Below are 57,671 nucleotides of genomic sequence, written 5' to 3' on the forward strand. Positions count from 1 at the left end.
CTTCAGTAACGGATTACTGGAGGGGACAGTGAATAAAATTAAAGCGGTAAAAAGACAGATGTACAATAGGGCAGGAATTAAACTACTGAGAGCGAAGATTATTTATTCACAATAGAAGAAGTACCACCAAATTTGACGAAGAACCTTTTTCAACTTTATAGTAGGAAAAACTTTCGTTCATTTCTGCACCGTTTCATTCTTTTTTATACTGTTTTGAAACAAATAAGTCGATTCTAAATACTTGGTTTACTGCTGGACCGTTTGCTCCTGTGTCGCTGTACTTTCATTTCCATAGCGGTCAATAGCCGTCACTGCGAAGTGCTTTTTTGCATTCCAAGGCAGGATAGGGGCATATACGTAACTCGTCTCTCGAATATTTTGTGCAACGATATTTTCTGGTCGGTTGATATCTACCGGATAATCATTAGAAGCATAAATAACATACATGGGCTTGTTGCGCTGATCGTTATCAGTAGCAGCCTGCCAGGTTAATTCCGTATATCCATTATCAATGTGAGTAACTTTCAGTACAGAAGGAGCAGTTGGCGCAACATTATCTAACCATGGCATCGGAGGCTGTAAAGCAGGGTATGCATAAAAATTCTCGGATAATTCATCATAAATCCCCTGCGTGTTCTCCATCAGGTATTTCACCCGGTAATGCCCTTCACCCGCCATTTTCTGCTTGCGGATAAAGTTCATCTGACGATCTATTTCGTCGCGTGTCCATTTACCTTCATCGGGATGGAGAAAATAAATGCCGAGTCCCGGAATCACCTGCCGTCCGTTGCTCTGTTCCTGCCAGTCGAGGGCGAAAGGGTAGAAATTGTTTCCCTGGAAATACATCATCGGATAAATTTGATCCATAATACCTTCTCCCATCCAACCTTGCGGGTCCTGATAAACGGTAAAGAAAGCATTCCATCCCCGGGAGGGGTAACGAGAAGTATCACGGTATTTACCTACCGGGCAGGTACTAACTTTCACCCAAGGTTTCATAGCTTTTACACCTTTATATATATAACGTACAATTTCGGAGATATTATCCCGGCGCCACTGATCCAGTGTGCGTCCTTTATTGTATCGTCGGAAATCATATTTATCAGGAAAAAGAGGAGCATTCTCCGGATAACGCAGATAGTCGAAATGCACTCCGTCCACATCATAACCGCTAACGACTTCCCGCACCAGTTTCATCAAATACTCCTTCGTTGCCGGATGTCCCGGATTGAGGAAATATTCGCGCTTGTAAGGAACGCATATTTCTTTCATCCGCTTGGTGACAGACTGACTGCCGAGCGAAGCAACATGCTTCTTATTCCCTAGTGGGATAGTTACCATCCAGGCATGACATTCCATCCCTCGCTTATGACATTCTTCAACGGCAAAAGCCAGTGGATCATATCCCGGATTTCCTCCTGGCTTTCCGGTCAGGATCGAATTGAAAGGTTCGATTGCCGAAGGATATAATACATCTCCACGAGTACGGGTTTGAAATAGGACAGTGTTGAAGTTGGCAGCCTTTAACTTATCAAGAATATCTATTAACTCTTCTTTCTGCTTGCGGATTGTTTGAGGGTTTGTCGCACGTGTGCGAGGCCAATCCAGTCCGTACACCGCTGTCACCCATGCGGCACGAACTTCGTGCTTGGGTTGCGCAACAATTGAGAGGAAAGGATACAAAAGTGAAAGAATGAAAATAGTATAGTGCATATTCTTTATTTTTTGTTTTAAATCCCTGCAAAGTTAGTAAAAGTGTCGGTATTGTTGGGCTGTTTCGTGAGATTATGTTACATTTGCCAAGTTAAAAAAACGACACGCTATGATTACATTTACTCTATGCCTGCTGGCGTTGATAGTAGGCTATTTTACGTATGGACGCCTGATGGAACGCGTCTTTGGTCCTGACGACCGTAAAACACCGGCTCTTACCAAGGCGGATGGAGTGGACTATATTCCATTGCCCACCTGGAAGATTTTCATGATTCAATTTCTCAATATTGCCGGATTAGGTCCTATTTTCGGAGCAATCATGGGAGCGAAATTTGGTAGCTCTTCATACTTGTGGATTGTGCTGGGAAGTATTTTTGCGGGGGCAGTGCATGATTATTTTGCCGGAATGCTTTCTTTGCGTAATGGAGGTGAAAGCCTGCCGGAAATTATAGGTCGTTATTTGGGACTGACTACCAAGCAGGTGATGAGAGGATTTACTGTCATTTTAATGATTCTGGTGGGGTCAGTTTTCGTTGCAGGTCCTGCCGGATTGTTGGCAAAACTCACTCCGGAAAGTTTGGATGCTACGTTTTGGATTATCGTTGTATTTGCATATTATATTCTGGCTACTTTGCTGCCTGTTGATAAAATAATAGGTAAAATCTACCCATTGTTTGCGGTTGCCTTGTTGTTTATGGCAGTAGGCATTTTGGTGATGCTCTATGTTAACCATCCGGCTTTGCCGGAGTTATGGGACGGATTGCAAAATACGAACCCGGAAGCGAGCGAACTTCCTATCTTCCCGATTATGTTTGTGAGTATTGCTTGTGGTGCCATTTCAGGTTTCCATGCTACGCAAAGCCCATTGATGGCCCGTTGTATGACTTCGGAACGGCATGGACGTCCGGTATTTTACGGTGCAATGATTACCGAGGGCATTGTTGCTCTTATTTGGGCTGCTGCCGCTACTTATTTTTTCCATGAAAACGGAATGGAAGAAAGCAATGCTTCTGTTATCGTTGATGCCATCACAAAAGAATGGTTAGGGGCAATCGGCGGAGTACTCGCTATTTTGGGGGTGATTGCCGCTCCGATAACTTCGGGTGATACGGCTTTCCGTTCGGCACGTCTGATTGTGGCAGACTTCCTGGGGATGGAACAAAAAAGTATGCGCCGTCGTTTGTACATTTGTATTCCGATGTTTGTTGTAGCTATTGGTTTGCTTTTGTATAGTTTGCGTGATGCAAACGGATTTAATATGATATGGCGTTATTTTGCCTGGGCAAATCAGACATTGGCTGTGTTTACCTTGTGGGCTATAACAGTTTTTCTGGCGGTATCCAAGAAACCTTATATCATTACTTTGGTACCGGCACTGTTTATGACATGTGTATGTTCTACTTATATATGTATTGCTCCTGAAGGATTAGGACTCTCGCATACAGTCTCCTATGGCGTTGGTATAGCGTGTGTAATGTTTGCGACTGTTTGGTTCTATATCTGGATAAATAAGCAAAAAACAAGAAAATTATCAGAATGAAGAAAATAAGAAAATCAACAGGAGTGGCGCTTGCATTCCTTATTTATGTATCTGTAACAGCGGCTTATTTGTTGCCTCGTAATACGGAAGTCAGCCTGACAGAGAAAATAATTACGGTGGCAGTTTCTTATGTCATCGTCCTCCTTCTTTGGCTGGTGCTTCGGAAAAAGGAACAAATGCGCGAACGCCGCAAAAAAGACGAACAATCTATTCACTTAAAAAAGTAAGTTTATGAAGAAATTAGCTTTGGCTCTTTGCTTATTGGCAGTCTCTTTTACTGCACAAGCGCAATTTGAGAAAGGAACTACGATTATTAATCCTTCATTGTCGGGGTTGGACTTTTCGTATAGTAAAAACGATAAAGCAAAGTTTGGAGTTGGTGCACAGGTCGGTACATTCTTTGCCGAGGGTATTGCCTTGATGGTAAATGCCGGAGCCGACTGGTCGAAACCGGTAGATGAGTATACACTGGGCACAGGAGTACGCTTTTACTTCAATAAAACCGGTATCTATCTGGGTGGTGGACTCGACTGGAACCGCTTCCGTTGGAGTGGTGGAAAACATCAGACAGACTGGGGACTGGGTATCGAAGCCGGATACGCTTACTTTCTTTCGCGTACGGTAACCATTGAACCTGCCGTTTATTATAAATGGCGTTTCAATGATGGAGATATGTCACGTTTCGGTGTGAAGATTGGATTCGGTTTCTACTTGTAAGAGAGATTGATTTTTTTCATATATTAAGCCCTTGCAGATATAGAACTTCTGCAAGGGCTTAATTACATAAATGTATTATTATAGTTTTGACGATTGCTTATCCTAGTTTTTCTTTCAGAAACTGCCCTGTATAGCTTGCTCCGCAGGCAGCAACTTCTTCCGGGGTACCCACTGCTACGATATTTCCGCCTTTATCTCCACCTTCCGGTCCGAGATCGATTACATAATCGGCACATTTGATGACGTCCATGTTATGCTCGATGATAACGATGCTGTGTCCCCGGCGAATCAATGCGTCGAAAGCATCCAGCAGTTTGCGGATATCATGAAAGTGTAATCCTGTAGTCGGTTCGTCAAAGATAAACATCGTTGGGTCAGCTTTCTCCTGACTTAAATAAAATGCGAGTTTGACACGTTGGTTTTCACCACCGGAAAGGGTAGAAGAAGCCTGTCCTAATTTGATATATCCCAGTCCTACATCCTGCAAAGGAAGCAACTTCTTCACAATTTTCTTCTGTCCATGTTCGTTGAAGAACTCAATCGCTTGGTTGACGGTCATCTCCAATACATCGTAGATACTTTTATCGTTGAATTTCACTTCCAGCGTGTCGGATTTGAAGCGTTTTCCATGACAAGATTCACACTCCAATACCAAGTCTGCCATAAATTGCATTTCTACAGTAATGGTTCCTTCTCCTTTACACTCTTCGCAACGTCCGCCTTCGCTATTGAAACTGAAGAATCCGGGGGTATATCCCATTTGCTTCGCCAAAGGTTGTTCGGACCATAGTTTACGGATTTCGTCGTAAGCCTTGATGTAAGTCACCGGATTTGAGCGCGATGATTTGCCAATCGGGTTCTGGTCTACAAATTCTACATTCCGCAGGTCACGCAAACTTCCTCCGATTGAAGAGAATTCTCCCGGTCGGTCGCTACATTCGTCTAATTCACGTTTCAATGCCCGGAAGAAAATATCTCTCACCAATGTACTCTTCCCGGAACCGGAAACACCCGTAACAACTGTCATTACATTGAGAGGGATACGTACGTTTACTCCTTTCAGATTATTCTCACGTGCGCCTTTCAATTCTATATAGTTATTCCATGGCCGGCGATGCTTCGGAACGGGTATTTCATCTTCTCCTAAAAGATAACGTACCGTATAACTGTTGCTTCCCTTCTTTAAATCCTTCATATCTCCCTGGTAGACAACTTCTCCACCTAGGCGTCCGGCATTGGGACCTATGTCGATAATGTAATCGGCTGCACGGATAATTTCTTCATCGTGCTCTACCACCACTACCGTATTTCCTAATTGTTGCAGTTGACGCAACACATGGAGCAGACGGTCTGTGTCACGGCTATGCAGTCCGATACTTGGTTCATCGAGAATATAAAGACTACCTACAAGGCTACTTCCCAGCGAGGTTGCCAGATTGATACGCTGGCTCTCTCCACCCGATAAGGAATTACTAAGCCGGTTCAAAGTCAGATAGCCCAAACCTACATCAATTAGAAAACGAATCCGGCTATTTATTTCAACCAGGATACGTCGGGATACGTTGTTGTCGTGTTCGTCCAGTTCCAAATGATCGAAGAATTCCTTCAGCTCTGTGATAGGCAAATCTACCAGTTCGGAAATGTTTTTTCCACCCACTCGTACATATCCGGCTTCCGGTTTCAGGCGGGTGCCGTGGCATTTCGGGCAAAGCGTCTTTCCCCGGTAACGCGCCAGCATCACCCGGTATTGTATCTTATATTGATTCTCTTCCAGCATCTTGAAAAAATCATTGATGCCGTGGAAATATTGGTTGCCCTCCCAAAGTAACCTGCGTTGCGCGTCTGTCAACTCATAATAAGGAGTGAAAATGGGGAAGTCGAATTTCTCCGCATTATGAATTAATTCTTCTTTCCATTCACCCATCTTTTCGCCACGCCAGCATACGATAGCTCCTTCATGCACCGATAATGAACGATCCGGAACGACTAAGTGCTCGTCGATGCCGATTACTTTGCCGAATCCTTCGCACGCCGGACAAGCGCCGATAGGCGAGTTGAATGAAAACATCTGGTCGTTCGGTTCTTCAAAGATGATGCCGTCCGCTTCGAATTTAGTGCTGAAAGTATGAAGTTTCGTAGTTCCATCCGATAGAAAAAAACGCAGCATACAGGTTCCGTCGCCTTCATACATGGCTGTTTCGGCAGAATCAGTCAGCCGGCTGATGGCGTCTTTGCTGTTGGCAACAGCCATACGGTCCACCAGTAGATATACTTCATCACCTGCCACAGGCGTATATTCATCAATACGCTTCATCTCACCGTTCACTTCGATACGGTTGAACCCTTGTTTCAGGTCTATCTCCAGTTGCTGTTGCAAGGTGCGGTCTTCACGCAGGCGGATGGGTGTCAGTACCGTATATCTTGTACCTTCCGGGTATGAGAGCATGCAGTTGACAATGTCTTCTGTAGAGTGCTTCTTTACTTCTTGTCCGCTGATGGGGCTATACGTTTTCCCTACCCGTGAATATAACAGGCGTAGATATTCGTAAATTTCAGTCGAGGTGCCCACAGTAGAACGGGGATTGCGGCTGTTCACTTTTTGTTCGATAGCAATGGCGGGAGGAATCCCTTTGATAAAGTCACATTCCGGTTTGCTCATTCGCCCCAGGAACTGGCGCGCATAGCTGCTTAAACTTTCCACGTAGCGGCGTTGTCCTTCTGCGTAGAGCGTATCAAAAGCAAGAGATGATTTTCCCGAACCCGATAATCCGGTGATGACAACAAGCTTGTTGCGGGGAATATCTACATCGATGTTTTTTAGGTTGTTGACGCGTGCGCCTTTGATCGAAATATAGTTGTTTTCTGACATAAAATACTCCTTTTTTATGGTAGTCGGCAAAGTTAGCGAATTTATCGGGAGTTTGTATTATCTTTGCGTCACATTATTACGATTTAAGAATATTATGAAGCTGAAAAACTATCTTTTACTTTTAGCTCTTCTTCTGGTGGTAGGAGTGAGGGCACAGGTGCCATCAGGCAATAAATATCCTAAACGTGAATTCCGTGGAGCGTGGATACAAGCTGTTAACGGTCAGTTTCGTGGCATTCCCACAGAGAGGCTGAAACAAATATTGATTAGTCAGTTGAACTCTCTTCAGGAAGCTGGTATTAACGCAATCATCTTTCAGGTACGCCCTGAAGCGGATGCATTATATGCTTCCCAGCATGAACCGTGGAGTCGTTTTCTGACAGGAACGCAAGGTCAGATGCCTTCTCCTATGTGGGATCCGATGCAGTTTATGATTGAAGAATGTCAGAAACGGAATATGGAGTTTCATGCCTGGATCAATCCTTACCGTGTGAAGACCTCATTAAAAAATAAGTTGGCGCCGGAGCATATTTATCACCAGCATCCGGAATGGTTTGTTACTTATGGCGATCAGCTATATTTCGATCCGGCACTTCCCGAAAGCCGGGAGCATATCTGTAAAATTGTGACCGATATTGTGTCTCGTTATGATGTAGATGCTATTCACATGGATGATTATTTCTATCCTTATCCGGTTAATGGATTGGATTTTCCGGATGATGCAAGTTTCGCCCGTTATGGTGGAGGTTTCACCAATAAGGCAGATTGGCGTCGTAGTAATGTGAATGTGTTGATAAAGAAGCTTCACGAAACGATTCGTGGCATCAAGCCTTGGGTGAAGTTTGGTATCAGTCCGTTCGGTATTTATCGTAATCAGAAGAGCGATCCATTGGGAAGCAACACCAATGGTTTGCAGAACTATGATGATCTTTATGCCGATGTACTCCTTTGGGCACGTGAAGGATGGATTGATTATAATATTCCGCAAATTTACTGGGAGATTGGCCACAAAGCTGCCGACTATGAGACACTGGTGAAATGGTGGGCTACTCATTCGGAAAACCGGCCGTTGTTCATTGGTCAGTCGGTGCCAAAGACAGTTCAGTTTGCCGATCCGCAGAATTCTTCTATCAATCAGCTTCCCCGCAAGATGGCTTTGCAACGTGCTTACCAAACAATCGGAGGTAGCTGTCAATGGTATGCAGCAGCTGTTGTTGAGAACCAGGGTAGATATCGCGATGCTTTAATCAGTGAATATCATAAATATCCTGCTTTGATTCCAGTCTTTGATTTTATGGATGATAAAGCTCCGGGCAAGGTACGTAAAATGAAAAAGGTATGGACGGAAGATGGCTATATCCTTTTTTGGACAGCTCCGAAAGCTGATACAGAGATGGATAAGGCAGTTCAATATGTAGTCTATCGTTTTGACAGTAAAGAAAAGGTGAATTTGGACGATCCTTCTCATATTGTAGCTATCACGCGCAATCCATTCTATAGACTTCCTTATGAAACAGGAAAAACAAAATGCCGTTATGTAGTGACAGCTTTAGATCGTTTACATAATGAATCGAAATCCGTAAGTAAGAAGTTAAAACTGTAAAGGTATAGAATAAACAACGATAAAACGGTGAACACTCTGCTGAATGATAACGCAGTTTATTCACCGTTTTTTTGTTTACTGTTTTTTTGTTTACTGTTCAGCCGCTCGTTATTAATAGAGCAGCAAACCTGCAATACCACAGGCGATAATCATTAATATCGGATTGGCTTTATATTTTCTTGTTCCGATGAATGCAATCAGAAAGATAATGATACTGATAACGAATGAATAAGTATCTTCCGTAGGCGAACCGAAGTTTTCTGCGTTCATTAATACCAACGCGGCGGAGGCGAGTAATCCGACTACTGCCGGGCGTAATCCATTAAAAATAGATTCTACTATCGGATGTTTCTGGTATTTTAGGAAGAATTTACTGATGGTCAACATCAAGATGAAAGAGGGAAGGACTACGGCAAAGGTAGCAATGATGGAACCCCATACGCTACCCGTAGAAGTAAACCCTACATAAGTAGCTGCGTTGATACCAATAGGTCCTGGAGTCATTTGGCTGATTGCGACAATATCCGTGAACTCCTGCGAACTCACCCATCCATAGCGGGTTACCACTTCGCCTTGAATCATGGAAAGCATGGCATAACCGCCACCGAAGCCAAAGAGCCCGATCTTGAAAAATGTATAGAATAACTGTAGGTAAATCATGTGATTAATAATTTATTATATAATAATTTTAGGCATGGATTACACGGATTTCCCGGCTTTTAGAATTATGAATCTGTAAAACAACAGCGTTAATCCGCGCCTTCTCAACTCTCCATTCTCAACTCTCAACTTTTCTAAATTTCCCCCACAGGAAACCTCCTACACCGGCCGCAATAATAATCCAGATAGGGGAGAAGCCCAACAGCCAGATTAATATTGCCGAGACAACAGGAATCCACAGATTGTAGCGGTTGATTTTTGCGGATCGTCCCATGGTAAAGGTCGGCGCCGCGATGAGTGCCACCACTGCCGGGCGAATTCCTTTAAAAATACGTTCCACTATCGGATTGTCTTTGAAACTATGAAAGAACAGGGCGATAGCCAATATAATAATGAAAGACGGCAAAATTGTTCCCAATGCTGTGATAATACTTCCCCGGATTCCACGCAGCTTATATCCTATAAAGATAGAAATATTGACTGCCAAAATTCCCGGTGCGGATTGGGAGATAGCCAGCAGATCGATAAAATCTTCCTGCGCAATCCATTTCCGTTTGGTGACAATTTCATTTTCAATCAGTGGCACCATTGCATATCCTCCTCCAATAGTAAAGGCGCCTATTTTAAAAAAGATTCCAAATGCTTCGAGATAAATGTTCATTCTTTCTTTTCTCCTCCTTCCTTACTAACTGCTTTTTTCTCTTTGCCATATTGACTGGGACTTACATTATAATGCTTCTTAAATACTTCGCGGAAGTACTTGGCGTCACTGAATCCCGTCATTTCTGCAATTTCTGTTATGCTATGTGTGTCTTCTTTTAGTAATTGTACGGCACGTTTCAGACGAATCAGCCGGATATAATCTCCCGGTGCCTGATCGGTTAATGCCCTTAATTTATTGTAAAAACTTGTGCGACTCATTCCCATCAGGCTGCATAATACATCTACCGTGAGAGCAGGATTGTCAATGTTATCTTCCACGTTCTTTTTGACGTTTGCTATGAATTTCCAGTCAATGTCTTGCGAACAGTTGATGCAGTCTTCATCATTTTCCTCATCATTCAGATCTAAATTTGCGAATTTGCTGCGCAATAGTGCACGGTTAGCCAGCAGATTGGCAACATTAGCTTTCAATATACCAATATTGAATGGCTTCACAACGTATTCATCCGCACCAATCTGAAGTCCCGAGAGAATATCTTTCTCATTATTCAAAGCAGTCAGCAGGATAACAGGAATGTGGGAGGTTTCGATATTATTCTTGATAGCTTGGCATAATTCATCCCCCCGCATTTCAGGCATCATAATGTCTGAAATAACCAGCTCTGGTTTGTACTCGGGAATAATCGTCAATGCTTCTTTTCCATTGGAGCAAACCTGTACGAAATACTCCTCGGATAACGTTTGCGACAGATAGTTGCGCAACTCATCATTATCTTCCACAATCAAGATGCGACGATGATTAATGTTCTCTTTCTTTTGTGCATTTTCGTAAATTTCAGGTGATGGAGGCGGAACGTTATCAATCGTATTTTCTATACGCTGTTTGCTCGGAGTTGCCAGATGTGCTTTCCGGAAGCGCTTGCTGTCTTTAGGGAATGTTATTTTGATAACCGATCCCTGGTTTTCGATGCTTGACAGATTAATCTTTCCTTTATGCAGGCGGACTAGCTTCCATACAAGCATCAGTCCGATACCACTTCCTGTTACTTTGGAATTAATAGCATTGCTGCCACGGAAATGAAGTTTGAACAATTTCTTTTGTTCATTGGCCGGGATGCCGATTCCTGTGTCTCTGACTTCCACGCTCCATGAGTCAGATGTTTCTGAAACGAAAACCTGTACATTTCCATTTTCCGGAGTATATTTCAGTGCGTTCGAAATGATGTTCTTAAAGATAGATTCCATCTTTTCTTTATCAAACCATACGTTCATATACCTGAAATTACTTTCATAAGTGAAGTTGATATGTTTGATGTTGGCGTACTGCTGGAACGCGTTGAATATTTCATTCATAAACGTGTTTAGCTCATGCTCTGAAATATATAATTCGGAAGAATATACGTCCGCTCTTTCAAAGTTGATAAGATTGGTGGTAAGACGTAATAGGGCATTTACGTTTCGTAATGCCGTATTCATGTTCGAAATACCTTCTTTACTCAACTCCTCTTTCTCGCGTAGTTCTTCCAAAGGTGCTTTGATAAGCGTCAATGGGGTACGGATATCATGTGCCGTATTGATAAAGAAGTGTATTTTCTCATCGGAGACTTTGCGTTGCTTCCTCAAAATCAGTATACGCAATAGGACGATGGCAATGAGACAAAGGATAGCTGTATAAACCAGCATGGCCCAGAATGTCAGCCAGAAAGGTTGGGCTATGATAATATCCATACTTCTTTCTTCAAGCATGATGCGTTTGTCTTCATTGGAGATGGCACGTACCCTTAGCGTATATTTGCCCGGGGCAAGATTGGTGTAACGAATCGTGTTCTCTGTTCCGGGTTTGCTCCATTTATCATAGAAACCTTCTAGCCTCCAAGAGTAAAGAATATTGGAAGGATAGTCATAGTTGATGGAAGAAACCTGCAAAGAGAATCTGTTTTGATTGTATTTTAACTTTAGTACCTTTGTATCATTGATGCTTGCTTTCAACGGAGAATCCTCATCACCCGGATAGATTGTTTGATAAAAAAGCTTGAAATCGCTGAAAATCATTTTAGAAGAATAACTTCTGGGCAATTTCATATCCTTGTCAAATTCCACTGCTCCGTCAGAACTGCCTAAAATGAATTTATTGTTTTTCCGTAACGTACCTGATAGCGTATTGAAATGGGTGGTCATCAATCCCATATCTTTGGTCCAGTTATAGAATTTTTTCTCATTGGGATAAAAACTTGTCAATCCGCTTTCTGTACTCATGATTATATCTTTGTCCGCATCCGATAATATGGTATAGATATTATTGGATATCAAAGCACAGTTTTCCGTGTGGTAATGAGTGAACAGTTTTTTATTAATATCGTAAATCAATAGTCCCGACCCGCTGGTACCTATATACAATGAACCGTTTTTTGCTTGGTACAGGGAATAGATATAGTTCGACTCTACCGGAAGTTTTATGCGCTCGAATTTTCCGGATTCTTTATCTAAAAGACATAGGCCGGTGGCACTACCGATCCACATACTTTTTTCATCTTTCTCAACGATGGCGGTAATGGAATTTAATCCATCATAAAACCGTACTTCCTGCGTCTTCAGATTAATACGCTTGAGGTTGTAGAATCCTCCCGACCAGATATAACCCTGCATATCTGTACGAATATCACGTATATATTTATCCGGTCGCTTGTTTGTATGAATGTACAAAGGCGGCATGAAATAGCTGACACTGAACGTTTTCTTATCTATCTGGTAAGCACCGGAAGAGTACCCGCCTGCCCAGATAATTCCGGGAGCCACTTCGCATATAGTAAGAAAGATATGGCTTTTATTACCTTGCGACTCTTCAAAAGCACTAAGCACCGATCGCCATTGTCCGGTCTTTGAATTAAAAAAACTGATGCCATTGTTCGTTGCAAACCATAAATCTCCCTCTCTGTCTTCAATAATGGCATTTACTTGATCGTTGATTAAAGACTGTTTGTTACCGATGGAGTGCTTAATCCATTTGTAGCTCGTATAACGGTTGTTTTGTATCGTGATTCCGATGGGATAATTAGCCAGCCATATCCGTTCTTCATCATCCACAAAAATGTCATTGATACTGTTACCGTTCATGCCACAATTACTGTTATAATCAGCCACAATTTCGGGTACTATTTGATAAGTATCCATATTTATTTTGTGTACTCCTCCGCCATCGGTAGCTATTAATAACTCTTTGTCATTTAGCGGCTTGAACCGTGTGATACTGATATCTTTCAGGTTATAATCCGGTCGTATGACGGATTTGGTATTCATATCATAAACCATAATTCCCCGCAAGAAAGTGCCGATGAATAGTTTCCGAATCTTTTTGTCGAAGTGTAAATCGCTTACTTGGGCTTTCACGCTCTCCAACTTATCGCAATTGATAAGTTTCAATGCGTTGTTTTCTAATTGGGCATAATGAATCCCCATTTCCGTACCGATGAAGAAATGCGATTCGTCTATTTGTTCAATATCAGTGATTTCTTCACTTATATCATTCTTTATATGGGTGACTTGTTTGGTGTCCGTATTATAGAGAAAGATAGTATCTTTATTGCATAGCCAGATGTGTTTGTTCTGGTCGAGCCAGGCATAAGTGACCGGGTCCGGCTGTTCGCTGAAACTTTCCATCGGTAATTTATATACAAGACTGAAGCAGTCGTGAATCTGGTCATACCGGAATACTTTTCCTTTTTTCCCGATTTCCCATAAGACTCCTTCCTGATCAATATAAAGCCAGTTTAGATTTAACAGAGAGTTCACTTCTGCGTCACCATCCATTAACTTATATCGTTTAAACTCTTTTCCATTGTATCGATCAATACCTTCGTGCGTGAGGAACCACATGTATCCGGTTTTATCTTTTTGAATGCAGTAAACCCGCCGGTTACTTAACCCATCCTCCACTCCGAGATATCGATACGTCTGCGCGACACAAATTAGAGGAAACAATAAGATTAGAAAAAGCCATTTTTTCATACAAATAGGACTTTTAAGGGTTATTGAATCTTTTATGAGGGGGAAAGTTTGACAAAATTAAGAAGATTTTTTGATATTACAAAATTTTGATGAAAGATAACAGCGCTCCAAAAATGAAGAAAATAGACTATTTTATAACTATTTGTATATACTGTTTGTTTTCGGTATTTTGGTATCTATCAGAAGTCTTCCGGTAGAATGGAAAGTTCCGTAAAATAAGAGGCTGGCACTATTTAAAGTACCAGCCTCTGTAAAATATGGAAATGATTTATTTCATTTTCGCTTCCACCCACTTGCGGGCATTGACAAACGCTTCTATCCATGGAGTAACCTGATCGCTGTTCTTGCGGTCGGCCGGATAGCAACCGTTCTGCCATGGGAAGATGGAACGTTCCAAGTGAGGCATGATAGCCAAGTGGCGTCCGTCTGCGCTGGCCAGTGCTGCGATAGAATAATCGGAACCGTTCGGATTGCCCGGATATTCATCATAGCTATACTTCGCTACTACATTATATTTATCTTCGTCATATGGCAAAGAGAATTTTCCTTCTCCGTGAGCTACCCAGATACCCAGTTTGCTTCCACTTAAAGAGCCGAACATCACACTGCGGTTAGTCGGGATAGTAAGACCAAGGAAGCGTGATTCGAATTTGTGTGAATTGTTATGTAGCATTTTTCCTTTCTTCTTCAGTTCCGGGTTGATAAGATTGAGTTCCATCATCAGCTGGCAACCGTTGCAGACACCCAATGACAATGTATCTTCGCGTGCATAAAATTTATCCAATGCTTCTTTAGCTTTCGGGTTGAACAGGAATGCGCCTGCCCATCCTTTAGCAGAACCCAGTACATCGGAGTTAGAGAAACCACCGCAGTAAACGATCATGTTTACGTCTTCCAGTGTTTCGCGTCCGCTGATGAGGTCGGTCATTGTAACGTCTTTTACGTCGAAACCTGCCAAATAGAGTGAGTAAGCCATTTCGCGCTCACCGTTTGTACCCTTCTCACGGATGATAGCCGCACGGATACCGCTTGGGGTACGACGATCCGGAGTGATACCGTATTGAGAAAGCTTACCTTTGAATTCCGGCATGAAAGCGAATTCAACAGGTTGCATCTTATAGTTTTCAAAACGTGCTTTTGCGCAACCGTTCATAGATTGTTTGCGGTCGAGCAGGTAAGAAGAAGAATACCATACGTCACGCATATAATCGATACCAAACTGGTAAGTAGCACCGTCTTTAGATACCAAAATGTGGCGTTCGTCAGTCGGTTTACCCAGCTTTATATAGCCTACGCCTGCATCTTCCAGAATCTTCTTCACTTCATCCTTATGCTTGTCGCTGATCTGGATAACGATACCCGGATTTTCAGCAAACAGAATCTTAACGATATCCTGTCCTTTCATCTTGTCGAGGCTGATTTCCATACCGCCTTCTACATTAGAGAAGCACATTTCGAGCAATGTAGTGATCAAACCACCGGCAGAGATATCGTGTCCTGCAAGAATCAATCCTTTGTTGACAAGTTCCTGTACGGCAAGGAAAGCATCACGGAAATATTCGGCATCTTGTACGCAAGGTACTTCGTCACCAACTTTACCCAGAGATTGTGCAAAAGCCGAACCACCCAGTTTCAGTTCATCGAAGCTGAAGTCAATATGATAAAGCGTAGTCTTTTCATTGTTAACCAATACCGGAGATACCACTTTCTTCACGTCGGAAACTTCACCACCGGCAGAAACAATCACAGTTCCCGGAGAAATCACTTTCTCGCCGTTCGGATACTTCTGTGTCATAGATAGAGAGTCTTTTCCGGTAGGAACATTGATCTGCAGCGCGCAACAGAAATCGCTTAAAGCTTTTACAGCTGTGTAAAGACGGGCATCTTCACCTTCTTGAGAGCGGCAAGGCCACATCCAGTTGGCAGACAGTGAAATGCTATCCATACCTTCCGCCATTGGAGCCCAAACAAGATTGGTCAGCGCTTCGGATACAGAAAGAATAGAGCCGGCAGCCGGATCAGCCAATGCTGCTTGCGGAGCATGTCCGATAGAGGTAGCGATACCTTTCTCGCCACGGTAGTCGAGTGCTACGACACCGCAGTCGCTCAACGGCAACTGAAGTTCACCCTGACATTGCTGACGAGCCACTTTGCCTGTTACCGAACGGTCTACCTTGTTTGTCAACCAGTCTTTGCAGGCTACAGCTTCAAGCTGCAATACATTCGTCAGATATTCATGTAGTTTAGACAATTCGTATTTCGGCATTTCATAATGACGTTCTACGGTCTTGTCTACCATATAGGTTTTGGGAGAAGAACCGAACATCTGTTCTACGGCAAGGTCGAACGGACGTACACCGTCAGCCTGTTGGAAAGCGAAACGATGATCACCGGTTGTTTCACCGACTACGTACATTGGAGCGCGTTCGCGTTCGGCAATCTTACGTACATGTTCAATAGCCTCTTCTTTAATCAGCAGACCCATACGTTCCTGACTTTCGTTAGCGATGATTTCTTTGGCAGACAAAGTCTTGTCACCGATAGGCAACTTGCTCATATCGATCAAACCACCACATTCTTCCACGAGTTCGGACAGACAGTTTACGTGTCCGGCAGATCCGTGGTCATGGATAGAAACCACCGGATTCACCTCTTCTTCACAAAGAGCGCGTACTACGTTATTGGCACGTTTTTGCATTTCTGCGTTGGCACGTTGCACGGCATTCAACTCGATGCCACTGCTGTAACGACCGGTATCAACAGAAGATACGGAACCGCCACCCAGTCCGATACGGTAGTTGTCACCACCGATAACCACTACTTTGTTTCCAGCTTCCGGTGTGCCTTTCAGGCAGTCGCGTTGTGTACCGTAACCAACACCACCGGCAAGCATGATTACTTTGTCGTAACCATAAACTTCTTTGTTTTCTGTATGTTCGAAAGTCAGTACCGAACCGCAGATCAGCGGTTGGCCGAACTTGTTACCGAAGTCGGAAGCACCATTGGATGCTTTGATTAGAATCTGTTCCGGAGTCTGGTATAGCCATTTGCGTACCGGAAGAATCTCTTCCCATTCGCGTCCTTCTTCTGTGCGTGGATAAGAAGTCATGTAGACTGCAGTACCTGCAATCGGCCATGAACCTTTACCACCACCCATACGGTCGCGGATTTCACCGCCGGTACCGGTAGAAGCACCATTGAATGGCTCAACAGTAGTAGGGAAGTTATGAGTTTCCGCTTTCAGTGAGATAACACTCTTGATGTCCTTTACTTGGAAGAAATCAGGTTTTGAATGATCTGCCGGAGCAAATTGTTCCACAACCGGACCTTCAGCGAAGGCTACGTTATCTTTATAAGCAGAGATTATTTTATTCGGATTTTCCTGTGTAGTCTTTTTAATCATCTGGAACAGGGAAGATTCCTGCTCTACGCCGTCGATGATAAACGTTCCGCCGAAAATTTTGTGGCGGCAGTGTTCGGAGTTGATTTGTGCGAAACCGAATACTTCAGAGTCGGTCAGCTTCCGTCCGAGGTCCTTTTCTACTTTCTTCAGGTAGTCCATTTCTTCTTTGGAAAGAGCCAAACCTTCTTTTTCGTTGTACACTTCGAGATCTTCAATGTAGATGATTGGTTCCGGCTGACGGTTTGTCGTGAATACGTTTTGGTCGAGTCCTTTGTACATGCGTTGGAGCATCGGGTCGTAATCGGCATTTTCGTCCTTAACAGGGAAGTACTCCTCGATGCGGCTTATGCCTTCGAGCCCCATGTTTTGGGTGATTTCTACTGCGTTTGTACTCCAGGGAGTGATCATTTCGCGGCGTGGGCCAACGAAACAGCCTTTCAGGTTTTCTTCACTTTCCATCACGGCTTCGCCAAAAAGCCAGCAGAGTTTATTACTTTCGTCAGGGGTGAGCTGATGGTTGCTCTCTACGGCAATCACGCTCTTGGAAGGGGTTCTGAAAAAAAGAATCATGTTGTATATTTACGATTTTACGATTTACGATTTTACGATTGAAGTTCCTGCAGGAGAAACTCTTCTCTTTTTCTGTGGCGCAAAGATAATCAATTTCGTTGGTGGTAGGAAAAAAATAGAGAATAAATTCCTATACCTTATTTAATATGTTTATTTTCGATGTACGTTTTACTTATTATCGCTATATATAGTGATTCTTGTGTGGAAAAAACGTTAATATACTATCCCCATATCACAAAAAAGTGCGATATTTGCGACATGATTCAGATAGAGACAATATTCGATATATTAGTGAAAGGCTTTATTATTGGCGTTGTTGTGTCCGCACCCCTCGGTCCGGTGGGCGTATTATGCATCCAGAGGACTTTGAATAAGGGGCGTTGGTATGGATTTGTAACAGGTCTGGGAGCCTCTTTGAGCGATATAGCATACGCTTTGCTCACCGGCTACGGGATGAGCTTTGTGTTCGATTATATTAATAAGAATATTTTCTATCTGCAATTATTGGGGAGCATCATGCTACTCCTTTTTGGTATATATACCTTTCGTAGCAACCCGGTGCAGTCCATTCGTCCGGCTTCCTCCAGCAAAGGTTCTTATTTCCATAACTTTATTACCGCATTTTTCGTCACTCTCTCCAATCCCTTGATAATCTTTCTGTTTATCGGACTTTTCGCCCGTTTTGCCTTTGTGCAGCCGGGGGTGCTGGTCTTTGAAGAGATCACGGGATATCTTGCAATTGCTATAGGAGCATTGACCTGGTGGTTGGGTATCACTTATTTTGTGAATAAGGTGCGCACTAAATTCAATTTACGTGGTATCTGGATACTGAATCGTGTTGTAGGAAGTATCGTAATGCTGGTATCTGTTGCCGGATTGATTTATACTTTGTTGGGAGAGTCACTTTATTAAGAGATAACATAATGAATCAGATAGCACAACAACTGAAAGAGAAGAATATTGCCGAATACCTTATATATATGTGGCAAGAGGAAGACTTGATCCGTGCCAATCATTGTGAACCGGAAGAGATGGAGGCAAATGTAATTGCCCGCTATCCGGAAGAACAGCGGCCTGCCATGCGAGAATGGTATACCAACCTGATTACGATGATGGGCGAGGAAGGAGTACGGGAAAAGGGTCATCTGCAGATTAATAAAAATGTAATTATCAATCTGACAGAGTTGCACAACGCATTGTCCTCTTCTCCTAAATTTCCTTTTTACAGTGCTGCTTATTTCAAGGCATTACCGTTTATCGTAGAATTACGGAATAAAAACGGCAAGAAAGATGAACCCGAACTGGAAACCTGTTTTGAAGCGTTGTATGGAGTACTCCTGCTTCGTCTTCAAAAGAAGCCTATCAGCGAAGGAACTGCCAAGGCAGTGGAAGCTATCACTAGTTTCCTTTCTATGTTGGCAAATTATTATGATAAAGACCGTAAAGGTGAATTAAAACTGGATGAATAAATGAGAATTTTAGTAACGGGTGCCAATGGTCAGCTTGGCAATGAGATGCAGGTGCTTGCGAAAGAGAACCCGCAACATACGTATTATTTCACAGATGTGCAGGAACTCGACATCTGCGACAAGCAAGCTGTGTGGACTTATATGGCAGAGAAGCAGATTGAGCTTGTTGTTAATTGTGCTGCTTATACAGCTGTAGATAAAGCAGAAGATAATCAAGAATTAGCATACAAATTGAATTGTGAAGCACCGAAACAACTGGCAAGTGCGGCCCAAGCCAATGGTGCTGCCATGATACAAGTATCTACTGATTATGTATTTGACGGTACTGCGCATACTCCATACACGGAAGACTGCAATCCTTGCCCGGATTCTGTATACGGCACCACTAAACTGGAAGGAGAAAAGGAGGTAATGAATCACTGCGAGCAAGCAGTCGTTATCCGTACCGCATGGCTCTATTCTACTTTTGGCAATAATTTCGTAAAGACGATGCTTCGTCTCGGAAAAGAACGTGACAGCCTGGGAGTTGTTTTCGACCAGATCGGAACTCCGACGTATGCCAATGACCTGGCACAGGCTATCTATACTATTATTAATAAAGGTATCGTTCGCGGTATCTACCATTTCAGCAATGAGGGAGTTTGTTCCTGGTATGATTTCACAGTAGCTATTCATCGTCTGGCAGGAATAACTACCTGCAAAGTGAAACCTTTGCATACAGCCGAATATCCTGCGAAAGCAAACCGCCCGGCATATTCCGTGCTTGATAAAACGAAAATAAAAACAACGTTCGATATAGAGATTCCTCATTGGGAGGAGAGCCTTAAACAATGCTTGATAAAATTAGGAATGAAAAATGAAGAATGAAGAATTTCGATGCGGCTTTATAGATAGCGTAACAATTCTTCTTTCATCATTCATCATTCTTCATTCATATTAATATATGGCAGATAATACAGAAATTTTGAGACGGCGGACGTTCGCCATTATTGCGCATCCGGATGCTGGTAAGACATCTTTGACGGAAAAGTTATTGCTTTTCGGAGGTCAGATACAGGTAGCTGGCGCAGTAAAGAGTAATAAAATTAAAAAGACGGCTACGTCCGATTGGATGGAAATCGAAAAGCAACGTGGTATTTCGGTAACGACTTCCGTGATGGAATTCGACTATCGGGACTATAAGATTAACATTCTCGATACTCCCGGTCACCAGGACTTTGCCGAAGATACATACCGCACACTGACAGCTGTAGACAGTGTTATCATCGTTGTAGACGGTGCGAAAGGTGTGGAAACGCAGACGCGTAAACTGATGGAGGTGTGCCGTATGAGAAAGACTCCGGTAATTATCTTCGTCAACAAAATGGACCGTGAAGGAAAAGACCCGTTCGATTTGCTCGATGAGCTCGAAGAAGAACTGATGATTCAGGTTCGTCCCTTGTCTTGGCCGATAGAGCAGGGAGCACGTTTCAAAGGGGTATACAATATCTACGAACAGAAACTAGACTTGTATCAGCCATCCAAACAGATGGTAACAGAGAAAGTGGCAGTCGATATTCATACGGAAGAACTGGATCAGCAGATTGGTAAGTCGTTGGCAGACAAACTGCGTGGCGATTTGGAACTGATTGAGGGTGTTTATCCGGAATTTGATTCGGAATCCTATTTGGCAGGAGACTGTGCGCCTGTATTCTTTGGATCGGCGTTGAACAACTTCGGTGTGCAAGAGTTGCTGAACTGTTTCGTCGAGATAGCTCCCAGCCCTCGTCCTGTACAGGCAGAAGAGCGTGAAGTGAAACCTGACGAACCGAAATTCACCGGCTTCATCTTTAAGATAACTGCCAATATCGATCCTAACCATCGTTCTTGTGTAGCATTCTGTAAGATTTGCTCCGGTAAGTTTGTCCGCAACGCTCCATATACACACGTCCGTCATGGAAAAACAGTGCGTTTTTCATCGCCTACCCAGTTTATGGCACAGCGTAAAACGACGATTGACGAAGCATACGCAGGAGATATTATCGGTCTGCCGGATAATGGTACCTTTAAGATTGGCGATACATTGACAGAGGGTGAACTGCTTCATTTCCGCGGTTTACCGAGCTTCTCGCCGGAAATGTTCAAATATATCGAGAATGCTGATCCGATGAAACAGAAACAGTTGGCAAAAGGTATCGACCAGTTGATGGATGAAGGTGTGGCACAGCTGTTTGTCAATCAATTCAATGGCCGTAAGATTATTGGTACGGTAGGACAGTTGCAGTTCGAGGTCATTCAGTATCGTTTGTTGAATGAATACAATGCATCCTGTCGCTGGGAACCGGTAAGCCTTTATAAGGCCTGCTGGGTAGAAAGCGATGATCCGGCGGAGCTGGAAGCCTTCAAGAAACGTAAATACCAGTACATGGCAAAGGATAGAGAAGGACGCGATGTGTTTTTGGCGGACTCCAGTTATGTACTTCAGATGGCTCAAATAGACTTTAAACACATAAAATTCCACTTTACAAGTGAGTTTTAGAACATATTCGTACGATTTTAACTAAAAAATCAGGTAAAAAAAGGAAAAACATATCTCATATAAATGAGTGAAGAGAAATGAAGACACTATCCTGGGATAAAATTCAGCAAGGGGATGAAGAGGCATTCCGGCAGCTTTATGAGCAATATGCAGATTTACTGTATGGATATGGCATGAAGATAGCCGGTGATGATACGCTGGTGACCGAGGCGATACAGTCGTTGTTTGTTTACATCTTTGAGAAAAGAGAAACTTGCGCGGCACCTCAATCCATACCCGCTTACTTGTGTGTTTCGTTGAGACACATGATAGTGAACGAACTGAAAAAAGAGAATAGTGGATCATTCAAATCACTGGATGAAGTAGGCACAAACGAATATCAGTTTGATCTGGAGATCGATATTGAAACTGCTATTATCCATTCAGAGTTGGAAAAAGAACAGCTGGAAGTTTTGCAGAAAGAGCTGAACAATTTGACAAAGCAACAGCGGGAGGTATTGTATCTGAAGTACTATAAGAAGATGAGTCCGGAAGAAATAGCCCAGGTGATGGGACTCACTTCGCGTACAGTTTACAATACTACTCATATGGCTATATCCAGTCTACGGGAGCGCATGAGCAAATCTTTCTTGTTACTGGTGGCAGCTAATTTGTGGATTTTTAATTGAGGTGAGATATGGAAAAGTGGACAGAATCTTTAGAACAATACTTGGAGGAAGGTAAGCTTCCTCTAGTGGGCGAAATATTTTCCCGTAAGAAAGAAATAGGCGATAAATTAAAGTTGCAGCGCGAAGAAAGCCATAAGATTACCTTAAGCCGGAAAAGAAAACAAAGTGTCGGAAGAAGAAGCTTCTCCTTCTCTTGGGGAGTGGCAGCTGCGGTCGTTCTTCTTTTGGGAGTAGGCAGTTACTTCCTGGCAGAGGAAAAGGTGGTGACGGATAACACTGCAATGAATTATGAATTGCCCGATGGCAGTAGTGTGCAGGTGATGGAAAACTCACGTCTGACTTACAATCATATCACATGGCTTTGGGAGCGTAAGTTGCAATTGTTGGGCAAAGCCTCTTTCAATGTAACCAAAGGCAAGACATTCACTGTCAGCACTGAAGCCGGCGACGTGACGGTACTCGGTACTAAATTTCTGGTCGATCAGCAGGGAAAGAAGATGTTCGTAAACTGTGAGGAAGGAAGCGTGAAAGTTGAGACTGCCGTAGGTAATCATACATTGCTTGCCGGCGAAAGTGTGCGTTGCGATGAAACCAAGATTGTGCCAGTAGAAAAAAAGGCGGAAGAATCAGAGTTCCCCGAAGTGTTGGGATATGAAGATGACCCGCTGATAAATGTAGTGGCAGATATTGAGCATATATTTAAGGTGACAGTCGTCGGGCATGAGAAATGCGAGGGGCTGACCTACAACGGGACGGTCTTAACGAAAGACCTGAACGCCACACTGGAAAAAGTCTTTGGTTCGTGTGGAATCAGTTATCAAATTCGAGGGAAAGAAATTATTTTAAAATAAAAAAAGCCTCTTCTGACTATCCAGAAGAGGCTTTTTTGTTTTTCTTCAAATTTTCTTCATTTTTTCTTGGTAAAAAAACAACGGATGCTTCTCTTTCTAATATAAGAGCTATTTAATGATATTTGAAGAAAACGGTAGAATTGATTAGAAGATTAAATGTTGTAGTAGAAGAAATTAGAAATTATCCGGCAGAAATAAGGCCGGGATTCAGAACAAACAATAGATGTTTTATAGAGAATTACAAACTAAACTCAAAACAAACAATAGATGCTTTTTATAAAATTTAAATTTAACCCAAAACAAACAATGTTTTAAAAGAAATGCAAACTAGGGCTCAAAGCAAACAATAGACAGCGGCAGATGAATTATTCCTGCCACAAACGTAAGCCGGAAAGATTCCCTCATCGGACGTGATATGAGCTTTAGAGGCTTGTTTTTCCGATTAAACAGACTTAGTTGGCTTAAAAAAAAGGGTTTTTCAACTAGACTGCTACGCTAATTAAAAGAATGAAAGCCGTGATGGCCTATGAGAGGTTTAACAAGACCGGTTTTATCTGGTAGTTTAATAGTAGGTTAAGAGAGTATGAAACCAGAAAAGGGCTGAACCGGTCTATCATTGAGTATTTTTATTTAATAATTGTTTTATCAGAATGTGAGAGAAAGTTGAGGGGCTTTCTCTCACATTTTTTTTGTAGGAACGATAGATAGGACGATAGATAGGACGATTTACTATTGGACTATTTACCATTTACTATTTGGGTTGTGCAATAGGAGCAGATTGTAAATGAGATAAATGGGAATTTAGTTTAGATGTGGATGGCACGCTAAATCATAAATCATAAATTATAAATCATAAATCATAAACTTCCCCAGTTTTCCAATCAGAGAAATGACGTTTTTATACATTATATTCCTTTCTTAATTTATTTTATAATAAAAATTTGGTATTTTCGGACGCTTTTTAGACGAACAACTTAAAATACTAATAGTTTATTATATGGAAAATATCGAAACAGCGATCCTGCTGATGGTGGTCGGAATGGCTACCGTGTTTGTTATTCTGCTGATTGTGATTTATTTAGGTAAGTTGTTGATTACATTAGTCAACAAGTATGCTCCTGAAGAAGTGGTTCCTGTGAAGCGGGAAGCATCGCAAGGTCCTGCCCCTGTTCCGGGAAACATCTTAGCCGCCATTACAGCTGCTGTAAATGTGGTGACACAAGGTAAAGGAAAAATCACTAAAGTAGAAAAATTATAAATCTATAAAGAATATCACTGAAAGACATGAAAAGAGAAGTAAAGTTTAGTTTGGTTTTCCGAGATATGTGGCAATCTGCCGGAAAATACGTACCTCGTGTAGACCAACTCGTAAAGGTAGCTCCTGCCATCATTGAAATGGGCTGTTTTGCCCGCGTAGAAACAAACGGCGGAGGTTTTGAACAGGTAAATTTATTGTTTGGTGAAAACCCGAATAAAGCTGTGCGCGAATGGACAAAACCGTTCCACGAAGCCGGTATTCAAACCCACATGCTCGACCGCGCACTGAACGGACTCCGTATGAGCCCCGTTCCGGCAGACGTCCGCAAATTATTCTACAAAGTAAAGAAAGCACAAGGAACAGACATTACCCGTACGTTCTGCGGATTGAACGACGTGCGTAACATTGCTCCTTCCATCACATACGCAAAGGAAGCAGGCATGATTTCGCAATGTTCGCTTTGCATCACTCATTCGCCTATCCATACCGTAGAGTACTACACTAATATGGCGCTGGAACTCATCAAACTGGGAGCAGACGAAATCTGTATCAAAGACATGGCAGGAATCGGCCGCCCTGTATCGTTAGGTAAGATCGTAGCAAATATCAAGGCGGCACATCCCGAAATCCCCGTTCAGTATCACAGTCATGCAGGTCCCGGATTCAATATGGCAAGTATCCTCGAAGTATGCGAAGCCGGTTGCGACTACATCGACGTAGGCATGGAACCGCTATCCTGGGGAACAGGCCATGCTGACTTGCTTAGCGTGCAGGCAATGCTGAAAGACGCCGGATATCAAGTGCCCGAAATTAATATGGAAGCCTACATGAAAGTGCGCGGCATGATTCAGGAATTTATGGACGACTTCCTCGGCTTGTATATCAGCCCGAAAAACCGTCTGATGAACTCCTTGCTGATTGCTCCCGGACTTCCCGGTGGTATGATGGGTAGTTTGATGGCCGACCTCGAATCCAATCTGGAATCAATCAATAAATATAAGGCAAAACACAATCTGCCGTTTATGACGCAAGACCAGTTGCTCATCAAGCTCTTTGATGAAGTAGCTTACGTATGGCCTCGTGTCGGTTATCCTCCATTGGTGACTCCGTTCAGCCAATACGTGAAGAACCTCGCCATGATGAATGTGATGGCTATGGAAAAAGGAAAAGAACGTTGGGGAATGATTGCCGATGATATTTGGGATATGATTCTGGGTAAAGCCGGACGTCTGCCGGGCAAACTTGCTCCCGAAATCATTGAAAAGGCAGAACGTGAAGGCCGTAAGTTCTTCGAAGGTGATCCGCAGAATAACTATCCCGATGCTCTCGACAAATATCGCAAACTGATGAAAGAGAACAAATGGGAAGTGGGACAGGACGACGAAGAACTCTTCGAATATGCTATGCACCCGGCTCAATATGAGGCTTACAAGAGTGGCAAAGCAAAAGAAGACTTCCTGGAAGACGTAGCCAAACGTCGTGCCGAAAAAGATAAATCTCCGGAAGAAGATGCCAAACCGAAGACACTGACCGTACAAGTGGACGGACAGGCTTATCGTGTGACGGTAGCATACGGTGATACCGAACTACCTGCTGCTCCTGCGGGTGCTGCCGCTGCTCCGGCAGGAGAGGGTAAAGAAGTACTTTCTCCGTTGGAAGGCAAGTTCTTCTTAGTGAAAGGTGCGCAGGAAACTCCTTTGCAAGTAGGTGACACTGTGAAAGAAGGTGATGTAATCTGCTATGTAGAAGCGATGAAGACCTACAATGCCATCCGTGCAGAGTTTGGCGGTACAGTGACTGCTATCTGTGTCAACCCGGGAGATGCTGTTTCAGAAGATGACGTATTAATGAAGATAGGATAATGAACGAAATATTTGAGAACTTATATGACATGACTGCGTTCAGCAATATCATTGCCGAACCACAGTTCCTGATAATGTATGCCATCGCGTTCGTTCTGCTCTATTTGGGTATTAAGAAACAGTACGAGCCGTTGCTGCTTGTCCCCATCGCTTTCGGTGTGTTGCTAGCCAACTTCCCCGGAGGAGATATGGGCGTGATTCAGGCCGACGAAAATGGTATGGTGATGGTAAACGGAGTGTTGAAGAACATCTGGGAAATGCCTTTGCATGACATTGCCCACGAACTGGGAATCATGAACTTCATCTACTATATGTTGATTAAAACAGGTTTCCTGCCTCCGATCATCTTTATGGGTGTCGGTGCGCTGACGGACTTCGGGCCGATGTTGCGTAACTTGCATCTTTCTATATTCGGTGCAGCTGCACAGTTGGGTATCTTTACCGTGTTGCTGGTAGCCATCCTGATGGGATTCACTCCACAGGAAGCCGCTTCTCTGGGCATTATCGGTGGTGCGGATGGTCCGACAGCCATCTTTACCACCATCAAACTGGCGCCGCATTTGCTGGGCCCGATTGCCATTGCCGCTTATTCGTACATGGCGCTCGTTCCGGTGATTATTCCGTTGGTAGTGAAGCTGTTCTGTACGAAGAAAGAGTTGAGCATCAACATGAAAGAACAGGAAAAGAAATACCCTTCGAAGACTGAAATCAAGAACCTGCGTGTATTGAAGATTATCTTCCCGATTGTGGTAACTACTATTGTTGCCCTCTTCGTGCCGAGTGCAGTGCCTTTGGTGGGTATGTTGATGTTTGGTAATCTGGTGAAAGAAATCGGAACCAACACATTCCGCTTGTTCGATGCCGCTTCCAATAGCATCATGAATGCTGCTACCATCTTCCTCGGACTGTCTGTAGGAGCAACGATGACAGCCGAAGCATTCCTCAACTGGACAACAATCGGTATTGTGATCGGTGGATTCCTTGCATTTGCACTTTCTATAACCGGTGGTATTTTCTTTGTGAAACTGGTAAATCTCTTCTCGAAGAAGAAAATCAATCCGCTTATCGGCGCCACTGGTTTGAGTGCCGTTCCGATGGCGAGCCGTGTAGCCAATGAGATTGCTTTGAAATACGATCCGAAGAATCACGTATTGCAGTATTGCATGGCAAGCAACATCTCTGGAGTAATCGGTTCTGCCGTAGCTGCGGGTGTGTTGATCTCCTTCCTTGCGTAAGATAATTCCTGCCTGAAAAAGACTTTTTATACATTCACACTTGGAAGATTCGTTTGATAGCGTTATCTTTGTGTGAATGTATAACAGTAAAAATAGCAAGCGTATGAGTGCAATGTCATTGGAAGCCGAAAAGAACGAACTGATTCGGCGGATTCTGGATGTGGATGATGTCGCTATTCTGCGGAGAGTGAAATCGATGTTGAGTTGTGAAGAAGAGCAAACGAATGTTGTCGCAGAGGAAGCAGCTCCCTACCAGACAAAGGCGGAGATTCTGGCAAGCTTAGATCAGGCGTGTAAGGAACTGAAACTGAATCTGGAGGGTAAGTTGGAGTTTAAGTCATTAGATGATGCCCTTAATGAAATATAGAATAAGCGTTACCCTCGAATTTTTAAGGGAAATGAAGCATTTGTCAAAACGGTATTTTGTAATCCTTATGATATAAAAAGAAATCGTCCTGTTTCACGGTTACGTGATAACAGGACGATTTCTTTTATAAGACTAAGACTTTGTGAACAAGTTTCTTTTGTTTCTAAATTTATTCACTGATTACCTTTCTGTATTCCGCTACCGCCATCTTTTCCGACAGATACGCATTAATCAGATTGGTGTGCGCCTGTGTCCATGACAATTGTGCGGAGAGCACATCCACCATGTTTGCCTTTCCCTCATTATACGAGAAAGAAACCAAATCAAGATTTTCATTAGCCAGATTCATAGTCTCTTTGGCGGTTTTCACTTGATATTCCGTTTCCGTCAGTTTGGTCAGGGCGGCAGAAAGTTCCTCGTTGATATTATCCGTCACATAACTTTGTTGCAGTTTCTGTATGCCGATATACGCTTTCTGCTGACGGTTTGTTTTGAACCGGGCTCCCCAACGGAAGATCGGTATATTCAGGTTAATGCCGACGATGGGATTGAAAGAAACATCATAACCGAGGTTAGGTGTTGCTGTAGCCCATCCGCCGCTGAAATACATATTCAATTGCGGGTTGAACTGGCTAAGAGCCGCTTTGCGTTGCGCCTGACTTTTCATGATATTCACCTCCGTACTTTCATAATCCGCGCGACGTTGCAGTACATTCTCCAGAGAAAGGATCTGCACCGGAGCGGAAGCCGTGTCAATCGTGTACAGACTGTCTACGGGATTGTTCGGATCTTCTCCCATCAGGATATTCAGCTTTTGCAGCGCCAGCGTATAGTTCTGACGCGCCTTGATATATTGCAATTCCGCTTCTTTCAACCGGGTGGAAATCATTAATAAGTCCGTGCGACTAATCATACCGTCGTTAAAACGATCCTGAATGATGTCATACTGTTGCTTCACAATACTTTGATACTTGTCCGCCGCCTGCAACATAGCCTGTGAAGCAGAAGCATTCCAGTAAACCGCATCGCTCTGATAATGAATCTGGTCGATGGTAAGCTCCTCATTTAGTTGATTCAGCCTTTCATCCGCTTTGGCAATCTTGTGTTGGGCGTTGAGTGCTCCGCCCGTGTACAACGGTTGCGAGACGATAAATACACCTTGATAGGTATGGTTGCGGTATTCGCCTACCGGTTCGTTCCATGCGCTAAGGTCGCTCATGTTGAGGGTCCCGTCCGCATTGATATCAATTTTGGGCAAGAATCCCGTGTGAGCAATCTTCCGTGCTTCCGTACTTGCCATCGTCTTTAGTTTCTGTTGCTTCAGAATTTGACTGTAAGCTTCCACTTTATCCCGGTAAGCTTCCCGGCTAAGATAGGGCTGCTGTGCCCCGGCAGTGAGACCGAGGAACAGCAGAGACAGAGTTATAAGTTGAGTTTTCATTTTATTCAATCTATACAATAAATTCAAGTTTCATATAAGAGAAGGCAATTAGCCTTTGATTCTCTGAATGGCACAATAAGCTACCGGAAGAACAAACAATGTCAGAGCCGAAGCCACCAACAGACCTCCCATAATCGTAGCCGCCATACCGCCGAACATCGCGTCGAACAACAATGGCAACATACCCAGAATGGTAGTGCCGGACGCCATTGCTACGGGGACAATACGACTCGTTGTAGCACTGACAACAGCATCCAACGGCTTTTTGCCCGTTTTAGCCTCTAGATCAATCTGTTCCACCAGTACAATCGCATTTTTGATATTCATCCCAATTAGTCCGAGCAAACCAAGGATGGAGAAGAAGTCGAACGACTTGCCTAGCAACACCAATCCCAAAACGATACCGATAAAAATAAGCGGTAACATCAACAAGATCACTGTCGGCTTACGATACGTTCTGAACAGGAACAACAGCGTGACGAACATCAGGAAGAACGTCAACGGTAAATTCTTGGCCAACGCCTCGTTAGACTCCACCTGACTTTCCTGTTCCCCGAAATACTTCATCGTATACCCCTCCGGCACTTTTATCTCTTTCTGCACCAGCGGCCAAACCTCATTGAAAGCAGCAATCGCATTCACTCCGCGACGCGGATCGCATTGCGCCATCATCACCATTTGCCGGTTGTAATCCTTCACATTCGAGAAACGATATTGGAAATCAAATTCCGATACCACCTGTTCCAGACTGGTCGTTTCATTCCCCGTGCCGAACACGGGCAACGTGCGCAGGTCGTTGATGCGGAACGAATCCACCGTGTTATCCTTCAATAAGATAGGAAGCACCTGATCGCCCTGCCGGTACTCTCCAAGCGTCATACCTGTGGTTCCGATCTGGATACTTTGTGCCATTCCCTGACGCGATACCCCTAACGGTTGCGCCCGTTCGGGACTATATACAGGCTTCCATACAGGAACTTTATTTCCCCACGAATTGCGCACATTGATTAAATCCGGATTCCGGTGCATAATCTCCAAAGCCTGGTTGGTGAGCGCCACAAGCGTGTCCACATTCGGACCGATAAATCCGATTTCGATAGCGGCATCCACCGCAGGCGACAGTTTGAACAGACTGGTACGGGTAATCGCATTCGGATAATTCGCCTTCATGTACGCGTCGAAATCTTCTTCATACTCTTTCGTATATTTACTGTCCGTCAATTCAACTAATACATTGGCAAAATTCGGTTTCGGCCCCACCGAAGTAGAAGCCAGATAATACCTTAACGGCGTGCTGCCGAAGGTGATCGACACTTTCTTCACTTCCGGCTGCTTTGCCAGATGCTCTTCTACGGATTTCATCTCTTTCACTACATCATTGATGCTATACCCGTCGGGATAGAACACGTCCGCCCGGAAATAAGGCTTATCGAGAGAAGGGAAGAAGTTTTGCGGCATCATTCCCATGATAACCAGCGAAGCAATAAAGAGTACTACCATCGAACCCAGTGTCAATGTTTTCCTGCGAATCAGCGTGCGGAGGATGGAGGCGAATTTGTGATAGAACGGTTTGTCATACGGGTCTTTCGTGCCGTCCTTTGCTTTCGCTTTCAGGATGAAATTACCGAAAACGGTGGTCTGCGTCAGCGCGAGCACCCAGCTCAATCCCAGCGAGATGGCAAGCACCACAAAAAGCGGTTTCACGATTTCCGCCACGGCAGAAGGAGCAAGGTAGAGCGGGAGGAACGAACAGATAGCGATGAACGTAGCCCCAAGCAATCCCCATTGCGGACCGGTTGCGCCGTCTATCAGCGCTTTCCGCCGGTCTACTCCGCGGGCGATGGCAATCTGTGCGTTGTCCGTTACCACGATGGCGTTATCCACCAGCATCCCCATGGCGATGATAAATCCCGCCAACGAAGTACGGTTCAGCCCGACACCGAAGAAAGACATGATAAGCAATGTGCCGCCAATAGAGAAAATCAGTGACGAGCCGATCAGCACACCTGCGCGCAAACCCATCACCAACATGATAATCACAATTACAATCAGAATCGATTCGATCAGGTTGATGATAAATCCGTTGTTGGCTTCGTTGGCAATTTCGTTCTCCAGATACAGGCTTTGCAGTTCCAGTCCCACAGGCATCAGTGGCAACAATTCGTCCAGTTTGGCTTTCACGTTCTTGCCCGTCTGCACCACGTCCCGTTGCGGGTCGGTGGAGACGCCGATGCCGATGGCACGTTTGCCGTTCACGTGCATGATGTTGGATGGAGGGTCCATGTACCCTTTTTCGATGACGGCGATATCGCCCAGTTTCACTTGTCCGGCTTTGGTGGTAATCACTTGGTTGCGGATATCGTCTACGGTGGTATACATACCGTTGGCAGTCACCCGTAGCTGTTGCTCGCCGGCACGGATTTCTCCGGTATTGATAATCTGGTTCTGCGATTGCAACAGACTGGCAAGCTGTTTCGGGTCGATGCCCATACCTACGAGCTTATTGGTGGAAATAAAAATATTGACCACCTCCGTCTGCGTCCCGAACAGGGCGACTTTCATCACCCCGTCCGCCGTCACTACCTGCGTCTTGATCCGTTCCGCCCAGTTGCGCATCTCTTCGTATGTGTAACCGTCGTCCGCCGTCAGACCGTAATAGATGCCGAACACGTCGCCGAAATCATCGGAAACCGTCGGTGCGGAAGCACCGCTCGGCAATTGTGGCTGTATATTTAGCACCTTCCGTCGCAACTCATCCCACTTCTGCGGAATGGAGCTTGCCGACAAGGAAGGTTGCAACTCGAATGTGATTTTTGAGAGCCCGTACATCGATTCTGATTTTATCTTGTACACACCGCTCATACTTTGAATTTCACGAGAGATAGGCTCGGTAATCAACCGCTCCACTTCTGCCGGTTCGGCACCCGGATAGCGGGTCATAATAACCGCCGACTTTATGACGAAAGGAGCATCCTCTTTCTTACCCAGCTTGCCGAAGGAAGTGATTCCCCCAATCAGCAATACAGCAAGAAAGAAATAGATGATTTTCGTATTATCTAATGAATATTTGGCTAAACTCATAATAAATGATCGTTGATAATTGATGAATGACAGCGGATAAATGATTACATAATCATTTACCAACTATCACCTGTCAACAGTTGTGATAGATTCTCCTTCTACTAGTTGGTATACGCCTGCTATGACGATTTTTTCACCGGGTTTCAAACCTTCCGAGATGAGCGCCTGTGCTTCTCCGGTCGGGGCGTTGACGGTCACTTCCCGTTTGTGGACTTTGTTGTCTTCTACCACCCAGACATACATTTTATTCCCTTCGCTTTCGCCGAATACGGCACTAAGCGGTACGATCGTCCAGCTATCCTGCACCAACGGACCTACATCTGCCGTGAAACGGATGCTGCACGTGAAACCGGGTTTCACAGCATACAGATCGCGGTCGAATGACGGATCGTCAATCGTGATGCTGACCGGAATTCCTGTGCCATCCGTAGAAATATCAAGATATTCTTCCAGTTTCGCTTGAAACACGTGTCCTTTAAATGTGTCGAACTCTACAAGGAAACGCGGGTCTTTGGCGCGCAACAAATAAAGATACGCATCCGGAATGGTGAATTTGATACGCAGATTGTGTGTATTGACAAGCTGCACGATACCCTCACCGGAGTTGACACGCTGATAGTTTTCCACCAGTCGTTTTTCGATTGAACCGTCGAAAGGAGCTGTCAGCTTGGTGTCGCGCATATTGTTGGCAGACAGTTCGTATTCAGACTTCGCCTTCTGGAAGTTGGCGAGGCTGATTTCATATTCCTGTACGGAGATCGCTTGCCGGGAGAGGAGCCGTTTGTTACGTTCCACTTGTGCCGAAGCCGTTTCGTATGCCGATTTCGTAGCGGCATATTGCAACGCGATGTCTCTGGGGTCGATAGCCGCGATGAGCTGTCCTTTTTTCACTTTCTGTCCTTCGATGACAGGAAGCTGGATGATTTGTCCGTTGACCCGGAAAGCCAGCTTCACATATTCCACCGCTTCCACGATTCCCGAGAAATCTTTTCTGATAATCGATCTTGACTCGACAATCGTAGTCTTTACGGGACGTGCAGTTGTCGTTGTCGTTTCTTTTTTCTGTCCGCAGCCAGTCAGCAAGATTGCAGCCGCCAGGACGAATCCAAATTTCTTTTTCATATACCACGTTGATGTTTAGAGGTTTTGCGTTGATAAATAGCGAATAATATACTAAAACAACTCCTGTTTATTTATGTTCAATATTCCTGTCTTTTCATATCCTGCCTCTTAACCTTTATATGGAACACAAAAAAAACGGGAACTTTACCGTTTCTAAGGTAAAATTCCCGTCCAACTCTTTTGTTTCATTTTACATCATCAGGTTCTGACCTCCAATGACGCCTGCAATAGCAGTAGCAACCGCAATGACGACTTTTAAAATCGTATTCCAAATGGATTTCTTCATAATTCAACACCTCCTTTCCATACAACCATCATTTATCACCTACTATATTACGCTGCCGGATCGGGCGCTTCCTGACCACCGCCGCCCGGTTTGTCATCACCCGAACCGCCGGCGTTGCCACCGCCTCCCGCTCCCAGTGCTTTCGTCAACTGGTTGACGTGGATATATGACGCTCCCTGAATCAGCGCACGGGTGATATTTCCACCGGCATCCCGCGTATATTCCGGGGTAAACTGGCAACGCAATCCCGTGATTTGTGCCGGACTAACATCGGCTTCCGCATCCACCCCCTTGCAGCGTGACTGGCACACCATGGTAAATGTGCCCAATCCTTCGAGTTTCACTGTCCTGCTGTTGAGCAACTGCTCGCGCATCACTGCCATCAGGTTTCGGATCACGTTGTGCACGTCACCAGCCGTCAGTGATGACCGTTCGGCAATCGTTTCGCCAATCATTTGCGTATCCACTACGTTTCCCATTTTAATCAGGCAGGGATGCCATTTCTTCTTTTTGTCCTTCGATGCGATATTGGACTGAACCGCTTTGTAAATCAACATACTGATTTCCTCCTTTTTAAGTGAATAAATAAGATTTTATTGAGTCAGTAAACGAACGTTTTCTGTCTCTTTTACAGTAGCAAAGATACCCCAACCGGCAGGGGAGGAAACATGAAACGGTATCTGCCGGTAAGTGAAGGCAAACGCTTGAATATCTGTGTATTTGCTTGCATTTCTACGCAAAAAACAGTATCTTTACATGACGTAAATAATAAATTAAAAGAAGAAAATCTATGAAGAAAACGGAATTGGCATTACTCTATATGCCGTATGCAAGTGCCGATGTGGCAAGAAGACATTTAAATAAATGCATCCGCCGAAACCGGGAGTTGCTGGAGGCTCTCGAAGCTACCGGCTGGGCGTTTTGGATACATTGGCTCACACCGTTGCAGGTGGAGCTGATTGAGAAGTATTTGGGAGAGCCTTAATCCCTGTTTTTGATCTCCCAAAAACCATTACGACGACCGTTTTTACGCTCTATGATGCCCCTTTCGCTCAAGTTGACAGTCATGGTTTTAACGGTTCTTTCAGACTTTCCTATATGCTGGGCAATTTCTTTTTGTGTTGCATTAGGTTTTTCTTTAAGGTATTTCAGTACGGCCATTTCTTCCAAAGTGCAATCCAAAGTGCAATTTTTGCACTTTGGATTTTCTGTCTCTGTTTGTTTTGCACTTTGAGTAGCTTGCTTTTCAAGTTCACCAATCTGTAGATGGCGGTTTTTAAGTGCATTCTGTTCTCCAAGAATAAGATTTCTAAAGAACTTTTCTATATACTCGGTCGTAGCATAAATGCCTTTGGTCAGGTCATTATAATTAGCGCGAACAAGAGCATTACGAAAATACCAGGAATGGTCGGTAAAGGCTTCATTACTGATATTAAATCCAAAAGTATGTAGATATTTGATTATGAAAACGGCTGTTGTACGTGTATTTCCTTCACCAAAAGCGTGTATTTGCCATATTCCGGATGCGAATTGAGCAATGTGTTTGATGGCTTCATCTATATTCAGTCCCTTATAATCAAAGATCTTTTCTTGAGAGAAATCATAATCCAAAGTTTCACGAATGCTTCCTGCACTGGCATAAAGCACGGTTGCTCCCTTAAGAACCCACTCGTTTTTAGTAATATTGTAATCCCGTATTTGTCCGGCATGGCTGAATATGCCTTTGAATAAACGGCGATGAATAGCAATATATTCGACGGGTGAGAACGTAAATGTTTTTTCTGAAAGGATTTCGGTTATTCTGGCTGACACTTTATCGGCTTCTTCCGTTCGATCTTCTATGGAAGACCGAACCGTCTTCGATTTATAATAACTATCAACTAATTGTTTGACTTCGTCAATAGTTATATCGCCTTCAATGTGTTGCCGAGCCTTTTCCTTCAAATATTCCGAAGGTTTAAGCCCATCAACAGCTTGCAAACCAATAGCTGTCTGCCACGCATAACCTTTTTCACGTTTATGCGGCTCGCCTTGTCTTATATATTCTTCGAAGTCGTTCATTCTTAATGAGAATTAAATGTGTATCTTTTATCATTTGAATTCAGTGACGAACAAAGATATATTTTTTCTTCATTCACTTGACAACTTTAAGAAAATAATTCTTTGCAACTAGCCAATATAATTCTTGTAGCAGCCTTAATCCCTAAATCCATCCCTCTGACGAGAATAAGTCTTTGGCTCCCTTCCACGGTTGCACCTGCATACCCGGTTCGGGTGGCGGCGTACAAGGGGAATATCTTCCGTTGGTTACATCGTAGCAGAACGCTGCGTTTCCCTTTGTTCCGAAATTACGGAAACGGGTTTTCTCGACGTGTATATACACGATCCCCATTTCATCTTGACGGTCTACCACTATTCCGTAGTCCGTCATGTTGAAAAAGTTGGCCGAGCCGTTGATGTCATACATGGTGGGAACTTCCGTTTTCTGCGTGCCGTATTGCTTGTTCATCTTTCTCGGATGCGCCACCAGAATGACGAGGCAGGAGTTGAGCCGGGCAAAACGTGCCAGACTATTCATGAATGAACCGATATACCCTGTCTCCGTCATGCCTGCCGGAATCTGATGGTTGATGTAATTGTACGGGTCGATGACAAACACACGGATGCCGTGACGGTGTACCAGTTCGCGTGCCTTCGACAAGACGTTGCCCAGTGTGAAATCCCCGTCCGGAAGAATGTGCCAGACGCGTTGCGAAAGATAATCCACTACGCGGGCGAATTCCTCCTCCGTAGAGAAATCTTTGCGGAAACGGTGTCCCAGCAGTTTCTCCGCCAGTTTGGCATGATGATACTCGATTGGCGTGTTCTCCGGACTGAAATATCCCGCTCGCCAATCTTGGCGGGTGCAGAGCCGGAGCACTATCTCATCTACAAAGTCCGATTTGCCATGTCCGGGAATACCGGTGACGGTGAGCACCCGCCCCGTTTCCAGCCTCATGATTTCGTCCAGATTCGGTATTCCCAATTCCACGCCCGAAGTATACCCCTCTTCAAACAGTTGGTGCAATCCCTCCCGTAAGTCTTCTGCCGTAAACGTACCTTCCAGGCGGGGGATGGGCGCGTCCTCTAGCGCCTTCAGTAGTGCGTCCGGGCCTTCCGCCACGAGCAGTTCGTTGGCGTCCTTGTATGCTTCGCCGTAGGTGACGATACGGCAGCGGTCTACCCCCAGCCGTCGGGAGAGTTCCCGGCACAGTTCCCGTCCCTTGCGGTCGGTGTCCACCGACAGATAAATCACTTGTTTCTGCTCGAAATGAGATTCCGACAATTCGTCCAGCCAGTCCAGTTGACTGTTGGCACCGTTCGGCACGGAAATGACATCCGTCCGGCCGACAGCCATGTAGGAGAGAGCATCAAATTCCCCTTCCACGAGGATGCACTCCGGCGTGTCGCGGATGGCGTCGATGTTGTAAGGGATGGTGCGCGCTCCTTGCAGCAATTTGAAGTGCTTTTGTGAGTCGCGGAACTTCGTGTTCACCAATTCCCCGTTTTCAAAAAAGTTGAAGCAGAGACAGTCCCTCTTTTCCCAGCCTTTCTCCTTTCCGGATATAGGCATCGAGATGGAGGCGAAAGCCACGCCAGCTTCCACCAATACTTCCGGCGGAATGTGGCGGACGTCACGACACCATTCAATTTGCTTCTGTGTGAGTGCCCCTTGCTCTGGGTCGCCGTGCGGCTTTTCAGTGGGCGGACAACTGGAGTTGCTACCTGTTGCCGTTGGAAATTTGACCAACGGATCACCCAGCTTTCTGCCTTTTCCGGCATATATGGCTGCCGAACCGTGTGCGCCGCAGTAGTGGCACAAATACAGTTTGGTATCGAGGTTGACACTTAGTGATTTATCACGCTTATCCGTCCGTTGGGCATGACACCAGGGACATTTTGTTTTCATTTTGCCGCTTGTGCGACCGTGGGTATCAATACCCAGTTCTTTGAATCTATCCATATTTAGTAAATGATTGAGAGATAATATGCTATCGTGTCCATTCGTTCGTCACCGGATTCCAGATATGTGCCGCCGAAGGTCGCGGCTTGGCATAAGCGGGGATGGGATGCCCGTCGTAGGTACGTATTCCGTTGGTGATGGTTTCGTAGGGCGAACATTGCTGTTGCTCTTGCCGGTTTTTGAGAAACTTCTTCAGTGCCACCTGCGTTGTGGATGACACATGGCTTCCCTGCCGGGTGAGATTGGCGAAATAGTTTTTTACTTCGTGCAGGCTGTTCATCGAGCTTTCATTCCCCCGTAAGATGATTTGCTCCCGTAAATAGTTGAAGAACCATTCTTTTTCTTCCATCATCAGCCGGGGGATGCCCGACTGAATGGCTACGACTTCATACCAGGACGTGTCGTTCATTGCCTCCTGTAGATTTTCTTCCCATGCGTTGGGGCGCATATCGGGGGTCACAGCGTTCAAGTCCGTCACCTTCAAACCATTTTCTTCTTCTTTTTCTTTTCCGCTTTCTTCAGAAGAAGAATTTTTTTTGTTTATTTCTTTATTTATAATGGGGGATGGATTTTTCTGTATATTTGACGTTTTTTTCATTTCCCGAGTGTTAAAATTCTCTTCATTTCCGTTGGTTTTCAGAGAGTTATTGACGTGCGGTTTCGTGTTGCGCTTTTTTTCATCTTCCATGTTGTCAAGTGCTTCCCTATAGTCGTCTATTGCTTTAGAATGGAGGTTCATTTTCTCATCCAGATAAAAGAGTCCGTAATTGTATAATACGCTTTCCATCAGTTCGTCGCTCACATCATAAAGGTTCTGGATGAAGGAAGCAGTTTGCGGTGCCAGAAAATGTTGTGGCTGTTGATAGAGCTTTTCCATCACAAGCCAATATAGTCCGTAGGCTTTCAGTCCGTCTTGCATAATCATCCGCAGCAGTTCGTTGTCGGTGTATGCCAGTAGGGGGTGCGGGAAATAACTTCTGATGGCAGATTCTTCGCAAAAGTCGGCATAGAGTATATGCGAGTTGTATCCTTTGCCGGGACGCCGGAAATAATGGTGGTAGAGGAGCTCAAGATGTTCGGGTTGGGCATGGAATATATTGGCGATGATTCCCATTGTCTGGATATTGACGCAGCATTTAAGCTGTGCATGAGCTTCTTCGAGCATCACCCAGTATAGTCCGTATATTTCCAGTCCTTGTTCCCGTATCAAAATACTCATGGGTATATTGCTGGAAGAAGAAGTGGGGTGATTGAAGTAACCGTTATGAATCGGTTTTCTCTTTTGTGATGCGTTGTTCGATTGTTTGGTATTTGCTGAATTAGATGTTGTCATAATAAAATATATTAGTTTCTGTTTTAAATTCTATTTTTCTGAAAATGCAGATACGAAGAATCCGGCCACTTCTTTGGAAAGCAGCAAATATCGTACTCATTCTTCATGATGGAATCGGAGTATTCTCTTCGTGTATGTAATCTGTAATATAGGGAATTTTCGGAGCAGGGGAGATTTAATTCCGAAGTTCTGAAAAAGCAATGCTGGAAAAACAGATAACTGCCTCTGTCAAAAAACAAGGAAGCAGCATTGACATGATTTTTTCTCTTACTTGCGGTTGCAAAGTAACTACTTTATTTCGTATATGTCCTACAACTTTCCTAATTTAATCCATGAAATTAATTTTTTTTCACAGAAGAGCCGAATACAATCCCTGCCACTCGACACGTAAGCCATTTTCTACAATGCACGTCATAGTATGGGAGAAACCTGTTGGAGGGGTTTTCGTAGTAGGGGCGGCCGAAATAGTGTTCATATTCTGTCAGTGTCCCTGTAATGGAAAGGCAGGTTCCGTCTGTTCGTTGCAGGCAGAAATCGGCGTTGTCCCATCTCATCCGGTCTATCAGTTCTTCTACTTGGTATGCACGGCGCATAGATTCTCCCAGTGTCAACAGTGTGCCGTAATTCTCTTCCGCATCTTGGCGGATAATAGCTGCCCGACGGGAAACCGTCAGGCAACTGTCATTCTTCATCGTTTTTTTCATACAGATTTCTTTGTGCTGAAATGCTCACATTTCAGTTCTTGTTAGTGGTGTAAATGTAGTGAATTTACTTGACTTTACAAAGGATAAAATTACTTATATAATAGATGATTAGTTAAATAAATGGAATAAAATATTTTGTATTTTTCATTGTCTGAATATAGGCTTTAAAGAGCTTATGGAGGAGTTTAAAGAAAGCTGTGGAGGGAATGGAAATAGGCTGCAAAGGGCAAAGGACGGCCCTCCTTATCCTCTGTGGTGAAAACCGTGCAATAATGTCCCACATGGTAATTGGTACACTGATAATTATTCACCATTGAAACCTTTTGCGCAGCCTTTTTATCCAACTGTCACTACGTATAACGTTGTTATTCTTTCCAATCGCTTTTTTCAAATCCCGGATCCGTTCATTTTGTCTCTTCATTGCTGCCTGTATTTCGTTTATCAACGTCTTTATTTCCTTCTGCAGCTGAATTTCCTTTTCTTTCAATTGAATAATGTGGGCGTATTTCTCGCAGACCATTGTTTTGTCTATGCACAGTTGTTCCAGCGTATCAATATATTCTGCTGTAATGCCGGCTTTACTTCGGCGAAAGAGTTCCAGAATACATTCTTCGTCAACGTTCGGAACATTGTCTATGTATAACATAGGGAATTGTCCCATTTCCACCCAAAGCAGGATCGCTTCTTTTTCGATGTGATACTTAATCACTGCTTTTTCTACACTAATCCATTTTGGCATATCGCTTTTGTTTTAATGTGTTATAAAAAAAGGAGTAAATAACGTATTGTCCGGAGAGGTGCAACGAACACCCACGATTTTTATGATTTCGGTCGGGTGGGGAATTGGTTGGGGTATAAGGATTGTTGAAACCGACCGGATACAATAAAGCGTGAGTGCTGTTGTACCATTATCTAAACTTGAGGCTTAGCAACACCCTTGTAGAAGACAATGATAACAACAGACACCCACGCCAAACGTTTATATATAACACATCTCTAATCGATATGTTGATATACGACCATCTACGTGGAGTATCTGCTGTATCATCTCTCTCTACAAAGAACTGCTAATTTTCAAGTTTGAGAGACAATACGTTATTTACTCCATTAAGGAATAAAAACCGCTTTTGCCTGTTTCATCACGCTGATGGGCAGAAAGCGTATGACAAAGATATATGTTTTTTTCGGAATAGGATGGAAAAGAGGAAATAAATGCAGGAAATATGGTATGAGAATAGAGAGTATGGTATAAAGATGGTAAATATGCTATACGGGTGGCAAATATAATGTGATGATAAAAAGGAGGGAGGCAAAAGTAAAACCATCTATTAGATTGATATTATTTAGGTACGGATTACACGGATTTCACGGTTCCATTAGATAAAACCGCGAAATCCGTGTAATCCGTGCCTAAATGAAAGCCATAAAAGTCTTTTGACCTCGCATTGTCTTTCCGTGCAATTCTTTTTTTAGCTGCGATTTCTTTTGGGCTTTCCGGAGAAGATAGTCAGTTCAAGAATTGCAAAGATGATTTCCGTTGTGGTATATCCGGTAAATGTATATTCCAAATTTTCATTTTCGGAGAAATATTTGAGATAAACGGTTGGAGTGCCATTGTGGAAGTCGAGAAAAAGATAAGAAGTATAATCATAGATGCCAAGATCGGCAAACTCGTTCAGAATCGCTGTGTTGAAAATCGTGCATTGGCCTGTCTTTGATTCATTTCCGGACATTTCGAATCTGCGATGTTCTTTTGCGAGAGCGTCTTTATTCACATGCCTGAATTGTTCTTGCAGCTCTTTACTGAAAGAAAGGCGTTGTCTGATGAAATTAAAAACTTCTTCCTTTGTCATTTGTTTTAAATCGGTTATTTCCATTTTTTATTAATTATTGGGGTAAAGGTACTTTCTTTATTTGGTAATAAATCGGATTCAGTCATATTTCTTTTATTTATTTTTCGGCTTATAACCCTAAAAGAATCTGAATTTATGGATTTATTTAGGGTTATAACCCTAAAAACTTTCCGAAAATAGTATATCTTTGTGCTTATAACCCTAAAAACTTTTGAATATGATTAATCGTGAACAGTATATGGAACAAATCGTTCCTTTTATAGATAAGCCGTTTGTGAAAGTGATAACGGGTATTCGTCGCAGTGGAAAGTCGGTAGTGCTGCGTCTGATTCGTGACGAACTGTTGAGGAGAGGAGTTCGTGAAGAACGTATCATCTATCTGAATTTTGAAAGTTTTCAGTGGATAGATCTGAAAGAGGCGAAGGCTTTGTATACTTATATTCGGGGGCAGGCAGGAGATGCGGGTAAATATTATATTCTCTTGGATGAAATTCAGGAAGTGGACGGTTGGGAAAAAGTGGTCAACTCACTTCTGGTAGATTTGGATACGGATATTTATGTGACCGGCTCCAACTCACGTATGTTATCGTCCGAACTGGCAACTTATTTAACGGGACGGTATGTCGCTTTCCATGTCATGACCTTGTCTTTTAGAGAATATCTGACTTTCCATGACTTGCAGGCCAATGATCCGACACTCAACCGGAAGGAGGAATTTCAGAAATATCTCCGTATGGGAGGATTCCCGGCCATACATACTGCCGATTATGGATATGAGGCTATCTATAAAATTGTCTACGACATCTATTCTTCTGTCATTCTTCGTGACACGGTGCAGCGTCACAATATCCGGAATGTGGAGCTGCTCGAACGGGTAGTGAAGTTTGTTTTCGATAATATAGGCAATAAGTTGAACGCTAAAAATATAGCCGATTACTTCAAAAGTCAGCAACGGAAGGTGGATATGAATACCATCTATAATTATCTGAATGCATTGGAAAGTGCTTTTATCATTCAACGTATTCCCCGATATGATATTAAAGGAAAGGAAATTCTGCAGACGAATGAGAAGTATTTTGTAAGTGACCTTTCTTTGATTTATTCCGTGATGGGCTATCGTGACCGGTTGATTGCAGGTATGTTGGAGAATCTGGTCTGTCTGGAGTTGAAAAGAAGGGGTTATGAAGTGTATGTAGGCAAACAGGATGATAAAGAAGTGGATTTTGTAGCCATCCGTCGGGAAGAAAAGATTTATGTGCAAGTAACGTATCAGTTAGCTTCACAGGCCACTGTTGAGAGGGAGTTTGCTCCTTTGCTCGCCATTAACGACCATTATCCTAAATATGTAGTTAGCATGGACAGTTTGTGGCAGGATAACATGGAAGGTGTCAGGCATCGTCATATAGCCGATTTCCTGTTGGATGATATTTAACGCTGACAGGCGGGGGCTTTCGGACTGACCTGCTGTTTGTTGTGAGGAGGATAGAAGAGGATGAAAAACGAATGTGGGGCAGGATAGAAAACGAAAAAGAGGAAATTCTCTGCGAGAATCTCCTCTTTTTTCATCTTTCACGAAAGATCGAATTATTTCTTCTTACGGTCACCGTAACGGCTCATGAACTTGTCAACACGACCTGCAGTATCTACCAATGTAGATTTACCTGTATAGAACGGGTGAGAAGTGTTTGAGATTTCAATCTTCAGCAACGGATAAGTTTCACCTTCGAATTCGATGGTTTCTTTAGTTGCTACAGTTGATCTAGACAAAAACATGTCACCATTTGACATATCTTTAAATACTACCGGACGGTATGATTCTGGATGAAGGCCTTTTTTCATTTCAGTATCTGTTTTTTTAATTTATATTCTGTTACTATTTTGGTAAGAAATAGTGTAATGGTCATTTTCAGAGCGCAAAGATAATGCTTTTCTGTGAAATAGAAAAAGGTTTTCTAAAATTTCTGATTTCTAATTTATGATTTCTGATTTGCTATGCAGATTTTGGTGATTAAATGAATGAAAAATGAGGTATAAATAAGGTATAAATAAGGAGATATAAATCCGAAGGCATCAATCAGAATTCAGAAATCATAAATCCCAAAGTTTGCAAGGTGGACATTACAATCTAATGTCACACTCGTATTCCTGCTAAATTTTGCAGTCTGATTTAAACCTTTTTCTACTATATTTTTCTTTCCGATGTTCGTTATTCGATGGATAATGCTTACTTTTGCGTAGAATTTTTATTCACTAACAATAAACTTTAAACAAAATGGTAAATTACAAAGATTTAGGATTGGTAAACACAAGAGAAATGTTTGCTAAGGCTATCAAAGGTGGATATGCTATCCCAGCATTCAACTTCAACAATATGGAACAAATGCAGGCTATCATCAAGGCTGCTGTTGAAACTAAATCTCCTGTGATTCTTCAGGTTTCTAAAGGTGCTCGTCAGTATGCTAACGCTACTTTGTTGCGTTACATGGCACAGGGTGCTGTAGAATATGCTAAAGAATTAGGCTGCGCACATCCGGAAATCGTTCTTCACCTTGACCACGGAGATACATTCGAAACTTGCAAATCTTGTATCGATTCAGGTTTCTCTTCAGTAATGATCGATGGTTCTCACCTTCCTTACGAAGAAAACGTAGCATTGACTAAGAAAGTTGTTGAATACGCTCACCAGTTCGACGTAACTGTAGAAGGTGAACTTGGCGTATTGGCTGGTGTAGAAGATGAAGTTTCTGCTGACCACCACACATATACTGACCCTGAAGAAGTAATCGACTTCGCTACTCGCACTGGTTGCGACTCTTTGGCTATCTCAATCGGTACTTCTCACGGTGCTTACAAGTTTACTCCGGAACAATGCCACATCGACCCGGTTACAGGCGTAATGGTTCCTCCTCCATTGGCATTCGAAGTATTGGACGCTGTAATGGAAAAACTTCCGGGATTCCCTATCGTTCTTCACGGTTCATCTTCAGTTCCACAGGAAGAAGTGGCAACTATCAACCAATACGGTGGTGCATTGAAAGCTGCTATCGGTATTCCCGAAGAATGGTTGCGTAAGGCTGCTAAGTCTGCTGTTTGCAAAATCAACATCGACTCTGACTCACGTCTGGCTATGACTGCTGCTATCCGTAAGACTTTCGCTGAAAAACCAGCTGAATTCGACCCACGTAAGTATCTTGGCCCGGCTCGTGACAACATGGAAAAACTGTACAAGCACAAAATCATCAACGTGCTCGGTTCTGACAATAAGTTGGCACAGTAATAATCTCCGGATTATTCCATAAATAAAAGAAAGAGGCTGCTCCGGTTTGAACACTGGTAGCAGCCTTTTTTGTCTCTTTACAGTTCTATCCCTATTTCTCTTTCTTTGGGAGAGGGGGCTGGGGAGCGGAATTTTGAAAGAAGTCTTCTATTTTTTGTTTACTTTGAATATCTTTCAACCAGTTGGCGGCAGCATTGTAATAATTGGATTTTCCTAGAATGAGTTCGCCTCTCTCGTTCATTTCCGCTTCTTCTTTATCGTTTTTGGGACGTGTTTTTAGGAACGCTTCCAGGCAGCGTTCCGCATTTTTTTTGTCTTTCAAGTCATAGAAGTATATGTAGGCCATGTCATATAATAATTTGTGGTTTTGTTTGTCATACTGTTGATAGCGTTTTTTGATGGATGCAATCTGTTCTTTGTACATTTGTGCCATCTTGTAACAGTCGGTCATTCCGATATAGAGCCGGGTCATACTGCTGTCTTTGGGAATGGATAGATCAATGGCTTTTTCCAAATAGTCTACACCCTCTTTTTTCCAGGAAGTTTTGGAACACGCACGGCCGAGGTAATAAAGGAGATTGATATTGTTGGGATCATATTTCCGGGCGACTTCCAAAAAATCATGAGCCTCATAATACTTCTCTGCTGCATAGTAACTAATGCCTAAATAATAACAAGTATGAAAAGAACTGTCCCCTTGACTGACAAGATATTCATAACGTTGGATGGCAGTGGGGTAGTCTTGTTTCAAGCAGTATGCTAAAGCGTTCTGCCGGTTGACGGAAATGTTGGTACTGTCAATTTGCCGGTATTTTTCTGTAGCTTCGATGGCTTCGTCGAAATAGGAACCGGATATATTTAGAGCGCCTAGTTTGCTGGCAGCCAGATAATCGTCGGGATATTTAGCCTGGATATTGTAATAGCAACCTGCAGCGGGAAGAAGTTCGCCCATTCCTTCAAAGCTTTGAGCTTGTAGATGCAGGACAATGGCAGAACTGTCTTTTTCTGTCATCAGACTACTTTCACCAAGCGCCTCGCTAAACTTCTGTTGGGAGAGAAGCAAACTGATATATTGAATACGTACATATTTGTTTTCCGGATTCAGATCGAGTGCATGTTCATAATATTTCAGGGCTTGATTATAGTTAGCTAATGTCCGGCAACATTCGGCTGCTTCGATGAAAGCACGAGTATTTGTGGTATCATTACGGATAATTTCCTGATAGGTGGCAAGTGCCTCTGTGGTGAGCCCTAGTCCGCGCAATGCTTTGCCTTTCTGCAATAGCAGGGGAGGGGTGGATTTCTTTTGGGCAATGAGGGAAAGGGCAGTCTCATAATCGTAATTTGCCATGGCTTCTTGAATAGGGTCTGTATGTTGCGCTATTAAAGGAATAGTATAGCAAAGAAAGAATAGAATGATAATCCGTTTCATAATATTTTATTTTAGTTGTTTGACTTATCTGTTGCAAGTTACTAAAAATATTATAATTACGAATTGTTCGTAGGCTGTTTTAGATAGATTAACGAAATGATAAGAGAAGATAACACAACGGAATGCGATACGATGCATACGCCATAGCAAATGCAATACTTTTTAGGCGGTAAGTTCTTACAATAAAAAATCACCTTTACTACAATGATGCAGTAAAGGTGATTTTATAAATTCAAGGCTTTTAGGATAATCTTATTTTTTGTTTTAAGAACTGTTCAAATAAGCGTCCCCTCTTGCCTTATATCTTACATCAAGAATCCAAGCAGGATACCGGCAGCAACAGCTGAACCGATCACTCCGGCAACGTTCGGACCCATAGCGTGCATCAGCAAATAGTTGGTCGAATCGTATTCCAAACCAATCACTTGCGAGATACGTGCAGAGTCGGGAACAGCAGAAACACCTGCATTACCGATCAACGGATTGATCTTATTACCCTTCTTCAGGAAGATATTGAAGATCTTAACGAAGATGACACCGGATGCCGTTGCAATAACAAATGACAATGCACCGAGGGCAAAGATCTTGATAGAGTCAAGCGTCAGGAATTCGGATGCTTGTGTAGAAGCACCTACTGTCAGACCCAACAGGATAGTGATTGTATCAATCAACGGACCACTGGCAGTATTAGCCAAACGGCGGGTTACACCACTTTCTTTCAACAGGTTACCGAAGAACAGCATACCCAGCAAAGGCAGACCGGAAGGAACCAGGAAACAAGTCAGCAACAAACCGATGATCGGGAAAATCACCTTCTCCGTGTGAGAAACGGCACGCGGCGGTTTCATGCGGATGACACGTTCGTTCTTGGTGGTGAGCAGACGCATGATAGGCGGCTGTATCACCGGAACCAACGCCATATAGGAGTAGGCGGACACCGCAATGGCTCCCATCAGGTTAGGTGCTAGCTTGGAAGAAAGGAAGATGGCCGTCGGGCCGTCTGCTCCACCAATGATACCGATAGCACCGGCTTGCATCGGGTCGAAACCCATTTCCAATGCGATCATATATGCACCGAAGATACCGAACTGTGCAGCTGCACCAATCAGCATCAATTTTGGATTAGAGATAAGTGCCGAGAAGTCCGTCATGGCACCGATGCCCAAAAAGATGAGCGGCGGATACCAGCCGGAGGTCACTCCCTGATACAATATATTCAATACAGAACCTTCTTCATAAATACCGACTTTCAGCCCGGCATCCATATTAAAAGGTATATTACCGATCAATATACCGAAACCGATAGGAATCAGCAGCATCGGTTCGAACTCTTTGGCTATTGCCAAATAGATGAATACCAAGCCAACGAGAATCATGACTACATGCCCTACCGTAGCATTGGCAAAGCCTGTGTATGTCCAGAAGTCGGCCAGGTTATTTCCTAAAAAGTTTATAAAGTCTCCCATATTATTCAATAATTACGAGGTCATTACCTTCAAGAACAGAGTCTCCCTTGTTGACGTTGATGGCAGTAATCTTACCGTCCTTATCCGCATTGATATTGTTTTCCATCTTCATGGCTTCCAATATGATAATGGTCTGTCCTTTCTTTACAGTATCGCCTACATTCACTTTGATGTCGAGGATCACACCCGGCAGCGGAGATTTAACTCCTGATTTTCCGGTAGACGGAGCAGTCGGTTTCACTACTTGAGTAGGAGCAGTAGGAGCATTAGGCATCGGGCGTACTGTCACGGGTTTCGCAACAGGCTTCGGCTGTTTCTCCATTTCTACTTTATAGTGTGTACCGTTCACTTCTACATGAGCGATGTTGTCTTCAATATCTCCGATGGTTACTTTATATGAGTTACCGTTGATTTTATATTTATATTCTTTCATCGTTTTTACTTTTTAAAAGGTGACTTACTTTCTGGGAGGAGTTTCACGCAAAGTGTAAATCTTCGAACTCCATGGTGAGTAGCTGCGTTTTACGCGGGTGATGGTCAGTACCGTTTCTTCTACGTCGTGCACCTCATCCTGCATTTCGTGTAATGCCATAGAAATAGCAGCGTATACTTCGCCCGGAGCCTGTGACAGTTCCTTAGCTTCATGCTTGTCAATGCCTTTAGATTTCATAGCGTTGCGCTTGCTCAAATTAACGGCTACTTTTCCTACAATCTTAAAAGCAATAAAGAGAAGAATCAATCCGCAGAATACTACGCTCATGGCAGAAATGGACATTCCAACGCCATCAGCATCGTGTTCTTCAAACTTTTCCATCTTGGAATTGCTGTCAAGAGTCTTGTTGTTGGTGCTCGGAGTCACGTATTTGTCACCGCTTCCACTTTTTACTTCCCATTCAGCTGCCCCGTCGCTTACACGAGCGTATGATTGGTTGGGACCGAGCGCGCCTGCGGGCACTACAATCTGGTCGAGCAACTTTTTGCCGGAGTCGAACAGACCCACCCAGTTAGCTGTTTCCGGATTCAGCTTGAAGCTGGTATGGAAAGTACCACGGTTAGGTTCGCCATCTGCCCAGAATAGTGCATGTTGGCGTGGTTTCACTAAGGTTAGTATATCACCTTTCGGGATAAAATAAGTAACTGTATCGCCCGGTTGGCTGCTTACTTTCAGCAAGCAAGCTGCCAGGTCGGCGCTACCGAATGATTTATTGAATATTTCAATCCATGCGCTGTGCAATCCGTAATCGTCCTGAAAATTACTCTGATTGTTTATCAGGATTTCGTTTAGCACCAGCTTATTGTTCGACTTTTGCTCTCCACAAGAAGTCAGACCAATCAGCAACAGCAAAGAAAGGAATATTCCGATTTTGGTTTTGTTCATAATCGTTCTTGTTTTAATGTGAAAAGTAGGATTACAACGGAATATTACCATGCTTCTTAGCCGGATTGCTCAATTTCTTAGTCTGCAACTGCTGCAAAGCTCGGATAACACGGAAACGTGTGTTGCGCGGTTCAATCACATCGTCGATGTAGCCATATTTAGCTGCATTGTAAGGATTGGCGAACAGTTTCGTGTATTCTGCTTCTTTCTCTGCAAGGAATTGAGCAGGGTTTTCCTGATCTTTGGCTTCGCGTGCGTACAATACTTCTACTGCTCCTGCACCACCCATTACTGCGATTTCGGCAGTAGGCCATGCGTAGTTCATGTCACCGCGAAGTTGCTTACAGCTCATTACGATGTGAGAACCACCGTAAGATTTACGCAATGTAATAGTAACCTTAGGTACAGTAGCTTCACCGTAAGCATACAACAGTTTAGCACCATGAAGGATAACGCCATTGTATTCCTGACCTGTTCCCGGAAGGAATCCCGGTACGTCTACCAACGATACGATAGGAATATTGAATGCATCGCAGAAACGAACGAAACGTGCGCCTTTACGAGATGCATTGCTGTCGAGCACACCAGCCAGATACTTAGGCTGATTAGCAACGATACCTACCGATTGTCCGTTGAAGCGGGCGAAACCGATGATGATATTCTTTGCATAATCTTTCTGGATTTCAAGGAATTCACCGTTGTCCACAATAGCGCCGATCACTTCGTACATGTCATACGGTTTAGTAGGGCTGTCGGGGATAATATCGTTCAAAGAATCTTCCAGACGGTCGATTGGGTCTGTGCAATCTACATAAGGAGCTTCTTCGAGGTTGTTTTGAGGAATATAGCTCAACAGTTTGCGAATCAGTTCGAAACCTTCTTCTTCTGTTTGGGCGGTGAAATGAGTCACACCCGATTTTGTGGAGTGAACGCTTGCGCCACCGAGGTTTTCCTGGCTAACGTCTTCACCTGTAACGGTCTTCACCACTTTCGGTCCGGTGAGGAACATATAAGAAGTGCCTTCCATCATCAGTGTGAAGTCGGTCAGAGCCGGAGAATAAACAGCACCACCGGCACAAGGACCGAAGATACCGGAAATCTGCGGAATAACACCTGAAGCAAGGATGTTGCGTTGGAAGATTTCTGCATAACCTGCCAAAGCGTTGATACCTTCCTGGATACGTGCACCACCCGAGTCGTTGATACCGATACAAGGAGCACCCATCTTCATGGCCTGATCCATAATTTTACAAATCTTCAATGACATTGTTTCTGACAGTGAACCGGCAGAAACAGTGAAGTCCTGTGCGAACACATATACCAGACGTCCTTCGATTGTACCGCAGCCGGTTACTACACCGTCTCCCGGATAATGTTTTTTCTCCATTCCGAAGTTCGTGCATCTGTGCTCAACGAACATGTCCATTTCTTCGAAGCTACCCTCGTCAAGCAGCATAGCCAAACGCTCGCGTGCTGTGTATTTCCCTTTTTCATGTTGCTTCGCAATCGCTTTTTCACCGCCTCCGATACGTGCTACGGCACGGCGTTCAATAAGCTCTTTAATTTTTTCAAGTTGATTACTCATGAGTTCTTGTTGGTTTTAGAGTTTATGATTAATGTTCGCAGAGTTCTGTCAACACGCCCAAAGTTGATTTCGGGTGAAGGAAAGCAATATTCAAACCTTCGGCACCCTTGCGGGGAGCTTTGTCGATAAGGCGGATTTCTTTGCTTTCTGCTTCTGCCAAAGCATTGGCTACGCCATCTTCTACAGCAAAGGCAACGTGATGAACACCTGCACCTTTGTTTTCAATGAATTTGGCAATAGTACTCTCCGGGCAAGTCGGCTCCAACAGTTCAATTTTGGTTTCGCCTACTTTTAAAAAAGCAGTTCTTACTTTCTGATCTTCCACTGTTTCAATGTTGTAACACTTCAGACCTAATACATTTTCGTAGTAAGGAAGGGCTTCTTCGATGCTTTTTACAGCAATGCCCAGATGTTCAATGTGTGAAATCTTCATAACTATACTTTTTTTATTTGGTTTTAATCATGTGCTTATATGGCATAAAACAGCACAAAGAAAGGCATTTCTTACCTAATAAAGAAATATTTCTGCATTTAATTATTGGATTATTAAACAGAAAAAATGGTAGGGAAGGAGCATGAAGAGTCGTTTTGCAATCTTGAGATTACATTTAGACATAAAATTTGACTAAGAGTTTGTTCAGCCAATTCCAATTGACACGGAACCAGCGGCGGGTACTGCTCTGCTTTCCTCCGAATCGGAGAACGAAATCACGATAACCGTGTTTGCGGAACGGAAGTCCTACATCCATAAATTCCATGTGGCGGAATCCCCGTTGGCGGGCGTCTTCCAATGCCTTCCAAACGGCCAGCACTCCCGGATACTGAAGTGCGTATGTCTTTCTCATTCCTCCGGAGAACCAAAGGTAGGCGTCATCTCCCGAGTAGATACAGACGGAACCGCCAATGATTTTCTCTTTGTATTTTACTACGAATATTTTTGCCTGTTGTCCTTTGATTAGCATATCGTTCATGTGACGGAAAAAGTCGTTGGCAGGGAAATATCTGCGTATGCGGGAGGAATAAACCTTGTGCAGCATCCGTGAGAAATCGTGTATTTCTTCCACGGTATGTGCCTCCTCTACTTTGGCTCCATTCTTGAGTCCTTTTTTTATCTGACGGATGCGTGACGGGCTGAACCGGTCTTCCGTCTTTTTCATACTGTGCAGCGAATTGCGTACCCGCAGCCAGTTGACAGGGAAATAATCATTGGCACGGAAAACCCGATAGCCGAACATCGAATTGTTTAGGTTCCGGAATTCGATCAGGACACAGCTGCGCGATGCTTCTTGTGTGAGATGTTCGAGCATATCGCCAAAGACTTCTTCTGCCTTTTCTTTGTTGGTCGAAAGAGACTCGTCCAGAAATTCGCCTTCACTATATACTACACAATGTTTCACTAAAGAAGAAGGGAGCCACTTCTTTGCTTTGCGGATGGCAGCAAGCAGGCGTGCCACCGGTCTGCCGTCTTCTGTTGCCACTATTAATAAAGGAGTATACCCAGGAGTTGCTTCATAAATCAGAAATAACTCTTTGGAATGGAAGGTATTTTTTCCCGGCAATTCAGGAATATCCTTCCCATGATAATATGTTGTTAGTTTCAGTGGCATCTAGGTACAAATTTACACTTTTTATTCTTTATTCAACAACAAAACGGAGAATTTGTTGGAGTTGCTTGATATATATAGTTGTAAAAAATGCACCTTTATATATTTTTTCTATCTTTGCGTAATCGAACAGAACTTTTAAAAAGCGGAACTATGTTAGAAGAAATTTTAGCTTACAACAAGCAATTTGTTGAGAACAAGGGATACGAATCGTATATTACTAATAAATATCCCGATAAGAAAATAGCTATTCTTTCCTGTATGGACACCCGACTGACTGCTTTGCTTCCAGCCGCATTAGGAATTAAGAATGGCGATGTAAAAATGATAAAAAATGCAGGTGGCGTTATTTCCCATCCTTTCGGTAGCGTGATACGTAGTTTGCTCGTTGCTATTTTTGAGTTGGGGGTAGAGGAAATAATGGTGATTGCTCATTCTGACTGTGGAGCTTGCCACATGCACAGTGAAGTAATGCTCGAAAAAATGAAAGCACGCGGGATCAATCCGGATTATATTGACATGATGCGTTTCTGCGGAGTTGACTTTCATTCGTGGCTGGATGGTTTCGAAGATACAGAAAAGTCGGTGAGAGGAACAGTAGATTTTATCGTGCGTCATCCTTTGATCCCTTCAGATGTGACAGTCTACGGGTTTATTATTGATTCTACAACCGGGGAATTAACTCGGATTGTATAGATTATTAGATAGATAGGTAAATAGATAAACTTCTTTTTTAATCCCCTAAATATAGTGACGCTATCCTATCATGATAGTGACGCTATTCCTATTGTATAGTGTCGCTATGTCTGGAGGATAGTGACGCTATTTTGAAGGCAAAAAAATAAGGCAGCTTTTTATCGGCTGCCTTTATCTTTCTGCGGTTATATACTTTCTTTGACTGGTGCACTCGTTTGTGACAAATAGGGTGCCCGTACATCTCAATTTCTGCCTCACGGCTAGCTTTACGATTCGCTTTAATGTAATCGTCTTGTGTAATTCGCTTTTTCATAATGAAATTATTTATCTGTGCAAAGATACAATATATTCTTCATTTAGTGGAGTATTTGGCACTCTTTTCATGTCATAGATTCCCTTCTGACAATAGAAATGAAAAAGATACTTTTATTTCCTATTACGCTCGGTTTGCATTATCTTTGCATACATTAATCAAATGAAACCGGAAAATAATATGGAAAATTTCAGTGAATTAATAAAGAACCGTCGTAGTATGCGGAAGTTCACCGATGAAGAGTTGACACAAGATCAGGTAGTTACGTTGATGAAAGCAGCTTTGATGTCTCCTTCTTCCAAACGTAGTAATAGTTGGCAGTTTGTAGTGATTGATGATAAAGAGGTATTGAAAGAATTGTCTCATTGTAAGGAACAGGCTTCTTCATTCATTGCCGACGCTGCTTTGGCAATTGTGGTAATGGCCGATCCGTTGGCCAGTGATGTTTGGATTGAAGATGCTTCTATTGCTTCTATCATGATACAGTTGCAGGCCGAAGATCTCGGCTTGGGAAGCTGCTGGGTGCAGGTCCGCGAACGTTTCACTGCTACCGGAATGCCTTCCGATGAATTTGTTCATGGAATCCTGGGCATTCCTCTGCAACTTCAAATTCTTTCCGTTATTGCTATCGGACATAAAGGGATGGAACGTAAACCTTTCAACGAAGAACATCTTCAATGGGAGAAAATTCACATAAATAAATTCGGAGGAAAATAAATATGGGAGCTGCTAAAGCGAGTAACAGCAAAGATACTTATTTGGCTACTGCTGTTACCTTTATCGTTATCGGAGCACTTTATCTGATTGATAAACTGATTCATTTCTCTACTATTGGACTACCTTGGGTGATGAATAAAGACAATATGTTATTGTATGCTTCGATCTGTTTTCTTATTTTCAAACGCGATAAATCAATTGGTTTTGTGTTACTTGGTCTTTGGCTGGTGATGAATATCAGTCTGGTAATATCATTGCTGGGTTCGTTATCCGGGTATCTGCTGCCATTGACTTTGCTCATTGTCGGCATCATTTTATTCTGGTTTGCAAAACGGTAAGGAAATAATGAAGAGAAGTATAGAAGATACACCGATTGTGTTTATTGGCGCAGGTAACCTGGCTACTAATCTGGCGAAGGCTCTCTATCATAAAGGCTTCCGTATTGTGCAGGTATATAGCCGGACCATGGAATCTGCTCGTACTTTAGCCGAGAAAGTTGAAGCTGAATATACAACAGATTTACAGGAAATCTCCAAAGATGCTAAATTGTATATCGTATCTTTGAAGGATGCCGCTTTAGTAGATTTGTTGCCGCAGATAACAGAAGGAAAACAGAATTCTTTGTTGGTGCATACCGCGGGAAGTATCCCGATGAGTATTTGGGAAGGGTATGCAGAACGGTATGGAGTATTTTATCCGATGCAGACATTCAGCAAACAACGTGAAGTCAATTTTCAGGAAGTGCCTTTCTTTGTTGAAGCGAAACGACCGGAAGATGTAGAGTTCTTGAAAGCTGTTGCCGCCACTCTTTCGGAGAAAGTTTACGAAGCTTCTTCCGAGCAGCGTAAAAGCCTTCATTTGGCTGCTGTTTTTATCTGCAACTTCACAAATCACATGTATGCATTAGCTGCTGACTTGCTTGAAAAATACAACTTGCCTTTCGATGTCATGCTTCCGCTGATAGACGAAACGGCACGTAAAGTACACGAGCTGGCACCACGTGATGCACAGACCGGACCCGCTGTTCGTTACGATGAGAATGTGATGAACAATCATCTTGCCATGTTGGTAGATTCTCCGGCATTGCAGGAAATATATAAACTAATGAGCAAAAGTATCCATGAGCACCATCAACTATGATTTATCCCGTATCAAGGCTTTAGCTTTTGATGTAGACGGAGTATTGAGTTCGACAACCGTACCTTTGCATCCTTCCGGAGAGCCGATGCGTACTGTGAATATCAAAGATGGGTACGCTATCCAGTTGGCTGTGAAAAAAGGACTTCACATAGCCATCATCACCGGTGGCCGTACAGAAGCAGTGCGTATCCGTTTTGAAGGACTGGGCGTGAAGGATCTGTATATGGGATCCGCCGTCAAGATACACGACTATCGTGATTTTCGTGATAAATACGGACTGACCGATGATGAAATTCTCTATATGGGCGATGATGTTCCGGATATTGAAGTGATGCGTGAATGTGGACTTCCATGTTGTCCGAAAGATGCCGTGCCGGAAGTGAAATCCGTAGCAAAGTATATCTCTTATGCAGACGGCGGACGTGGCTGCGGACGTGATGTAGTGGAGCAAGTACTGAAAGCTCATGGTCTGTGGATGGCAGAAGATGCTTTCGGCTGGTGAAATCAACTGGTGACATCAATAAAAAGTATTTTCAACCATAAACCATAAATTATAAATCATAAATCGAATCATGCTTGATAATTTAAAGAAATATCAGATTATACTAGCCTCCAATTCTCCCCGTCGGAAAGAATTGATGTCAGGCTTGGGAGTGGACTATGTAGTCAGAACATTGCCGGATGTAGACGAGTCATATCCAGATACATTGGTTGGTGCTGAAATACCCGAATATATTGCTCGTGAAAAAGCAGATGCCTACCGTACCATGATGCAGCCGGGAGAATTATTGATTACAGCAGATACCATTGTCTGGATGGATGGAAAAGTACTTGGAAAACCGGAAGGTAGGGAAGGAGCCATTGAAATGCTTCGTGCTCTTTCGGGAAAGTCTCATCAAGTTTTCACAGGTGTTTGCTTGACTACTACCGAATGGCAAAAAAGCTTTACCGCTTCTTCCGAAGTATTGTTTGATGTCTTGTCAGAAGATGAAATCCAGTATTATGTCGACCTCTATCAGCCGATGGATAAGGCAGGAGCCTATGGTGTCCAGGAATGGATCGGGTATATCGGTGTGAAATCAATTTCAGGTAGCTTCTATAATATTATGGGACTTCCCATACAGAAGTTGTATGGAGAGTTGAAAAAGTTATAGTAAGGATCCTGAATCTATCTGAATATTTCTACTTACCCCAATAATATGAGAAGGCTGCCTCAAAATAGAAAATGAGGCAGCCTTTTTCTGTATTCTTAAGCAGGGACATTTGCTGAATATCCCGAATTGAAAGATGCAGGAGACTATAATAAATCCAACATCAGAGGAATGTCCTCTTCTCGAATCCCTTGTGTGAGAAGGGATTCTTCATCTTTGTGGAACATCTCCAAGAATCTTTCCCGGTTCCCACTAGCTGTAATGGCTTTTCCGTAGAAAACGGCAGCTTTCTGAATATCTCCCATTACCCAGGCCACATGCCCTGCGTTCATATAATCAATAGCCAGCGGCTTTTGTTCAATAATCTTTTCATAATATTTCATCGCCTGTTCATATTTCTGACTGATGAACGAGCACCAACCGATGCCGCGCCATGCCTTTATACAATTGTTCTCGATGAAATCCAATTTGAAGAAATAATTCAGAGCTTCCTCATATTGTCCCAATTCAGCCAGGCAACTACCGATATAGAAAGTCACATTGGTATCTTCCGGAGCAGCTTCTTCTACCTTTTTATAATAAGTGAGTGCAGCCTGATAGTTTCTGTTTAGCCGGTAACAAATAGCCAGGTGGCGATTGTTCCAAATATTATCCGGCTTCAGCGTGTCTGCTTTCAGATAAGCCTGAATAGCTTCTGCATATTTCTTTCTTTTTTGTAATGCATAGCCAAACTTCTGATAATATTCTGCACTTTCTCCTTCGAATCCTCCAATAGACTCCAGTTCTTCATAAATTTCAATAGCCTCGTCCCAACGTTCCTTTGCCAGATAAAAATCGGCAATGGGGAATAATACATCTTCCCAATACAAGATATTGTCGAGTGCAGGAACGTGATGAAGGTCGAGTTTCTCTTTAAAAATATCTCTGAACTCACTCTTGCGTACACTAAGTTTGAAGAAACGGTACAAGTCGTGCAGGTATTGGTTACTGACCGTTCCCGGACGTTCATTGAACCTCTTCATTGTTTCAACATTCGATTTCTCTGCCAATTCTGCCACCTGCTGTTCGTTCAACTGACTCAACATCATATCTTGTTGCGACTGTGGCAATTGATGAAT

The 57,671-nt window shown here is 43.4% G+C and carries 51 protein-coding genes (1 of these 51 running past the window's edge); 23 read left to right on the top strand and 28 right to left on the bottom strand.

Annotation, left to right across the window (positions count from 1 at the left end; translation table 11 throughout):
* Window positions 1-246: 246 nt before the first annotated feature.
* Window positions 247-1,713, bottom strand: coding sequence for a glycoside hydrolase family 10 protein (locus tag KFO40_RS10505; protein WP_211146335.1), 1,467 nt, complete (start codon window positions 1,711-1,713; stop codon window positions 247-249).
* 109 nt (window positions 1,714-1,822) lie between these two features.
* On the opposite strand from KFO40_RS10505, the gene KFO40_RS10510 reads away from it, so the two are divergent.
* Genes KFO40_RS10510 through KFO40_RS10520 form a run of 3 tightly spaced genes read left to right on the top strand, consistent with a single transcriptional unit; the run spans window position 1,823 to window position 3,970 of the window.
* The gene (locus KFO40_RS10510; protein WP_211146336.1) at window positions 1,823-3,253 is read left to right on the top strand and encodes a carbon starvation protein A; all 1,431 of its coding nucleotides are present in this window, start codon (window positions 1,823-1,825) and stop codon (window positions 3,251-3,253) included.
* Window positions 3,250-3,480 carry a hypothetical protein gene (locus tag KFO40_RS10515; RefSeq protein ID WP_004300962.1) on the top strand — a complete coding sequence of 77 codons (231 nt, stop codon included), beginning with the start codon at window positions 3,250-3,252 and terminating at the stop codon, window positions 3,478-3,480. Before KFO40_RS10510 ends, KFO40_RS10515 begins: the two co-directional genes overlap by 4 nt.
* A 4-nt stretch (window positions 3,481-3,484) precedes the next feature.
* Entirely contained in the window at window positions 3,485-3,970 is a 486-nt protein-coding gene (locus KFO40_RS10520) for an outer membrane beta-barrel protein (RefSeq protein WP_004300961.1), read from the top strand.
* 97 nt (window positions 3,971-4,067) lie between these two features.
* On the opposite strand, the gene uvrA is transcribed toward KFO40_RS10520, so the two are convergent.
* Complete coding sequence (gene uvrA, locus KFO40_RS10525) at window positions 4,068-6,839, bottom strand: excinuclease ABC subunit UvrA (protein ID WP_211146337.1); 2,772 nt, start codon at window positions 6,837-6,839, stop codon at window positions 4,068-4,070.
* Window positions 6,840-6,855: 16 nt separating this feature from the next.
* On the opposite strand from uvrA, the gene KFO40_RS10530 reads away from it, so the two are divergent.
* Complete coding sequence (locus KFO40_RS10530; RefSeq protein WP_171035994.1) at window positions 6,856-8,442, top strand: glycoside hydrolase family 10 protein; 1,587 nt, start codon at window positions 6,856-6,858, stop codon at window positions 8,440-8,442.
* 111 nt (window positions 8,443-8,553) lie between these two features.
* On the opposite strand, the gene KFO40_RS10535 is transcribed toward KFO40_RS10530, so the two are convergent.
* The 4 genes from KFO40_RS10535 to purL form a co-directional block, all read right to left on the bottom strand.
* Window positions 8,554-9,102: a chromate transporter gene (locus tag KFO40_RS10535; protein WP_004300958.1), complete on the bottom strand. Its 549-nt coding sequence runs from the start codon at window positions 9,100-9,102 to the stop codon at window positions 8,554-8,556.
* Between the two features lie 118 nt (window positions 9,103-9,220).
* The gene (locus KFO40_RS10540; protein WP_004300957.1) at window positions 9,221-9,763 is read right to left on the bottom strand and encodes a chromate transporter; all 543 of its coding nucleotides are present in this window, start codon (window positions 9,761-9,763) and stop codon (window positions 9,221-9,223) included.
* On the bottom strand, window positions 9,760-13,770 hold the full coding sequence (locus tag KFO40_RS10545) for a two-component regulator propeller domain-containing protein (protein WP_211146338.1): 4,011 nt from the start codon (window positions 13,768-13,770) through the stop codon (window positions 9,760-9,762). The genes KFO40_RS10540 and KFO40_RS10545 overlap by 4 nt, the downstream gene beginning before the upstream one ends.
* A 268-nt stretch (window positions 13,771-14,038) precedes the next feature.
* Entirely contained in the window at window positions 14,039-17,743 is a 3,705-nt protein-coding gene (purL, locus tag KFO40_RS10550) for a phosphoribosylformylglycinamidine synthase (protein WP_087317764.1), read from the bottom strand.
* 258 nt (window positions 17,744-18,001) lie between these two features.
* Here purL and KFO40_RS10555 point away from each other — a divergent pair, with 258 nt between their 5' ends.
* From KFO40_RS10555 to KFO40_RS10600, 10 genes are all read left to right on the top strand, one after another.
* Complete coding sequence (locus KFO40_RS10555) at window positions 18,002-18,655, top strand: LysE family translocator (protein ID WP_004310295.1); 654 nt, start codon at window positions 18,002-18,004, stop codon at window positions 18,653-18,655.
* A gap of 11 nt (window positions 18,656-18,666) precedes the next feature.
* The gene (locus tag KFO40_RS10560) at window positions 18,667-19,212 is read left to right on the top strand and encodes a DUF4924 family protein (RefSeq protein WP_004304427.1); all 546 of its coding nucleotides are present in this window, start codon (window positions 18,667-18,669) and stop codon (window positions 19,210-19,212) included.
* Window positions 19,213-20,079, top strand: coding sequence for a dTDP-4-dehydrorhamnose reductase (gene rfbD / locus KFO40_RS10565; RefSeq protein WP_004321532.1), 867 nt, complete (start codon window positions 19,213-19,215; stop codon window positions 20,077-20,079). It abuts the gene before it with no gap.
* A gap of 76 nt (window positions 20,080-20,155) precedes the next feature.
* Window positions 20,156-21,730: a peptide chain release factor 3 gene (locus KFO40_RS10570; protein ID WP_004321529.1), complete on the top strand. Its 1,575-nt coding sequence runs from the start codon at window positions 20,156-20,158 to the stop codon at window positions 21,728-21,730.
* Between the two features lie 77 nt (window positions 21,731-21,807).
* A complete protein-coding gene (locus KFO40_RS10575) occupies window positions 21,808-22,398 on the top strand; it encodes an RNA polymerase sigma factor (protein WP_004300948.1) in 591 nt (196 codons plus the stop codon).
* 8 nt (window positions 22,399-22,406) lie between these two features.
* Entirely contained in the window at window positions 22,407-23,249 is an 843-nt protein-coding gene (locus KFO40_RS10580) for a FecR family protein (RefSeq protein WP_004321527.1), read from the top strand.
* Between the two features lie 997 nt (window positions 23,250-24,246).
* Window positions 24,247-24,507 carry an OadG family protein gene (locus KFO40_RS10585; RefSeq protein WP_004300941.1) on the top strand — a complete coding sequence of 87 codons (261 nt, stop codon included), beginning with the start codon at window positions 24,247-24,249 and terminating at the stop codon, window positions 24,505-24,507.
* A 26-nt stretch (window positions 24,508-24,533) separates the two neighbouring features.
* Window positions 24,534-26,369, top strand: a complete 1,836-nt coding sequence (locus KFO40_RS10590) for a biotin/lipoyl-containing protein (RefSeq protein ID WP_004314195.1) — start codon at window positions 24,534-24,536, stop codon at window positions 26,367-26,369.
* Window positions 26,369-27,604: a sodium ion-translocating decarboxylase subunit beta gene (locus KFO40_RS10595; protein WP_004300937.1), complete on the top strand. Its 1,236-nt coding sequence runs from the start codon at window positions 26,369-26,371 to the stop codon at window positions 27,602-27,604. Before KFO40_RS10590 ends, KFO40_RS10595 begins: the two co-directional genes overlap by 1 nt.
* A gap of 103 nt (window positions 27,605-27,707) precedes the next feature.
* Complete coding sequence (locus KFO40_RS10600; RefSeq protein ID WP_004304421.1) at window positions 27,708-27,971, top strand: hypothetical protein; 264 nt, start codon at window positions 27,708-27,710, stop codon at window positions 27,969-27,971.
* Between the two features lie 169 nt (window positions 27,972-28,140).
* Here the strand turns inward: KFO40_RS10600 and KFO40_RS10605 are convergent, their stop codons facing one another.
* From KFO40_RS10605 to KFO40_RS10630, 6 genes are all read right to left on the bottom strand, one after another.
* On the bottom strand, window positions 28,141-29,412 hold the full coding sequence (locus tag KFO40_RS10605) for a TolC family protein (RefSeq protein ID WP_211146339.1): 1,272 nt from the start codon (window positions 29,410-29,412) through the stop codon (window positions 28,141-28,143).
* Between the two features lie 48 nt (window positions 29,413-29,460).
* Window positions 29,461-32,493: an efflux RND transporter permease subunit gene (locus KFO40_RS10610; protein WP_211146340.1), complete on the bottom strand. Its 3,033-nt coding sequence runs from the start codon at window positions 32,491-32,493 to the stop codon at window positions 29,461-29,463.
* A gap of 66 nt (window positions 32,494-32,559) precedes the next feature.
* On the bottom strand, window positions 32,560-33,615 hold the full coding sequence (locus tag KFO40_RS10615) for an efflux RND transporter periplasmic adaptor subunit (RefSeq protein ID WP_211146341.1): 1,056 nt from the start codon (window positions 33,613-33,615) through the stop codon (window positions 32,560-32,562).
* 190 nt (window positions 33,616-33,805) lie between these two features.
* Window positions 33,806-33,901 (bottom strand): smalltalk protein, encoded by a 96-nt coding sequence (locus tag KFO40_RS10620; RefSeq protein WP_149939068.1) that lies wholly within the window; start codon window positions 33,899-33,901, stop codon window positions 33,806-33,808.
* Window positions 33,902-33,948: 47 nt separating this feature from the next.
* Entirely contained in the window at window positions 33,949-34,458 is a 510-nt protein-coding gene (locus KFO40_RS10625) for an HU family DNA-binding protein (RefSeq protein ID WP_134978679.1), read from the bottom strand.
* Between the two features lie 36 nt (window positions 34,459-34,494).
* Window positions 34,495-34,641 (bottom strand): hypothetical protein, encoded by a 147-nt coding sequence (locus tag KFO40_RS10630; RefSeq protein ID WP_008771318.1) that lies wholly within the window; start codon window positions 34,639-34,641, stop codon window positions 34,495-34,497.
* Between the two features lie 50 nt (window positions 34,642-34,691).
* On the opposite strand from KFO40_RS10630, the gene KFO40_RS10635 reads away from it, so the two are divergent.
* On the top strand, window positions 34,692-34,886 hold the full coding sequence (locus KFO40_RS10635; protein ID WP_004304415.1) for a DUF4248 domain-containing protein: 195 nt from the start codon (window positions 34,692-34,694) through the stop codon (window positions 34,884-34,886).
* On the opposite strand, the gene KFO40_RS10640 is transcribed toward KFO40_RS10635, so the two are convergent.
* The 6 genes from KFO40_RS10640 to KFO40_RS10665 form a co-directional block, all read right to left on the bottom strand.
* Window positions 34,883-35,962 carry a Fic family protein gene (locus KFO40_RS10640; protein WP_151921908.1) on the bottom strand — a complete coding sequence of 360 codons (1,080 nt, stop codon included), beginning with the start codon at window positions 35,960-35,962 and terminating at the stop codon, window positions 34,883-34,885. The genes KFO40_RS10635 and KFO40_RS10640 overlap by 4 nt on opposite strands.
* Window positions 35,963-36,104: 142 nt before the next feature.
* Window positions 36,105-37,904, bottom strand: a complete 1,800-nt coding sequence (locus tag KFO40_RS10645) for a toprim domain-containing protein (RefSeq protein ID WP_004314206.1) — start codon at window positions 37,902-37,904, stop codon at window positions 36,105-36,107.
* Window positions 37,905-37,932: 28 nt separating this feature from the next.
* On the bottom strand, window positions 37,933-39,237 hold the full coding sequence (locus KFO40_RS10650; RefSeq protein ID WP_211146342.1) for a Lin1244/Lin1753 domain-containing protein: 1,305 nt from the start codon (window positions 39,235-39,237) through the stop codon (window positions 37,933-37,935).
* Window positions 39,238-39,575: 338 nt separating this feature from the next.
* The gene (locus KFO40_RS10655; RefSeq protein ID WP_004311392.1) at window positions 39,576-39,941 is read right to left on the bottom strand and encodes an SH3 beta-barrel fold-containing protein; all 366 of its coding nucleotides are present in this window, start codon (window positions 39,939-39,941) and stop codon (window positions 39,576-39,578) included.
* A 307-nt stretch (window positions 39,942-40,248) separates the two neighbouring features.
* Window positions 40,249-40,680 carry a hypothetical protein gene (locus KFO40_RS10660; protein WP_120067330.1) on the bottom strand — a complete coding sequence of 144 codons (432 nt, stop codon included), beginning with the start codon at window positions 40,678-40,680 and terminating at the stop codon, window positions 40,249-40,251.
* A 730-nt stretch (window positions 40,681-41,410) separates the two neighbouring features.
* Complete coding sequence (locus KFO40_RS10665; RefSeq protein ID WP_004321524.1) at window positions 41,411-41,818, bottom strand: hypothetical protein; 408 nt, start codon at window positions 41,816-41,818, stop codon at window positions 41,411-41,413.
* Window positions 41,819-42,011: 193 nt separating this feature from the next.
* Between KFO40_RS10665 and KFO40_RS10670 the strand changes: the two genes are divergently transcribed.
* Window positions 42,012-43,226 (top strand): ATP-binding protein, encoded by a 1,215-nt coding sequence (locus KFO40_RS10670; protein ID WP_211146343.1) that lies wholly within the window; start codon window positions 42,012-42,014, stop codon window positions 43,224-43,226.
* Window positions 43,227-43,378: 152 nt separating this feature from the next.
* Here the strand turns inward: KFO40_RS10670 and KFO40_RS10675 are convergent, their stop codons facing one another.
* Complete coding sequence (locus tag KFO40_RS10675) at window positions 43,379-43,633, bottom strand: type B 50S ribosomal protein L31 (RefSeq protein ID WP_004300906.1); 255 nt, start codon at window positions 43,631-43,633, stop codon at window positions 43,379-43,381.
* A gap of 433 nt (window positions 43,634-44,066) precedes the next feature.
* Between KFO40_RS10675 and KFO40_RS10680 the strand changes: the two genes are divergently transcribed.
* A complete protein-coding gene (locus KFO40_RS10680; RefSeq protein ID WP_008648889.1) occupies window positions 44,067-45,071 on the top strand; it encodes a class II fructose-bisphosphate aldolase in 1,005 nt (334 codons plus the stop codon).
* Between the two features lie 91 nt (window positions 45,072-45,162).
* Here KFO40_RS10680 and KFO40_RS10685 read toward each other — a convergent pair whose 3' ends face one another.
* The 7 genes from KFO40_RS10685 to KFO40_RS10715 form a co-directional block, all read right to left on the bottom strand.
* The gene (locus tag KFO40_RS10685; protein ID WP_211146344.1) at window positions 45,163-46,503 is read right to left on the bottom strand and encodes a tetratricopeptide repeat protein; all 1,341 of its coding nucleotides are present in this window, start codon (window positions 46,501-46,503) and stop codon (window positions 45,163-45,165) included.
* Between the two features lie 305 nt (window positions 46,504-46,808).
* Entirely contained in the window at window positions 46,809-47,969 is a 1,161-nt protein-coding gene (locus tag KFO40_RS10690; RefSeq protein ID WP_004300899.1) for a sodium ion-translocating decarboxylase subunit beta, read from the bottom strand.
* Between the two features lies 1 nt (window position 47,970).
* Entirely contained in the window at window positions 47,971-48,402 is a 432-nt protein-coding gene (locus KFO40_RS10695; protein ID WP_004314215.1) for an acetyl-CoA carboxylase biotin carboxyl carrier protein, read from the bottom strand.
* Between the two features lie 24 nt (window positions 48,403-48,426).
* Complete coding sequence (locus KFO40_RS10700) at window positions 48,427-49,347, bottom strand: OadG family transporter subunit (protein ID WP_008644873.1); 921 nt, start codon at window positions 49,345-49,347, stop codon at window positions 48,427-48,429.
* A gap of 31 nt (window positions 49,348-49,378) precedes the next feature.
* Window positions 49,379-50,932, bottom strand: a complete 1,554-nt coding sequence (locus KFO40_RS10705) for an acyl-CoA carboxylase subunit beta (protein ID WP_004300890.1) — start codon at window positions 50,930-50,932, stop codon at window positions 49,379-49,381.
* Window positions 50,933-50,960: 28 nt separating this feature from the next.
* Window positions 50,961-51,365 carry a methylmalonyl-CoA epimerase gene (gene mce, locus KFO40_RS10710; protein ID WP_002561104.1) on the bottom strand — a complete coding sequence of 135 codons (405 nt, stop codon included), beginning with the start codon at window positions 51,363-51,365 and terminating at the stop codon, window positions 50,961-50,963.
* 175 nt (window positions 51,366-51,540) lie between these two features.
* Window positions 51,541-52,539 carry a GNAT family N-acetyltransferase gene (locus tag KFO40_RS10715; RefSeq protein ID WP_211146345.1) on the bottom strand — a complete coding sequence of 333 codons (999 nt, stop codon included), beginning with the start codon at window positions 52,537-52,539 and terminating at the stop codon, window positions 51,541-51,543.
* A gap of 150 nt (window positions 52,540-52,689) precedes the next feature.
* On the opposite strand from KFO40_RS10715, the gene KFO40_RS10720 reads away from it, so the two are divergent.
* On the top strand, window positions 52,690-53,232 hold the full coding sequence (locus tag KFO40_RS10720) for a beta-class carbonic anhydrase (protein WP_004300877.1): 543 nt from the start codon (window positions 52,690-52,692) through the stop codon (window positions 53,230-53,232).
* 88 nt (window positions 53,233-53,320) lie between these two features.
* On the opposite strand, the gene KFO40_RS10725 is transcribed toward KFO40_RS10720, so the two are convergent.
* Window positions 53,321-53,545: a hypothetical protein gene (locus KFO40_RS10725; protein WP_008771321.1), complete on the bottom strand. Its 225-nt coding sequence runs from the start codon at window positions 53,543-53,545 to the stop codon at window positions 53,321-53,323.
* Window positions 53,546-53,725: 180 nt separating this feature from the next.
* Here KFO40_RS10725 and KFO40_RS10730 point away from each other — a divergent pair, with 180 nt between their 5' ends.
* The 5 genes from KFO40_RS10730 to KFO40_RS10750 all read left to right on the top strand — a co-directional run bounded on the left by KFO40_RS10730 (window position 53,726) and on the right by KFO40_RS10750 (window position 56,556).
* On the top strand, window positions 53,726-54,262 hold the full coding sequence (locus KFO40_RS10730; RefSeq protein ID WP_008771322.1) for a nitroreductase family protein: 537 nt from the start codon (window positions 53,726-53,728) through the stop codon (window positions 54,260-54,262).
* A 2-nt stretch (window positions 54,263-54,264) separates the two neighbouring features.
* On the top strand, window positions 54,265-54,600 hold the full coding sequence (locus KFO40_RS10735) for a hypothetical protein (RefSeq protein ID WP_004314220.1): 336 nt from the start codon (window positions 54,265-54,267) through the stop codon (window positions 54,598-54,600).
* 7 nt (window positions 54,601-54,607) lie between these two features.
* Window positions 54,608-55,402, top strand: coding sequence for a Rossmann-like and DUF2520 domain-containing protein (locus tag KFO40_RS10740; RefSeq protein ID WP_151923496.1), 795 nt, complete (start codon window positions 54,608-54,610; stop codon window positions 55,400-55,402).
* Entirely contained in the window at window positions 55,383-55,904 is a 522-nt protein-coding gene (locus tag KFO40_RS10745; protein WP_008026011.1) for a KdsC family phosphatase, read from the top strand. Before KFO40_RS10740 ends, KFO40_RS10745 begins: the two co-directional genes overlap by 20 nt.
* A gap of 70 nt (window positions 55,905-55,974) precedes the next feature.
* Window positions 55,975-56,556, top strand: coding sequence for a Maf-like protein (locus KFO40_RS10750; RefSeq protein ID WP_151923497.1), 582 nt, complete (start codon window positions 55,975-55,977; stop codon window positions 56,554-56,556).
* Between the two features lie 143 nt (window positions 56,557-56,699).
* Here the strand turns inward: KFO40_RS10750 and KFO40_RS10755 are convergent, their stop codons facing one another.
* Window positions 56,700-57,671, bottom strand: the end of a protein-coding gene (locus KFO40_RS10755) for a tetratricopeptide repeat protein (protein WP_162487394.1). The gene runs 1,236 nt beyond the window's last position; only the last 972 of its 2,208 coding nucleotides appear in the window; the start codon falls outside the window, past its right edge — the gene reads right to left on this strand; its stop codon occupies window positions 56,700-56,702.

This window comes from Bacteroides sp. 1001302B_160321_D4, assembly GCF_015667765.1.
Taxonomy (GTDB): domain Bacteria; phylum Bacteroidota; class Bacteroidia; order Bacteroidales; family Bacteroidaceae; genus Bacteroides; species Bacteroides xylanisolvens.

Bases quoted from the DNA above. Each gene is read 5' to 3' on its own strand.
- KFO40_RS10505 (WP_211146335.1), bottom strand. From the start codon at position 1,713: ATGCACTATACTATTTTCATTCTTTCACTTTTGTATCCTTTCCTCTCA.
- KFO40_RS10510 (WP_211146336.1), top strand. From the start codon at position 1,823: ATGATTACATTTACTCTATGCCTGCTGGCGTTGATAGTAGGCTATTTT.
- KFO40_RS10515 (WP_004300962.1), top strand. From the start codon at position 3,250: ATGAAGAAAATAAGAAAATCAACAGGAGTGGCGCTTGCATTCCTTATT.
- KFO40_RS10520 (WP_004300961.1), top strand. From the start codon at position 3,485: ATGAAGAAATTAGCTTTGGCTCTTTGCTTATTGGCAGTCTCTTTTACT.
- uvrA (WP_211146337.1), bottom strand. From the start codon at position 6,839: ATGTCAGAAAACAACTATATTTCGATCAAAGGCGCACGCGTCAACAAC.
- KFO40_RS10530 (WP_171035994.1), top strand. From the start codon at position 6,856: ATGGTAGTCGGCAAAGTTAGCGAATTTATCGGGAGTTTGTATTATCTT.
- KFO40_RS10535 (WP_004300958.1), bottom strand. From the start codon at position 9,102: ATGATTTACCTACAGTTATTCTATACATTTTTCAAGATCGGGCTCTTT.
- KFO40_RS10540 (WP_004300957.1), bottom strand. From the start codon at position 9,763: ATGAACATTTATCTCGAAGCATTTGGAATCTTTTTTAAAATAGGCGCC.
- KFO40_RS10545 (WP_211146338.1), bottom strand. From the start codon at position 13,770: ATGAAAAAATGGCTTTTTCTAATCTTATTGTTTCCTCTAATTTGTGTC.
- purL (WP_087317764.1), bottom strand. From the start codon at position 17,743: ATGATTCTTTTTTTCAGAACCCCTTCCAAGAGCGTGATTGCCGTAGAG.
- KFO40_RS10555 (WP_004310295.1), top strand. From the start codon at position 18,002: ATGATTCAGATAGAGACAATATTCGATATATTAGTGAAAGGCTTTATT.
- KFO40_RS10560 (WP_004304427.1), top strand. From the start codon at position 18,667: ATGAATCAGATAGCACAACAACTGAAAGAGAAGAATATTGCCGAATAC.
- rfbD (WP_004321532.1), top strand. From the start codon at position 19,213: ATGAGAATTTTAGTAACGGGTGCCAATGGTCAGCTTGGCAATGAGATG.
- KFO40_RS10570 (WP_004321529.1), top strand. From the start codon at position 20,156: ATGGCAGATAATACAGAAATTTTGAGACGGCGGACGTTCGCCATTATT.
- KFO40_RS10575 (WP_004300948.1), top strand. From the start codon at position 21,808: ATGAAGACACTATCCTGGGATAAAATTCAGCAAGGGGATGAAGAGGCA.
- KFO40_RS10580 (WP_004321527.1), top strand. From the start codon at position 22,407: ATGGAAAAGTGGACAGAATCTTTAGAACAATACTTGGAGGAAGGTAAG.
- KFO40_RS10585 (WP_004300941.1), top strand. From the start codon at position 24,247: ATGGAAAATATCGAAACAGCGATCCTGCTGATGGTGGTCGGAATGGCT.
- KFO40_RS10590 (WP_004314195.1), top strand. From the start codon at position 24,534: ATGAAAAGAGAAGTAAAGTTTAGTTTGGTTTTCCGAGATATGTGGCAA.
- KFO40_RS10595 (WP_004300937.1), top strand. From the start codon at position 26,369: ATGAACGAAATATTTGAGAACTTATATGACATGACTGCGTTCAGCAAT.
- KFO40_RS10600 (WP_004304421.1), top strand. From the start codon at position 27,708: ATGAGTGCAATGTCATTGGAAGCCGAAAAGAACGAACTGATTCGGCGG.
- KFO40_RS10605 (WP_211146339.1), bottom strand. From the start codon at position 29,412: ATGAAAACTCAACTTATAACTCTGTCTCTGCTGTTCCTCGGTCTCACT.
- KFO40_RS10610 (WP_211146340.1), bottom strand. From the start codon at position 32,493: ATGAGTTTAGCCAAATATTCATTAGATAATACGAAAATCATCTATTTC.
- KFO40_RS10615 (WP_211146341.1), bottom strand. From the start codon at position 33,615: ATGAAAAAGAAATTTGGATTCGTCCTGGCGGCTGCAATCTTGCTGACT.
- KFO40_RS10620 (WP_149939068.1), bottom strand. From the start codon at position 33,901: ATGAAGAAATCCATTTGGAATACGATTTTAAAAGTCGTCATTGCGGTT.
- KFO40_RS10625 (WP_134978679.1), bottom strand. From the start codon at position 34,458: ATGTTGATTTACAAAGCGGTTCAGTCCAATATCGCATCGAAGGACAAA.
- KFO40_RS10635 (WP_004304415.1), top strand. From the start codon at position 34,692: ATGAAGAAAACGGAATTGGCATTACTCTATATGCCGTATGCAAGTGCC.
- KFO40_RS10640 (WP_151921908.1), bottom strand. From the start codon at position 35,962: ATGAACGACTTCGAAGAATATATAAGACAAGGCGAGCCGCATAAACGT.
- KFO40_RS10645 (WP_004314206.1), bottom strand. From the start codon at position 37,904: ATGGATAGATTCAAAGAACTGGGTATTGATACCCACGGTCGCACAAGC.
- KFO40_RS10650 (WP_211146342.1), bottom strand. From the start codon at position 39,237: ATGACAACATCTAATTCAGCAAATACCAAACAATCGAACAACGCATCA.
- KFO40_RS10655 (WP_004311392.1), bottom strand. From the start codon at position 39,941: ATGAAAAAAACGATGAAGAATGACAGTTGCCTGACGGTTTCCCGTCGG.
- KFO40_RS10660 (WP_120067330.1), bottom strand. From the start codon at position 40,680: ATGCCAAAATGGATTAGTGTAGAAAAAGCAGTGATTAAGTATCACATC.
- KFO40_RS10665 (WP_004321524.1), bottom strand. From the start codon at position 41,818: ATGGAAATAACCGATTTAAAACAAATGACAAAGGAAGAAGTTTTTAAT.
- KFO40_RS10670 (WP_211146343.1), top strand. From the start codon at position 42,012: ATGATTAATCGTGAACAGTATATGGAACAAATCGTTCCTTTTATAGAT.
- KFO40_RS10675 (WP_004300906.1), bottom strand. From the start codon at position 43,633: ATGAAAAAAGGCCTTCATCCAGAATCATACCGTCCGGTAGTATTTAAA.
- KFO40_RS10680 (WP_008648889.1), top strand. From the start codon at position 44,067: ATGGTAAATTACAAAGATTTAGGATTGGTAAACACAAGAGAAATGTTT.
- KFO40_RS10685 (WP_211146344.1), bottom strand. From the start codon at position 46,503: ATGAAACGGATTATCATTCTATTCTTTCTTTGCTATACTATTCCTTTA.
- KFO40_RS10690 (WP_004300899.1), bottom strand. From the start codon at position 47,969: ATGGGAGACTTTATAAACTTTTTAGGAAATAACCTGGCCGACTTCTGG.
- KFO40_RS10695 (WP_004314215.1), bottom strand. From the start codon at position 48,402: ATGAAAGAATATAAATATAAAATCAACGGTAACTCATATAAAGTAACC.
- KFO40_RS10700 (WP_008644873.1), bottom strand. From the start codon at position 49,347: ATGAACAAAACCAAAATCGGAATATTCCTTTCTTTGCTGTTGCTGATT.
- KFO40_RS10705 (WP_004300890.1), bottom strand. From the start codon at position 50,932: ATGAGTAATCAACTTGAAAAAATTAAAGAGCTTATTGAACGCCGTGCC.
- mce (WP_002561104.1), bottom strand. From the start codon at position 51,365: ATGAAGATTTCACACATTGAACATCTGGGCATTGCTGTAAAAAGCATC.
- KFO40_RS10715 (WP_211146345.1), bottom strand. From the start codon at position 52,539: ATGCCACTGAAACTAACAACATATTATCATGGGAAGGATATTCCTGAA.
- KFO40_RS10720 (WP_004300877.1), top strand. From the start codon at position 52,690: ATGTTAGAAGAAATTTTAGCTTACAACAAGCAATTTGTTGAGAACAAG.
- KFO40_RS10725 (WP_008771321.1), bottom strand. From the start codon at position 53,545: ATGAAAAAGCGAATTACACAAGACGATTACATTAAAGCGAATCGTAAA.
- KFO40_RS10730 (WP_008771322.1), top strand. From the start codon at position 53,726: ATGGAAAATTTCAGTGAATTAATAAAGAACCGTCGTAGTATGCGGAAG.
- KFO40_RS10735 (WP_004314220.1), top strand. From the start codon at position 54,265: ATGGGAGCTGCTAAAGCGAGTAACAGCAAAGATACTTATTTGGCTACT.
- KFO40_RS10740 (WP_151923496.1), top strand. From the start codon at position 54,608: ATGAAGAGAAGTATAGAAGATACACCGATTGTGTTTATTGGCGCAGGT.
- KFO40_RS10745 (WP_008026011.1), top strand. From the start codon at position 55,383: ATGAGCACCATCAACTATGATTTATCCCGTATCAAGGCTTTAGCTTTT.
- KFO40_RS10750 (WP_151923497.1), top strand. From the start codon at position 55,975: ATGCTTGATAATTTAAAGAAATATCAGATTATACTAGCCTCCAATTCT.